Genomic DNA, 49,304 nt, shown 5'->3' with positions numbered 1-49,304 from the left:
ACTTCTTGGACTTGGAGGCGGGCGATGCAGTCGAGGTCGCTGAAGCCGCGTGGCGGCGTGTAGAGCAGGAACCGCATCTGGTACTGCGTCACGCCGGTCGTGTCGTATTTGGCGACGCCGCCAACAAGGGAGGCTTCGGTGAGGGTGGGGAGCGGGTCGGATGCGCCGAATCCGTCGTAGGCGGCCAGGCTTGGGTTGCCGGTCCACGTCATCGACGAGCCGTTCGTCAGCGCGGACTTCAGTTCGATGGATCCTGTCGGGTCCTCGCAGGGCCAGTACGCCACCAGACCGTCGAGGAGCGGGTCGGTGATCGCCCGGTAGAGGATGGACCGCTCCGGCGCCGGACCCTGCGCAAGGCGTTGGATGATGCCGTTGACGGACACGTCGGTCCACACGTCGCTGCCCGTGGAGTCCCAGTTGGGCGCCCACTCCGAGACCTCGCCCCAGATCCTGTAGCTCTTGCCGCCGTTGCCGTCCGGCACAGACACCCGGATCGGCGTGTTGCGGCCGATGCTGCCGTACCAGACCCCGGACGGGTTGCGGGGCGTGAACCTGCCGTCCGGGTTCTCCAACTGCAGTTCAGCGGTAGCGGCTTGCGTCTCTGAGCCTTCGCCGCCCCGGATTCCGGAGGTGATGGTGATGCGGCCGCTGTTGTCCCGGACGAGGACGTAGGAGGTGATGTCGACCCACTCGCCGTTGACCCAGATCTCCACGAGTACCGGCTCGCCGTTGGACGCCTCCCCGGATGCCCGCATCGGGCCGGGGAGGTTGGCGAGGCGGCGCTGGATTGCGGCGACGAGCGGGGCGATGGACGGCATGGGTCAGCCCACCTCGTTGAAGACGACCCACGTGCGCATGTCCACCGCTGTCGTCGGCGTCGTCGTCCGCACCCGCAGGAACCTGCTGATGGCGACGATGGGACGCGTGTCCGGCATGAACTGGCGGACGTACGTGTAGGGCGACTCGCTCGTCGTTGCGCTGAGCGACACCGCGTCGAACACCCGGGACGCGGTCGTGGATCCCTCGGCGGTGGCGGTGTAGCCCGTCGCTGACGTGCCCAGCGTGAGCAGGCTGGCGGTGCCGTTGGGGTCGAGGTTCGGTACGCCGCTGGCGACATGCGCGGTCACCGTCGCGGCGACATCCGTCTGCAGCAGTTCGACCACGCCGTCCGCGCCCGACGTGTCGTCGATCGTGAATCCCCACTCCAGGATCTGGATCTGCCGCGTGCTGGGCGTGGCCAGTTGCAGCATCGTCTTGATCGCAGTGCCCGTCGTGACGCTCGCCTGCGCGGCAGTCGTCGGCGCGGGACCGTTCCACGTGATGTACGGCAACTCGTTGTCCTTTCTACCTGCCGCGCGTCGGCTTGAGCGTGGCTTCGATCGAGCCGATCGCCCGGACCTGCTTGCGGCCCGTGTCGACCCACAACTCGCCGAAGTCGCGGTCGGCGATCCGCACCTGAATCACAATCGGCTGACCATCCCCGTCACCCGCCACCGGGGCGACCGATGCGGCAACCGGCGCGCTGCGAGGGCTGTTGAGCATCGACGCCCACGGCGAGCCGGAAGCACCACCGCCGGCCCCGCGCCCACCCATGGGGGTGCCGTAGCGGCCCCACTGGTTGAGGGCGTCAACGAAACCAGCAGGCCCGAGCCCGGTCATCTGGCCGCCCTTGCGGACAGTCTCGGGCACGATGACGCCCTCACCCTTGGAGGCGAGGATGAGTTCGGTGTCCTGGCGGGGGGCGTAGCCGGGAATGTAGAGGCCGTCTTGGGCGCGGCCGACGATACCGCCATATGACATACGCCCGGCCGAGGCCGCTGGCGGCTTCACGCCGTAGGTCTCGTAGTAGGTCGCGTACGTTGTATTGACGTACGTGTTGGCCGTCTTGCCGTTGAGGTTGTTCAATGCCTTGGATACGGCGCCGATGTTGCCCAGGGCCTGCCCGTTCGCGGTGTACACCTCGGTCCGGCCGTCGGGGAGTTGGCGGGTCTTCAACCCGACTGCCTCAAGGGCTTTGATCGCGGCACCGTTCAGCGTGGTGACCGTCACCGACTTCGCGCCCGGCGTCTTAGCGATCTCCGCCTGCACGTTCTGCAGGCCGGTGATCGCGTCCTGCCGCTCCAGCTTCACCAGCGTCTTGATCTCGCCCGGCGCGCCCAGCAGCGTGTTGACGTACTCCTCGGCCTTCTGCTTGCTGCCGAGCGTGGCCGTCGCCAGCTCCAGCATCTTCGCCCGCAGCGTCTCCGATTTCTTCGTCATCGATCCCAGCGACTCGCCCGCCGCCAGCCCCGCGGCGAGCATCTCGTCGTGCGCGGCCGCGGCCTGCGACATGGCCTGCGCGTTCGCCCGCCCGGCTTCGGTGTCGATGTTGAGGGTGTTGCCGTGCTCCTTGAAGCTGGCGGTGAGGTCGTCGAGTGCCTGCTCGAAGCCGATCTGTGCGTCGTACGCCGACCGGTTGACATCGTTCAGGGCGAGGATGGATGCCCGCAGGCCGTCCGCGGACTGCTTCTGCGCGTCCAGCTTCGCCGACGTGTCCTGCGCTGCCGCACCGAAGATGCCCATGCTTTCGACCGCGAGCTGCTGCTCGAACGCCGCATCCGCCAGCGCCGAGTTGTACTCGGGGAACAGGCTGCTGACTTCCTTCAAGGAGTGCCCCTGAGAAAGCGCCGCGTCCTTGATCATCGCGAAGCTCTTGGCGGCTTCCTCGGCGTGGCCGCTGGCCACAAGCGACGCCATCGCCTCGTCGAGGCTGGAGAAGTCGTCCTTCAACGCATTGAGGGACTTCTCGCCCTTCGCCATGTCATTGATCGAGTCGGCGAGTGTGTCAGCCAGATCGTCCAGCCCCGGGATACGGAACCCGAACGCGGTCTCCTGACTCTTCTCCGTCTCAACCCGGAGCTGCTTGATCTTCTCGACCAGGCCGTCCACGTCGCCGAACGTCTTCTTCAACTCACCCGTGAACTTCCCCGTCGACGCAAGGCCCTTCAGGCTGGTTGCCAGCTTGTCCACGTCCGGCGGCGCACCCCGTGCATTGTCGGCGAGCTTCTTAATGCCCAGCGCCACCAGAGCCAGGCCGCCGATAACGAGACCCGCCTTCATAGACGTGCTGAGGGAACCAGCAGCCGCCCTCAGGCCGGCCAGACCGCCGCCCGCCGCCGCTGACGTCGCCGCCAGCGCAGACAGGCGCGTCGACAGCGTATGAATACCGCCCGCCAGCGCCCCAACCCCGGCGCCGGCCAGGGAGGCAAGCTTCAGCCCGACCGCAAGCTGCATGACGGTCGCCACCACCCCAGGCGGCAGCGCAGCCACCAGCCCGGCCGCCGCGTTCACCAGCGTCAGCATGCCCGGCCCGGCCTCCGCCGCGGCTTGCACCAGCGTCGTGACCGCCTCGCTGATCGACGACAGCGTCTCCCGCACTGCGGGCCCGTTGGTGTCGGCGTACTCCATGAACGCCTTCACCGGCCCCGACATCTCCCCCTCGGACAGGACACGGGTGAAGTGAATGACCCCGTCAACCGCGTCCTTCAACGCACTGTTCGCGAACGTGGACAGCTTGTCCGCCAGGCCGTCGAAGCCCGGCGTAGCGATCGCCCCGCCGGCAATCGTCACCAGGCGGTCCAGTTGAGACGAAGCGCCCTTCGCCATGTTCGTCAGCCGCGGTATCAGCTGGCCCAGCACGGTGAAGGACTTCTCCACCGGGGTCATGGTGAAGGCGGCCATCTCATCCGACCACGACTGGAAGCCGTCCTTCAGCGTGCCCAGCGCCACCGCGGCGCGTGCCGTGGACTGCGGCATCGACGACAGGGTGGCCTGCACCGCGCGCTGCGCTTCCGCAGCCTGCTGCGACCCGCGCCCGTACTGGGTGACGGCGTCGTCGTACTTCTCCTGCGCCTTCGCCGCCTCCGACAAGCTGGAGACCTGCCCGGCCACCGCCGCACCGAACGCGGCGAGCGCCGCGCCAGCGCCGGCCGCCGCCCCCGCAGTCTTCAGTGCCGCCACCCCGAGCGCAGCCGTCACCGGGACCGCTGCTGTCGCCACTGGGACCAGCGAGCCGATCGACCCGGCAACCCGCCTCATCGCCCCGGACATGATCGAGCCTTCGGATACGAACCGGCCGCGCATGTCGCGGAGTTGGCCGTTGACGTCGCGGAACGCTCGGACGGCTTGGCCGCTGTCGGCGCGGATTGTGATCGTTACATCGTCTCCGGCCACGGGGTGTCACCTCCCATCTCGGGGTCGTCGTCCGGGGTGCCGAGCCGCTCGATGGCGAGCAGACGTAGCAGGCGCACGTCCTCCTGAAGGAGGGTGCTGAGGGTGTAGCCGGGGAACTGGCGGAGCAGGCTGAGGAGCCAGGACGCTTCGGTCAGCTCGCCAGGCTCTCCGACAGGGGTTCCGTCGGAATCGCTGACAGCTCCGGGTAGGTCTCGCCAGAGGGCGAGTTGTCGGGCAAAGGGTCGGCCTTGTGGACCCCCGTGAGTGCTTCGATCCACGCGGTGTTGAGGCGGCGGATCATGCGGGAGTCGCGGTTGGGGGCGTCGCTGACGGGTACGGGCTGGCCGTTTTCGTCTTCGAGATTCCAGGCGACGAGGGCTGCGTAGAAGCGCTTCATGGTGGCTGCGGCGTCGTCGCCGTCGCCGTCGAGGCCTGTGGCTTGGAGCCAGTCGGCGATGCTCATGCCGCGCATGCGGACTTCGAGGCCGTGGAGCTCGTCGCCGGGTTCGAAGACGAGTTTGATGGTGCTGGGCTCGCGGAATCCCACGGGGGCCCCTTTCCTGTGTGCTTGTTGGGACCTACGCCCAAGTCGGGACGGACCCGTTTGCGAGCTGACCGGGCACGGTGAAGGTGAGTTCGCCGGACGCGGCGCGGGTGAGCGGGTAGTCCGTGAAGATCATTTCGTTGGCGAGGGTCTGACCCGAAACGGTGAGCGTCACCGTCCGCTGCACGCTCGTGGACGACACGGTCTTGAACACGTCGTGCGACATGTTCGAGGCGTCGTTGAACACGCCGGTGCCCTCGAAGGTGGCGTCAGCGAGCAGGAGCAGTCGCTCGTAGGCGGACTTGTCGATGCCGGTGACGTCCTGGACGCCGCGGGGGGTGGCGAAGCTGATGTTGGTGAAGTCGTTGACGATCGCACGCGCCGTGCCGGAGCTATCGTCGATGCTGCACGTGCTCCATCCCAATCCCGACTCTTTGGCCAAAGCTACTGCCCTCCTTCTTCGCCGCGCTCACCAGCGTGAACGTCGGATTCCGTAACCCACTTCGGCAGGCTGTCGCCGTCGACAGCCAGACAGCCGAACATCTTGCGGACCCCGCTGCGCTCCACCCATTCCTCGTGGAACTGCACCGGCACAGGGATCGTCTCGGCACCGAATGCGACCTTCAGCGAGTGGACCTGCTTGCCGCCGTCCACCAGCGCGCGCAGGCGCACACTGGGGCCTGTCAGCGCGATCCAAAAGCCCGCAGGGCCCAGGACTCGCCGCTGCCCACGGCCGTCGTCGTGTGGCACGTCGTAGACGAGGCGCGGCATGCTGATGTCGATGTGGTCGCAGTCGTCGGTGTACTCCCCGCCGTCGATCCACAGGCGCCAGGGTTTCGGCTCAGCCATCACGCACCCGCCTCCCGCGCCCGGGCGAGCTTGTCCTGATGCTCCGAGAACTGCTCCACCCACAACTCCGGCCGCCGATGCCGAACAGTCGGAGTCCGCCGCGGATTGCCACGCCAGTCCCCATCCCGCACCACAAACAGCTCCGGCTTCCCGAGCTGAATCCGGTGATCCGCAGCCTGGAAACAGGCTTGCCCCGCCTCGAACAGCCACCACGTCTCACCCGGCTTCACCGCCAGCACCCGATACCGGTACTTCGCCGCCTTGATGAGGTGAATCTGCTCCGGCGTCATCACCTCCACCTGCGCCTTCCACCCGTTCAGATACCGGGGGCAGTCGACTTCCGCGCACGTGGCCTTACGCCAGTGCGTCTCCGTCGGCATGAGAATGCTGAACGTGCGCCGCGCTGAGGCCGGCAGGAGCGGCGTGGGCCTGTTGATCTGCATTCCCATCAGAACACCTGTCCCGCAGTCGAGTTCTTCACGATCACCACGGCGAACGCGAGCGACGAGAAGCCGCCCGTCGTCACCGTGACCGCACGCACGTAGCGGCGGATGGTGGCCGTGTTCGCCGTGGCGATGCGTTCGGCGGTGCGGCCGGCCGTGAGCTGGGTGAAGGACAGACCGGCGACGTCCGTGAAAGAGCTGTTGTCGGCGCTGTCCTGGATCTTCACCGTCACGTCCGTGCCGCTGAACGCGAACGCCTGCAGATACGCCTGCGCACCGAAGTCCGCCGACGCTGTGGTGTCGATCGAGGCACCGTTGGTTGCCGCCGTGTCTGTGCGCACGCCGGCCGTCAACGATCGGCCCCACTCCAGCCCGAACGCGTTGGACTGCGCCTCCACCGCGAAGGTGAACGAGCCGTCGGCGCCGCGATTGCCGTCGTAGTTGATCTGCTTCGCGACCATGCACGCGGCGGGGTTGCCGAGGGTGGTGCCGCGGAAGTACGCGCAGTGCACGTCGGTCGTGGGCAACGTCTTCATGCGGGCGTGGGCCTGGTTGGCGGCCGGGTTGAACCAGGCCTGCCACGACATGCCGCCCGTGCGCAGCCCTCCGATCCGCTCGTAGGCGGACTTGTCGATGCCGGTGACTTCGAGGAGGGCCGGGCCGCCGCTGGTGCTGATCGACCCGATGTCGCCCGACACGTCGTAGCCATGCAGGTAGAAGTTGTCTCCGAGGCCGCTCTGCTTTGCCATCTACGCCACCTGCGTCCAAACATCGTTGATGATCAGTGGGATGGTGAGCGTCGCCGCCCGGTACGTCGTCCCGCCCGCGAACCGCGTGTAGCCGAACACCGCCGACAACGGCGTCCCATAGGCGCCGAGCAGGTCGACCATGCGAACGTTGCCGCCGAGCTCGAAGTCCCCGGAGTACGCGGTCAGGAGGGCGTCCGCAGCGCCGACGATGTCCACGTCCACGCCGTCCGCAGGTTCCGTGTCGGCAGGCTCCAGCAACGTCGCCATCAACTCCAGACGGCCGGTCGTCGCCTTGAGGCCACTGCCGGTCGGGACGGGCCCGATGCGGGACACCCAGAACGCGGCAGTGAGGCCGCTGCCCGGTGCGGAGATCGGCTCGTGCCCAAGCACCTGCCCAAACAGACCCGTGGCCTGTGCGTGGGAGGTGAGCACGTCGCGGTAGGTGGAGAGATTCAGGGGCACAGCCGATCACATCCGTCCCGTGTACCGGCGTAGGAGCCGTTCGCCGATACCGCGCTTGCGGGCGTTGAGCTTGTCCCGCGTCACGATCCAGTGGTCGTAGCCCTTGAACTTCGTCACCGGGAAATTCCGTGAGCCGATGCCAGCAAGCCACGGCCCGTACACCACACGGCTGTCCGAGATGGTGTGGCCGTCGACGACCTTGCAGCGGGACTCGTAGTAGCCGGTGGGGTTGCGGAACACCCGGTGCATCTCACCGCGGAGGATGTTCAGGCCCTCTTCGGCGAGTCGGCGTTCGAGGTGGTCGACGTAGGCGTTTAGAACACGCTGGGCGCGGCCGTCAAACATGGGGCCGTTCGCGCGGGTGGAGACGTCGAAGAGCATGGCTACACCGCCCTCGTGCGGGCCTTGCGGCCGTGGCTGGTGTACACGCGGGCCCGCAGGTCGGCGAGCCCGCGGCCGGTCGCCTCGCGTTCGTTCTCGCCGCTGCCCGCGGTGCGCGCGTACCCGGACCGCTCTTGCAGCAGGGACGTGAGGGCCTCGGCGATGACGAGGTCGCGGACGGGGCCGGGCGGGTCCCATCGGTAGATGTCGTCGCCGCTGGACATGGTGGCTGCGGTGGTGCCGAGGGCCCCTCGCTGCACGGTGAGGGTGCGGGCGGCATAGATGCTGGCGCCCAGGGAGTGCGCGGCGAGGACCGTGCCGTCCCACGCTCGTTTCACGGTCAATGCCGTGTCGGTTTTGTCGACGATGAGCATGCGTTCGGAGTCGATGAGGAGGGTTTCGCCGATGCTGAAGCCGCCGGAGACGCCGGTCATGGTGACGTCGGCCTGTGAGACGGTCATTGCCCCGGGGAGGGTGACGAAAGTGTTCTTCATCGTCTTGCCGGTGACGATGAGACGTTCGGTGCCGATACGGAGGACGCTGCCGACGCCGATGCTGTGGGCGGTGGTGACGTCGAGGTCGGTTTCGGTGGCGGTCATCGCCTCGTCGACGTCGGCAACGAGGGTTTCGTCGTTGCGGTAGCCCCACAGGCCGGTGATGGTGATGTCGCGCTGGTGGGTGTCGCCGCCGCCGTACGCCGCGTTGGAGTCGAGGTCGATCTCCAGCCGGTTGTAGGGCGGGCCAGTGCGGTTGGGCTCCAGGAAGTAGTCGCTGGCGGCGATGGTGGTGCCCCCGGAGGTGAGGGTGGTGATGGAGATGAGCTCGTTGTCGTCGAGCCACAGCCGCCACGACGGCCGGTACTGGGAGGACGGCCAGTCGAAGTAGCGGGTCGCGGCCTCGGGGTAGAACCGGCGGTGGCACAGGGCCTCGACGCCGCGTGACGCGGACTGCAGGGCGCGGTCAATCTGCGCGCTGTTGTATGCAGTGGGCTTGACATCAAGGGCGTGCATCACGTCCTCACGCGTCGCGTACACCGGCGGCAGCACCATCTCTCATCACCTCCTCTCGCATCTCGTTGGAACCGGGATGGTCAGGCCTCGTCAGCAGCCGACGTATCGGCCGCCCGGCCGCCACCCGTCGAACGGGCAGAACGGCTGCCCGTCTGGGCCTTCTTCGAGCGGCTCCCCGTCGTTCGGGCACGCGACGGGCTGGGCTTCTCGCTCGGCTCGGGCTCGCTCGACGGCGTCTCGGGTGATGTCTCCGAGCTGTTCCCAGGCGATGACTCCTCACCGCCTTCCTCGCCTGCGGGCGCCGGCCACACGTCCGGGTCGCCCTCGCTGGACCATGAGCCGCCCACGATCGACGCGCCCGCGATGCTGGGGCCTTCGTGGCGGGTGATCTTCGGCATCTCCTGTCCCTCCTCGACGTGCTTGGTACTGCCGCAGTGGGGGCAGCACGGCGCGCCCACCGAAAAGACGGTGGAGCACACCGTGCACAGCCACGCCGCCACGTCAGGCCGCCACCACGGTCGCGCCGACGTCGTACGGCACCCACGTCAGGTACCAGGTGATCTCACCGTCCGTGCCCGCGCTGACCGACTCGATCTGCCCGACCGGCAGGATCAGATCGGACGGGATGTTGTAGCCGCCCCGCAGGAGCGGCGGCGCGGCCGTGGTGCCCTGGCCGAAGCCGAGGATCGTGCCGGCCGCGGTGTCGGTGGTGCCGATGTCGGTGGCGGCGTTGATGTCGGTGGTGTCGCCGGTGGTGGGGTTCATCTGCAGCTTGTAGCTGTTGGCGACCGTGATGCTGGTGCCGACCAGGCCGAACAGCGATGTGATCGCGACGCGGCCCCCAGCGATGGTGAAGAGCGCCACCGTGCTGGCGGCCAGTGTTCCGGTGGACTTGGAGAGCGGGCCCTTGCCGTAGCGCAGGTCCCGGTAGGCCCTGCCCGAGGTAGGTGATGCAGCCATGGGTCAGTGCCTCCTTTCAGGACAGCGGGGCGACGAGGTTGGCGGGCTTGCGCGGGGCGCGAAGCTCGTGCAGCAGGTACAGCACGGCGCAGTGCCGGGTGCCGTTCGTGCCGAGGTCGGGGATGTCGAGGCTGATGTAGCTGTAGCCGTCGGACAGTTGTGTCGCGTTGACCTCGATGGCGAGGAGGAGTTCCTCGGACGCCGCGCCCACGTTGGTGATCTCGGAGGCGGCGGTCTGGGTGGCGCGGGTCCAGGTTTCGTCGCCGTCGAGCGTTGTCTCGGACTTGTAGTAGTAGTGGTCGATGATGTCGAGGTCGGCGGTGGTGCCGCCCGTCGAGGCGGTGTGCTGCTGCAGGTCGACGTCGGTGATGTCGGTCGACGCGCCGGTGGTGACGACGAGGATCGTGCAGGCGTCGGCATTCTTCAGCGACACGCGCTTGCCGGTGATCGCACCGGCGACGGCGTCCGTTGGCACGCAGCCGATCGAGACGTCGAAGAGCCTTCCGAGGCCTTCCATGGTTGCCCTCCTAGTGGGGGTTGATTGCCACGTTGGAACTGGCCAGGGCGGGGGCGTTACTGCCCGCCCTGGCTGGAACCGTTACGCCCGGGTCGCGACCTTCACGAACGGGGACAGGGTGTTGGAGCCCTGGTTGGGGGTGATCGCGGACTGCAGCCACGGCTGACCGTCGACCCGCTCGATCACACGCATCGCGGTCTTGTCGTTGCCGAACTTGAAGTGCGTCGACGTCTCCGACTGCATCGCTTGCCGGTCACCGATCAAGTAGTAGCCGAAGTCGACGAAGTTGATGTCGCCGACCGTGCCGACGGTGGAGACCTTCTCGGTCCACACGACGGGCCGGCCGAGGATCGTGACCGGCGGGGCGCCCGCGCCGTCGCCGTTGCCGATCCACACGGCGCTGCCGCCGGTGCCGACGGACTGCGCCATGGTGGCGAGTTGCGGGAAGGTGTCGATGTTCGCGACCCACACGGCGCGGCCGATCGACGCGGGCAGCATCCGGGAGTACGCCTTGATGATGTTCTCCCAGAGGATCGTCCCCGCCTCCTGATCCGTCTCCTTCGCGACCGTCACGGCGGCCGGCGCGTTGAGGTAGCCGAGGGGCTGGCCGACGCCGTTGCCGGAGGTGAACGCGACGTCCTCGAACCAGGCGAGGGCCTCGGGGTAGGACTCGTTCATGAACTGCTCCAGGCTGATGAGCGAGTCCTTGAACAGTTCGTTCGGGATCTCCGAGTACAGCGTGAGCTTCTTCGCGAGCAGGTTGATCCGGCCGAACGACGGCGCCGAGTCGGTGAGGGTGCCGCCTTCCTCGGTCCAGTAGCCGACGATGCCGCCGTACACCGAGGAGGCGTTCGACGTGCTGTCGATGGTCGGGTACGGGACGGAGAGGGTCTCCATCGGTACGACGCGGGCCCGGGAGCGGACGACGGCCATCTCCAGGGCGACTCGCAGGAGTTCGGAGCGCAGGTACTCGGGGATGAGGAACCCGCCGTCGCTGGGGACGGTGGAGCCGAACGCGTTCTGGATCTGCGCGATCTGGTCCTGCGCGGCCATCGCGGCCTGTCCCTTGGACCCGGCCCAGGTCGCGACGAGGAAGTCGCTCCAGTTCCCGAACTGCTTGTCGAGGCTGGCACCCGGGGCCTTCGGGTTGTAGTGCCGCGAGCGGGCGACGGGGGCGGCGTTCGGGTTGAGGTTGAGGCGGTTGATGCCGTCGATCTGCTCGTTGCGGAGGATCTCCGCGAACTGACGCTGAGTTTCGGCCTTGATCTGCGCCTCGATGTCGGGGTTGTGCTTCTGCTGACCCTTGGCGAAGTCGAGGATGAAGGACTCCAGGGTGTCCTTGTCCTTGACGATGTGCTTGAGCGTGGCGGTGTCGCCGAGCGCTTCGGCGAGCTCGTCGGCGTCGCGCGGGATGGTGGGGGTTGCCACAGGTGCCTCCTTCAGGCTGCCGTCGCCGCGCTGGACGACGAGTCGGGCTCGATCAGGTGGGAGACGAGCGCCGACCAGTCGTCCGCGTCGTCGGGGATGAGAGCGGCGACCAGGGCCGTCCACTCGTCTACGGGTTCGGCGGCGGGTGCCTCCGGCTCCGGCACCGCGGCCGGCGCCGGGGCGGGATCGACTGGCGGAGTCTCGGCGATCGGCTCCGCGGGGGTGATGTCCTCGGCGGGCGCGGGTGCAGGCTCTGCTGCCTTGGTGACGGCTGCACGCAGTTGCTCGACGAACTTCTCGCCCAGAGCGGCGGCGATGTCGATCGTCAGCGTCGGCTTCTGCTCCGGCTGCTGAGGGCCCTGGTAGCCGTAGGCAGCAAGGTCCCAGGCGCGGGCCATGTCCGGCTCGTCCTCCTCTTGGGGCTCGACAGTCTCGGCTGCCTTGGGAGCCTGGACGGCTTCGTCGGCGAGGCCGTTCTCGACGGCGTCCTCGGGCAGGTACCAGGTCTCGGCCTTCATCCGCTCGCGCCACTGTTCGCGGGTGCCGCCCGCACGCTGGGCGTAGGCGTCGGCGATGTTGTCGGAGATGAGGTCGAGGAGTTCGGCCATCTCTTCCATGTCGGCGGCGTTGCCGAGGCAGACCCCGGACGCGTCGTGGATCATGAGCATCGTGTTGGGGGCCATCTCGATGCGGTCCCCGGCCATCGCGATCACGGAGGCGATCGAGGCGGCGATGCCGTCGACCTGCACGGTGATGTTCGCCGGGTGGCTCCGGAGCGCGTTGGCGATGGCGATGCCCTCGAACACCGACCCGCCCGGGGAATTGATCCGCACCCGCAGGTTCGGCGCGGTCACCCCGCGCAGGTCCGCGATGAACTGGTCGGCGGTCGCGCCGTACCAACCGCCTACCTCGTCGTACAGCATCACCTCCGCCTCATCCGGGGAGGCCGCATTGGTGATGCGGTACCAGGTCTTGGCCTCCACGCCGTGCTGGGCGCGCAGCTTGTCTGCCTGCTCCCGCTGGCGTGCGAGGAAGCTGTTCAGGTTGGCGGGCAGCGTCAGGCCCGGCATTCGGCTCACGGCGCCTCCTCGGCGGGCGGGGTCCAGCCGAGCCGGACCAACAGATCGCGGGTCTTCTCCGGGACAGCCACGAGCGGGTGCTCCAGCTCGGTGTCCAACTCGTGCAGGACCACATCGACCACGGCCGTAGGTCGGTCGGTGAGACCGATCCGCAGCGACACCCCAGTCACGGCGCTGGCGATGTCCACGCCGTCGAGTTCGACCTGCGTGCCACCGGGAAGGCCAGTGCCGCCAAGGCGCAGCTTCCGAGGACGGATGCCGTGCTTACTCATCGCCGCCTCCCTTCCGGCCGCGCTTGACCACGCGGCAGCGGCAGTCGTTGCCGTACTGGGCGCCGACGCAGTGGATGTAGCCCGACCCGCCCGGGTAGTCCCGGTACGCCTGGGCGCGGTTCTTGTATGTACGGCCGTTGTTCTCGCGGCACGGCTCGCACGTGTCGTCGTCGTCCTGCGCGACGACCACCCACCGCTGCGCAGCCTCGATGTCCGTACCGAGCAGGCCGGCCACCGTGTCCGCCCACTCGTCCGACGCGGGCGCAGTGGTGCGGGCCGGGCCGACGTGTGGGATGTCCGGCAGGCCGACGGCGGACAGGGTGCCCTTCGGCTCGAACCCTGCGGACACCAGGACGGCGGCGGCCTGCGAGCGGGCCGTCAACTGGGTGGCCTCGGACTCGACGTCGTCGGGGACGGGGTTCTCGTAGTCGAACTCCAGGCCGTCGCCGGTGCGCCCGTACAGCGGCAGCAGCTGGTGGTTCAGGGCGTCCCGTATGGCTTCGAGGTCGGGGACGCATAGCCAGCGGGCGAACATGCGCTCGCCGCTGTCGCCGTTGGCGCGGTTGACGTCGTCGACGGCGCCGGTCATGGGCTTGGGGAACCCGAACGCCTCGCGGATAACCTCGCGGCTGAGGTTGCGGAGTTCAGCGAACTGCATGTCGCGCTGCGTGAACTTGCGGTCTTTCCAGACGCCGTGCTCGAGGATGGCGACCCGGTGGGCGTTGGCGACGCCCTTGTGCTGCTCGTTCCAGCGCTCACGCAACTCGTCGAACTGGTCGTCGGACAGGCCGTTCGGGACCTCGATGATGCCGCCCGGCTCAGCGCTGTTGAGGAAGAACGAGCGGTTCCACTCCGCGGAATAGCGCACCGCATCGAGGTCGGTGAGGAGGGCCTGCACCGGGCCGATCCCCCGGTAGGGGTCGGTGGGATGCGGGGTCCGGATGAAGATGACGTCTTCCTTGCGGAGCGCGACCTCCTGCCCGTCCGGGCCGGTGTACATGTAGCCCAGCAGGAACTTCTCCGGGTCCGGGACCGGGCGGATTCGGTCCGGGCGCACCACCCACATCTCCAGCGGCAGGTCCACCCGCTCGTCCCGGGCGATCACCCACCACGTCTCGCCGGTCAACTGCTTGTGCTGCGCCCCGGCTTCGACGAACACGGACTGCGTGTAGAAGGGGTTCGGCCGGTTCCACAGGTCCAGGGCGGCGTGCGCGGTGACCTCGACGCGGTCTTCCTTCTTCCCGCTCTTGGCCTTCCGGTAGAGCTTCCACTCGACGCCGGCCTCGGCCTTGGCGGTGCGGTTGACGATGGCGAAGAGGGTGGAGACGGCGCCCATGGCATCGAGTTGGGCGGTGGTGCCGCGTTGGCTGCCGAAGAGGCCGCGGCCGTATGAAGCGGTGCGGGAGGCGAACGGGACGGGCGTCGTGGTGGCCGTGTTGGTGCGGTTGAACAACGCACCGAGGAGGGTTCTGGCCACCTACCCCTCCCCTCGCCTAGGTGCCGCTGTAGAACCGCCAGTTCAGGACGATGCAGCCGACACCGAGGGCGGCGACTCCCGCTGCCAAGCCGAAGGCCAGTATGGCGGATCCCGACAACAGAATAACCCCAACCGTGTCAAGCACAACCGGCATAGCTCTATTCAATCCCTGCATCCACCTGCGCACTGGAACCTTCCTAGCCATCTGGACCGCCCCTCGCTCACCAAAGTTTCGTTGTAGGGATCTCACAAACTAGACGGTTCAGAGCCACCGCACCCGCGTCCGGCCGACCAGATCCCGCGCCGCAACCATGTACCTGAGCGCGTCACACCCGTGGTCGTTCTCCTTCACCGGCTCCTCCTTCAACCCACCCTTGTTGCCCGGCTTCACTGCCCACACGTAGCCGGTGATCTCATCTGCCGTGCACATCGGCAGCGACCCCGTCTCCAACTCCGGATCCCGCTCCACCAGCGCATTCCGCGCGATAAACAGCCGGGGCTTACCGTCCGGCTGCACCTTCAAGCGGGACTGCACCGCCTGGATGCCGTCCGACACAGACTTATGCGCCGGCTTCGTTGACAGGCCCAACTTCCGTTCCAGCGTGGCCCGGTCCTCGGCGTCGTGGTCGACGTAGATGGCACGCGGGAGCTGGCCGCGGGGTTGGCCGGACGCGTAGTACAGGATGTGCTTGATGCGTTCGGCGTGGTCTTCGACGAGGCGGCGGGTGAAGTAGATCTCCCGGGCGAGGTAGAGGCGGCCGTCGGGGTCTTCCCACCAGTCCTGGTAGACGAAGGGGTTGGTGTAGCCGAAGTCGACCGCGCCCCATCGGGTCCAGGCCGCCGTGGGTTTGACCTCGTCGACGAGGTGGATGGCTTCGTCGTAGGCCTCGTAGATCTGCCCTTCGACGGCCGCCCACTTCCCGTCCCGCAGGCGCAGGCGGCGGACGCCGGTAAGGGCGTCGAGCTTGGCGAAGTACGCGGCGCCCACCGTGGTGGGGGTGCCGTCGGCGTTCATGTACGCGGGGTTGTCGATGTGCCGCGAGATGAGCATGCGGGCCTGGCCCTGGTCGCAGCGCTGTTTGAGCCAGTGCGTGGGCTGGGCGGGGTTGCAGGCGGCGATCTGCTGCTGCCACGACAGCACGCCGTTGCGGAGGCGGGTGGCGATGGACTCCCAGTCGGTGACGGTGAGTTCGGTGGCCTCGTCCGCGAACACGAGATCATACTCCGCCGACATGATCTTTTCGGGTTTGTCGAGGCCACCGACCACGATGACGCTGCCATTGGCGTACCGGTAGCAAGGTGCCTCACGCGGGCTGCCGCCGAACCAACGGACGATGCCGGCCGCCATGGCTGCGGCAGCGACCTTCTTCTCGTAGGTGACGAGAGTGGTGGAGCCGAGAGAGACGGCGGTCTTGCGGACGATCAGGCAGCGGATGCCGGGGTTGTTGAGGGCGGCCAGGTGGACGCGCCAGAGACAGGCCAACGATTTGCCGGTGCCGGCGGGGCCTGCGATGACGAGTTCGGAGTCGCGGCTTTTGAAGACGTCGAGGGCGGCGCCGCGGGGTTCGTATCGGACGACGGTGTCGGCCGCGGTGGTCATGCTGATGCCAGGTGGGCGGGCTGCTTTCTGGGGAGCCAGGACCAGGCGGCGGGTTCGAGGTCGGGGTCGTCGTCGGCGTTGTCGAACCAGCCGTCGAGGCAGGGCTGGCAGAGGAGGCTTACGTTGCCGCCGCGGTGCTGCCAGCGGACGACTGCGGGGCGCCGGTCGGGTTCGCTGCGGCCGTTGCCGCGGTCTCGCCAGATGTGGGAGCAGCAGGAGCAGAGGGTCATGTGAGGTCCTCTGGGTTGATGCCGACGACCTCGTAGCGGACTCCGCCGGACACGTTGATCTTCTGTTCGGCGTCGAGGCCGACGAGCTTGCGGAACGACTCCAGCGTGGTGCGGGCTTCGCGGAGCGCGGCGAGTGTGGGGCCGTTGTCCTTGAGTGGCTTCTCTTCGCCGGTCTCGGGGTCGGGCATGGTGACGACCTTGCCGTGGGAGACGACGACGTGATCCGCCTCAGCGACTTCCATGGCGATCTCGTAGAGGTTCTCCAGCCGGTCCATGTGGAGGGCGAGGAGTTGCTCGGCTGGGCCTTTGATGACGTCGCGGACGGCGGCGCGGATGACTTTGCGGACGTTGGAGCGGTGGCTGTAGCCGAGTTCGTCGGCGATGGCTTGGTAGGTCCAGCCGTCGCGGTGGAGTTCGAGGGCGCGGGCGGTTTTTTCGGCGGTGGTGATGGTGGGGACGTAGCGGCCGCTGTGGTCGCGGGCGTTCTGGTTGGGGTTGGCCACGCCTCCTCCTTCGCCGTGGTGTTCGTGTTCTGTGATGATACGGCGGCTGGTCATCGTGGATACTGATGAGCAGAGAGGGAGCGTGCCCAGGGCGCGCGTGAGGGCCCGTCCCGGGCTGGTGGCGGTTCCGGGGCGGGCCCTCTGCTGTACGGCGAGGTCAGGCGAGTTGGGCGGCCGTGATGAGCGGGTGCGGTTCGAGGGACACCCAGTCACAGCCGCCGTGCGCGTGGACCGCGCCGCTCTCCTCGTCCTGCCACGCCTGGTCCAGGTCGAACGGAATCCGTTTCGCGGCCTCGACGAACGGGCCTTTGGCGGCTTCCTTGCTGGCGTAGACGCCGAGGACTTCGCCTCCTTCGTGATCCTCACCGGTGGACAGGACCCAGACGGTCGGGCCGGTCTGCTGCTGCTGGCGGTGGGCGAGCTCGGTCATGTGGTGGATCCTCTCGCGGGTTTGGTGTGGCGGGTGATGTGCGGTCAGCTCTCCCAGCCGCGGGCGACATCCAGCGCGCGGCGCAACGCCGAGGCGAGCGGCATGCGCTGCACCTCCGGCACTAGGACGGTGCGGTCCACGTCGGCAGGCTGGCCCGTGGTGTCGCGGTCGTAGACGGTGTACGCGAGCCGCATCCCGTTACCCTCTGGCCGGACAGTGAGCACGTCACCCCAGTCCGACGTGGTCCACTCAGTGCGGTCGGTGAGGGCGGCGATCAGACCGGGCACGTCGACGGTTCGCATCGGGTAGTCGGGGCCGTCCGGGGTCACTTGGATGTGTGCGGCCTCGCAGATCTGGATGAGGACGACGCCGTCACCGGGGTCCTGTCGCAGGCCCTCGGGGATGACGCGGAGGCGAGTGCCGTCGGGGGTGGTGTAGTCCCAGGGCTGGGGGGTGAGTTCGGCGATGACGTTGTTGAGGGCGTCGCGGAAGTCCACGGGGGGTTCTCCTGTCGTGTCAGGCGGCGAGGAGGAGGCGGGCGGCGAGCTGGTGGTAGCAGCGGGAGCCCTTCAGGCCGGCGGGGCAGGTGCAGCCGGTGGGGGCGGTCTTGTAGGTCTCGGTGCCGTCGGTGGAGACGGCGATGAAGATGACGGAGCGGAGGGGGATGATCGCGCCGTCTTCGATGAGTTCGCGGGCGGAGGCGATCTGGTGGGGCTTGTAGTCGGTGAGGTCGACGGCCGAGTGGCGAACCTTGGCCGCGCACTTCGCGCCGTATCCGAGGGCCTGCGACTTGGCGGTACGGAGGGCGCGGCCGCAGCGGAGGCAGTTGGTGTGGGTGGTGGTGGCTGCGGCGTTCATGTGGTCCCCCTCGTCCGTTTCCTTGTGGGTACACAGTAACGCTAAACCGTGTACCCACACAAGAGGTGACGCGAAGAAATCCGTGTGGGAACATGAGAGGCATGCCCGAAGCCACCGACCACACCTTCATCACCCGCTTCCGCATCCCCCGCGCCATGTGGGACGCCTACGGAACCGCCGCATCACGGGTAGGCGTTGACCGCAGCGCTGACCTTGTCGACCACGTCCGCGACTTCATCCGCAAGCACGGCAACGAGCAGGAGCTCGCCGACCTCGCAGCCGCCGAGCAGGAGCTGGCCGAGCGCCGAGCACGCAAGGGCGGCCGGCCGAAGAAGGAGCCGATCTCATGAGCCACCGCCCGTACCCGAGCCTCGACCGTGCCCGTCACCAGCTCGACCGCCACGACGACGAGACCCCGCCGCTGCCCGACGGCTCCGGCCAGCTGGCCCCGTTCGCGATGCCTCGCCTTGTGATCAGCGACGAGGCGCGGGAAGCGATGGGCGCACGGCTGGCTGAGGTCGGGGCGTCGCTGCGTGCCGCGTTCCAGCCGCGCCCGGTGAGCAGCGAGGAGAAGACCGCATGAGCGAGCGACACCCGTTGATCGACCTGTCCGACGCCTCGCAGTACGAGTACCTGCCCGTGAGCTGGACCGTGCCCGGCCTGCCCGGCGACCGCAGTGAGTACCGCTCGCAGATCTTGCGCGACTGGTGGGACGGGACGTCAGCCGAGGAGCGCGACCGGTTCCTCAACGAGCAGCGCAGCCAGCTCGCCGTGTCGGTGGCACGAACGACGGGCGTGCGGGTGAACCCCGGCGAGATCACGTACAGAGTGCACGGCGTGCGCCCAGGTGAGGAGCCCACCCCATGAGCGTCCACTACATCACCACCGACCGCAGCGAGCGCTACCACACCGGCGAAGACTGCCCCGCCTTCCAAGCCGGCCGCGCGGGCAACGCAGCCCAGGGCATCGAGCCGCGGCCACTCGTGCACCTCACACCCGACGAGGCGCAGCACGTCCGGCAGACACCATGCCCGGAGTGCTGCACCGCATGACGAAGGCCCCGCCCCAGACCACCCCGGGCGGGGCCCCACGCGTGTAAACCACCGCCAACCCCTCACCCCCCAACCGACCCGTGCCCTACCCTCACCGCACACACCCAAGGGGGGTCACCAATGCGCCACCGCACGCCCGTGCTCATCCTGCTCGCCGCGCTCGCACTCACCGCCTGCTCCAACAGCAGCAACGACAACAACGACAGCAAGCCCAGCCCGTCCACCACCGGCACGCTGTCCGCCGAGTGGACACCCAAACTCGCCACTGCGCTCGGCACCGAAACCGCCATCTGCAACCAGGTCGGCGACCAAGCCTGCGCCGAACACCTCACCAACATCGCCATCGTCGTCACCGACCTGGAGAACGCGCTGAACGAGGCCGGCGGCCCCGCGAAGTATCCGCGGACCGCGGCAGAGATCGAGAAGATTGACAAGGCTGTCGACGCGTACACCGACCATGAGTGCCTCGGTGACGAGAACGCGGGCATCGCGGGGTCGCCGTGTCCGGACGATGCGCAGACGATCATGTCGGGTGGGGCGGCGCTGCGGTTCGCGTTGGAGGCGGACGAGGCGCAGCAGTAGATGACGAAGGCCTCGGTCACCAACGGGGGGTGGTGACCGAGGCCTCGTGCCGGGCTGTTCCCGGCACGTCTAGTGTGGCGCGGCTTCTACAGGTTCGTGGTGTTCCTCCCGAACCACCGTGCGTGATTGTGGACTTCCTGCTGGATCGTCACCGACCCGCGCCCGCCGCCCAACCGGGCCAGCAGCCACAGAACGAGGACCATCACCGCGGCCGCTGTCCCGCCGATCGTCGCGATCCCGGCCGCGGCTTGCCCGATGCCCCAGCCGATACCGGCACCGGCCGCGCCGGCGCCGAGGCCGGCGCCGAGCAGGCGCTGTGCGAGCGGGTCGAGGACCGGTTGCGGGGTGAGGTCGCGCGGCGCCGTGGGCGTGGCGGGCTGCAGGGAGGAACGGCGCACGGCCACCGACCGGTTCGGGTCGTAGGGGTCGGCGACGAGAACGATCGGATCCGACTCGTCGTACAGCTCCACCAGGGCCGGCCGCGCCAGGTGCGGGCCGGGCTGGGCGTAGTGCTGGTACGGCTCGGGCAGGGCGGGCATCACGCCCCCTCCTTCGGCAGGTAGTAGCGGGTGGACCGGCCATCCCGGCGCTCGCGAACACCGTGCCGGGTCCACTCCTCGATCGCGCGCATCGCCGTGTCACGGCTGATGTTGCAGGCCTGCGCGAGTTCCTTCTTCGTCGCACCGTCGGCCATGTCGGCAAACTGCCGGTACAGGTCCGGCCACTGGCCACGCCCTACCTGGCTGCCGTCGGGGAACCGGAGCGGCGCGAACTGCTCGACCCACGGTTCATCGGTGATCGCGGGCTGCGGCTCGGTGTCGCGGACGTCGCTGTAGTAGAAGCCGACCTCTTCGGCGATATCCAGGTCGGACACGTACTCGGCCCGGTAGACGCGCGGGGTGTCGTGCTCGGGCGTCTGGGCGAGGAACTTGCCCGGCAGGTCGAGGAGCTCGGGCCGCCAGCCGTTGGTCTGGCAGCCCTGCCCGAAGATGAGCGGGCCGTGTCCGGCCTCGCCAGCGCGGGTGGAGATGCGGTTGGCGTAGTTGCCGCGGGCATCCGTCGAGCCTCCGAACACCTTGCGGCTGGGCTGCTGGGTCGCGGAGACGCACTGCATGGCGAGGAACCGCATGATGGCCAGCAGCGACTCGTACATCTCGGCAAGCTCCGGATCCTGACGCACCAACTCGGCGAGCTCGTCCGTCACCAGGAAGATCGCACTGCCGTGCACGCCGGGGATCCACTTGCGGACCGGGCCGCGTCCCTCGGCCATCGCCTGGCGGGACAGTTCGGCAAGGATCGCGCCACGGCGGTCGCATTCGCCGCGGATCCACTCCAGCAGCGCCCGCGCCTCCCCCGCGTTCGTCGCCAGCGCCTTCATCCGGCCGCGCCACGGGCCGAGCTCGGGCGCTCCGGGCTTCATGTCGATGCCGTACAGGTCGACGTCCTCGCACCGGTTCAACCGCTTGAGGATCAGATTGACGATGCCGGACTTCCCCCAGTCGGAGGCGCCGGCCACCAGCGTGTGCCGGTAGAGGAGGCGCAGCAGGAACTCGTTGCCGTCCTCGTCGCGGCCGAGGAGGACGGGTTCGCGGCAGGTGGTGACGCCAGTGTCAGTGACCTCCAACGTGGCCGCGAGCGCGTCGGACAGGGCGACCTTGACGATCAGGTCGTTGGGCTCCGGGCCCTCGGCGAGGGTGAGTCGGCCCGGCACGCCCATGTTGGCCTGCAGTTGCGCCGCGCGCTTGGCCAGCACCGCGGGCGCGGTGTTGCGGCCGGGCGGGGTCTTGAGGATGCACGACCACGAGCCGTCCGGGCCCCGGTGGAACGCGTGCACCGCGAGGGGGACCGCGCCGGTGAGGGCGTGGAACCCACGGCGCAGCGCCGTCTCCTCCGGCGAGGCGCCGGTCAGCCCGGGGTCGGCGGCTTCCAGGCCAAGCGCCTCCGGGACCGCGCCCTTGGCCTTGACCGTGTCCACGTGCAGCTTCATCCGGGCGTTGCGCTGCCCGGCAAGCCACGGCCCGTACACCCCATACGCCGCGCCCGTGGCCAACGCCCAAGCGGTCGCGGTCGGCCACGAGAACCCGGCCGCCGCCGCGGTGCTGATGTCCGCCAGGGCGATGGCCCCGGCCGCGCCGACGTGCGTGACCGCGGGATTCTTGTACTTCAGGCCGGCCACAGCGCCGGCACCGGACAGCGCGGCGAGCGCACCGTAGGCGACGGCCGGGCCAACACCGCCCTGGGCGAGACCGAGGACGGTGAGGGTGGTGGTGCCGCCCGCGGGGGCGAGTTCGTAGCGGCGCCGGGACAGCCACCGGCCGAGACGGGTGGCGCATAGGGCGCAGCTGGCCCAGACAGATGACGACGACGATGACGACGACGGACGCGCAATGGGCTGACCTGGGATTTTGTACGTCGTCGTTGCGCCGTCCGTCGTCATCGTCATCGGGATCGGCGTGTACACAGGCTGGTTCATGCGGTGGCCTTGGCGGTGTAGAGGGCGGCGCCGGCGCCTGCGGTGAGGATCCACAGCGCGATGTCGATCACCTGGCGGAGGACGCGGAGCAGCATGGCGACGGCCGCGGCAAGGATCACGACGGACGCGCCGAGGGTGCGCAGGACCGGGGCGCCGGTGCCGTGGGCGAGCGTGCCGACCACAGCGGTGTAGCCGACCAGCGCGGCGAGGAGAGGGCTGGCGGGGAACCAGGACACGGCCACGATCGCGGCGATCAGGCCGGCCGTGGCGGTGAGGAGGAGCGTCGGCTTGGTCATGGCGGGGTCAGCCTTCGGTTCCGGTGAGGGCGCGGACGTTGTCGGATCCGAGGGCGGCCAGCTGGGGTTCGTCGGCCTCGATCTCGGAGCGGAGTTTGTTGGCGTGCTGGCGGGAGGTGTGCAGGTAGCCGATGCGCTTCAGCTCGTCGATGAGTTCGCCTTCGAGGGGGCGCCTTGAGAGCGCCCCGTAGAGCGCCTTGAGGGCGGTCTTGGCGTCGGTGCGGGTGACCTTGCCGGGGCGCTTTGAGGGCGCCTTGCGGGGCGCCTTGGCCTTGGGGGTCGGGGCGCTCTCGGGGCGCTCCGGGGCGACGGCGGGGGGCGCTTCCGGGGCGCTCTCAGCCGAGGGCTTGGGGCGCTCCGGGGCGGGTGCTGAGGGCGCCTCGACAGCGGCCGGAACCTCAGCGTCCGGGGCGCTCTGGGGCGCCTCGACGACGACGGGCGGGAGCGCCTTCGGGGCGCCCTCGTCCACTGGCACGGGCGCTCCGACTGGCAGCCCGAAGCGCGCCAGACGCAACGGCAGCACCGCCTCCACCGGAGCCCTCCACCGCCACGCCCGACCGTAGGTGGCACGCAACCGAGCCCGGTAGACGAGCCGCTGCTGCTCCATCCGCAGCGCCTCGTCATACGAACGCAGCTCCCACAGCGTCCTGCGCCGCCACAGCCGGAACGTAGACGGGAACGCGAGCAGCCACCGGGTCCAGCGGATCCCTTCCAAGTGCCGGTCCGCGGTGATGTCGGCAATCCGGCCGATCGCGTGCCGAGCAGCTTCGACGGCGATGACAAACAGGACCGGGATGGTGGCGTGCATGCCGACGCCGAGCCTGTCGGGCCACGCGGTCGCGGCGTTGAAGGCGATGGTGGCAGCGGTCAGCCCCCAGGCTGTCTGACGGAGCAGCGGGAAGGGGATACGCCGCCAGGTGAGGAGGAGGTCGAGGGCGAGGAAGGCGATGATGCCGGCGTCGACGGCGAGGGGGAAGGCGTGGGCGAACCGGCCGAATCCCTTGGTGAGGGCGAGTTCGGTGACGGCGCTGTAGGAGCCGATGAAGCCGAGGGTGGCGATGATGAGGACGGATCCGACGACGATGCCGGTGAGGATCTTCTGGGTCCGGGTGAGTGGCTGCAGCGGGTTCCCTGGCGCGGCGGGCGCGAGGGTGCCGCCGGGGCGGTTCGGCTCGGTGCCGGCCGGGGGCTGGGGGGCTGCGGTCACGGGAGTGCGGTCCTCTCAGATCAGGGCGTGGTCGGGGTGGGCTGGCCGGATCTCCAGGGCCCGCGTACGAGACGAGCCCCGTGGGCTACCGGTCAGCGGCGGCCGTACTCGCGCTCGATCTCGGACGGGGTCAGGGCCGGACCCTCGGGGCCGGTCTCGGGGGTGTAGACGGGTTGGTTGTTGCGGCCGGGCATGATGTCGGCGGCGTTGCGCCAGGTGTCGCCGTTGCCGTCGGTGATCTCGCGGGGGAAGTTGGGGTTGTCGTGGCTCTTGAAGAGGCCCATGGCGGGCTCCTCTCGGTTGGGGTGCCGGGCTGGCGGGACGGGTGGGGAGCCTGTGGGTCCGCCAGCCCGGCTGCTTGTGGGGGTTAGTGGCGGGTGGCGTAGGCGAGGGCGATGCTGGTGGCGGCGAGGGCGAGGAGGGTGAGGGCGCGCATGGTGGCGCGGCTGATGGGCCGGGTCACCCTTGCGTCGCTTGCCGGTCGCGGGTTTGCTTGGCGTCGAGCGCGGCGCGGAGGTCGTCGGGGGTGGCGCCAGCATGGAGCGCGGTTTGGACGGCGGTCCTGAGGACTTGCTCGGCGTGCTCGCCAGGTTGGGCGGCGTAGGCCTGGGTGGCGGCGATGGCCGTTTGGACGGCGTCCGCGCGGGGGATGGGCTGGTGGCTCATGCCTTCCGCCCCGCCTTCAGGATCTCGTCGATGCTGTGCCCGGCGGCTTGGGCTTCGTTGAAGCGGGCTTCGGCGACGAGTTCGGCGGCGCGCCAGTTGGGGTCGTCGTCGCAGTTGCGGACGCCGACTTGCTGGGTGATGTCGCGGCAGTTTTGGGAGGCCTGGGCGTAGGCGTCGAGCGCGGGGGTGGGCTGCTGCGGGGCTTGGCCGTTACGCTCTTGCACGGCTGTCCTTCCTGTTCACGGCAGGTGGGATTGGCTGGCCCCGGTCGGTGTGTGAGAGCCCGACCGGGGCCGTTCTGTTGGTGCAGTGCCAGAGTGGCAGAGCTTCTGGACAATGTCCAGAACCTCAGGAAGGATGGAGCCGTGCCCGAGAACCCTGAGAGCGAGGGGAGCCGCTTGATCACCTTGAAGCAGATCGAGCTGGATCACGGGGTCAGTCGGTCGGCGCTGCACACGTACCGGCGCAGCAGCACCTTTCCTCAGCCTGTGGCCGTCGAGGGCTCCACCAAGACCCTGTATCGAGCCGACGAGGTGGACGCCTGGTTCCGGGCGAACCCGAAGCAGCAGGGCAAAAAGCGCGACCAGTTCGTCAGCCACCAGCAAGGAGAACCGATGGACGCCCGCCAGGACCTGTACGCCTTTGCGATGCAGGGCAAGGAGCACTCGCCCGAGATCTCGGAGCGCGCGAGCGAGAAGATCGACGCCTACCGGGCGAAGGTGCTACGCCTCGCGGCTGAGGCGGTCGAGCAGGAGTTCCTCGACGGGATCACGGACTCGGATCAGGATCAGACGTGGAACGCGGCGGTCCGGGCGATCGCGACGGCGCTGCGCCAGTCGGCCGACGAGCCGGAGGCGTCGGATGGATGAGTTGGTGCGGTGGTTGGGCGAGCAGCTCGACGAGGACGAGCGGATCGCGCGGACGGCAACTCAGGGTCCCTGGTCTGTCGACAGCGGGGAGTACGCCGAGGCAATCTACGCCGCCGACCGGACGACGGCTGTCGTGGCGGGCGGCCGGTGGGGCGGCGAGGCTTCCGTGTTCGAGTCGACCGAGGACGCGCTGCACATCGCAGCGCATGATCCGGTGCGGGTGCTGCGCGAGATCGACGCCAAGCGGCAGCTGCTCACAACGTACGAGGCCGCGAAGCGCAACTCGGAACTCCCGCACCCCGAGTTCGTTCAGGGCGTCTACCCTCCCGCCGTGTTCGTGAGTGGCTACGCCTCAGCCCTCGAATACGCTCTTCGCCTGCTCGTGCTCGTGTACGGCGATCGGCCCGGCTACCGCGAGGAGTGGCGGCCGTGACGTACCGAAAGCGGATGGAGTGGCCGCCGCACGTGCGGCAGATGGTCGGTGAGGAGCTGCGCCTGGCCCACGAGGCTGCGCAAGCCGCAGAGGTCGCGTTCAAGATCCGCGTGTACATCGCGGTCGAGCAGGGCCTCACCACACGGGAGGTCGCGGAACACATCGGGATTTCGCAGGCCGCGGCGAGCAAGTACCGCATCCAGGGGGAGGCCGCATACCGCGCGCGGCAGACGGCCGCCGAGTAGACACGCAGACAGCAGCGCCCCCGCCGGACCTGGACCGGCGGGGGCGCTTTGCTGTGCACCACAAGCCCCGGAGGCCGCAGCAGTAACGGAACGGCAGCCGGTACGACGAGAGTACCGGGGCCGGCGCTACTCGTCGTCGACCGCGTGCAGCTGCTGGTCGCGTGACCGTTCCAGCATCTTGTCGATGATCTCGTCGTCGCTCACTTCGGGGCCGTCGCCGCCGGTCTTGACGACGACGATGACGCGGCGGTCGTCTTCGAGGTCGCGGGAGATGATCCGGAAGTCGTCGCTGTCGGCCATGGGGTCCCCTTCTGGTGCGTTGGGGGTTCAGGCTGCGCCTGTGGTGGTTTCAGGTCAATGGGGCCGACATCTTTCGGTTGGCCGGGGTGGCGCGTACCGTCGGTGGTGTCCCGCGAGGGGCGCCCTCAGAGGCGTCGGCCCGCCGGTCCATCCGTGGACTGGCGGGCCGCGTGCTGTCTGTAGAAGCCCGGTCAAGCCGGGCCGGGCTCCTCGGTGATGGGCACGTAGCCGGGGATCTTCTTCAGCTCGGGCTCCAGGATCCGGATCGCCTTCTCCCTCGGCGACGGCTCGACAGTGCGCGTGCCGAGGAAGTGACGGATCATGTTCTCCGCCATCGCCTGATACAGCGCGTCCGGTACGAGGGACTGCCCGGTCGGTTCGGGGCGTTCGCCTTCCTTCGGCCGGTCCAACGTGGCGAGGATCTCGTCGGTGAGACCGTGCGCATGGGCGAGGTCGAGGAGTTCAGGACAGTCGTTGAGGTTGTCGGTTTCGGGGTCGTCGAACTCGCCGTAGGTGCCGCAGCCGGCGCACATGGCGGCGTTGGCCCAGTAGGCGTCGGGGTTGAGGCGGTGGCGCGCGAGGATGCGCCGGTCGGCTTCGCAGCGGCGCAGCACGGCGGCCGGGTCGTGCATCGCGATCAGCAGGTGCTCGTTGCGGCCAGTCTGAACGAGCGCGACGGGCTGGTCACTGTCGGGTGCGGCGGCCTCGGGCGGCTCGTTGTTCAGGCGGGAGTAGGCGACGAGCCGGGCCCACCGTCCGCTGCGGGACGGCTCGGTCCGCCATTCGTCGGGGGCGTACCCGCCGGGGGCGATGAGCTTGGCGAGCTGCTCAATCTCGTCGATTTGCTGGGTGATCCAGCCGTGCAGGTCAGGCACCGGACCCCTCCTGATGCTTGTAGTCGTACATGCCGCAGCGCGCGCACAGGCCGCTGTCGGCGGGCGTGGTGGGCGGCTGGTAGGCGGAGCACGCGGCGCCGGGCTTGCCGTGCGTCGCCTGCCAGCGTGCCTTGAACGCGTCCACCTCAGCATCTGACATACGTCGGGGGAAGGTGATCACACCGCCGCCGTCACGGATCGGGAGCGTGCGCTCGACCGAGCGACGGGCGCGGTACGCCTGGACAGCGCCGAGCACGGCCACGAGGGCGGCGGCACAGGCGACGACCGCGATGATCTGGGACGTGGTCATGGGGTGGGCTCCTTGGGCTGGTTGAGCGCGGCCTGCCATTCCTCGAACTGGCGGGGGTAGATGACGGGCGCGGCGTGGTGGAGGAGGGCGCCGGCTTCGTCGCGGACGCCGGCGAAACTGTCGAGGACCTCGGCGAGGGTGGCCTCCGCGCGTTCGGCGCGTTGTACGGCGGCGGCTGCGGCGTCGAGGTTTTGCTGCCGCATGGCGTCGACGAGGCGGAGTTGCTCGCGGAGTTCGTGTGTTTGGGCGATCATCTCGCCGATTTCGGCTTGGATGGCGTCCGCACGCGGGTGGCCGGCGTCGATGCGGCGGAGTCTCTGCTCGGCTTCGTCGGCGCGCTGCCGCTGCTGCTCCCAGTCGGCGACGGTGGGTGCGGCGTCGCCGCGTCCACAGGCGGGGCAGTAGCCGCGCGCCACAGCACGGAGCGCGGCGAGTTCGGCGGTGAGCTGGTTGTACTCGCTGATGAGGATGGGCATCGCGGGCTGCCCGTCGATGGTGCAGCCGTGCGCGGGGGTCTGGTCGGTCATCGCTGCTTCTTCCGTGCTGCGCGTTTGAGGGCGCGTCGGGTGGCCCGGTTGGGTTGTGGGTCGGGTGCGTCGTCTGGGATGACGGTCTCGGTGCGGGCGAGGACGGTGTCCCACGTGACGCCCGGCTTCGGCGTGTGCTCGCCGCGGGGCGAGCTGCTCGGCCCGGTCACCGCGGGTGCTCCGGTTCATCCCAAGCAACACCGCCGCACTCGCGGCCGTCGATGATGAGCGGCCCGGCATGCGGATCCCTCTCCCGCTGGTAGTGGCCTGCGGGCTCGGTGCACACGGACTCGGGGTAGTCGTAGTGCGGCTTGCCGCACGGCTGGCCGGTCATGCCGTGTCCTGTCGGAGGTGGTGGGCTATGAGGGCGAGGGCCTGCCGTTCCCGGCGGTCGAGGTCGGTGGGTCTCAACGGTTCGGCGTTGCGGAGGCGTTGCAGCCGATCGGCGATGGCGCGTTCGCGGCGGTCGGCGGTGTACAGCTGCGCGGCAAGGCACGCGGTGGCGGCGGCGCCGGCGCCCCCCGGGAGAATCAGCCACGGGTTGAACGTCGCGGAGTAGCCGGCCGCGAGGAGCAGCCCGATCGTGGCTGTGGTGCAGCCGTGGGCGTAGGTGCGGGTGCGGGTCATCGGCTCCTCCACAGGACGATGGCTGCGGCGAGGGCTGCGCCGCCCCAGACGATGACGGTGAAGGCGGTGGTGGCGCTCACAGGTACTCCGGTGCGTGGATGGTGGCGGCTCGGTACAGGTCGACGAGGCCGGCGCGCTGGTCTCGGAGGTCGGCGATTTCGGCTTGGCGGAGGTCGAACGGGGTGGGGGTGCGGTCGGAGGGCTGCCAGTCGGTCCAGGCGGGGTCGCAGTCGGCGGGGTCGGTGATCGCCCAGTGCTCAGCCACGGTGCGCCTCCGGGTCGATGAGGTCGGCGGCGGCTTGAGCGCCCGTCAGGCGGAAGATGCGGTTGTCGCTGAAGTCGCGGTCATGCCGGGCCTGTGCGTCCTGTCGGATCTGCTCGGCGAGTTGGTGGGCGTGCTGGTTGAGGACTTCGCGGGCTGCGTGTTCTGCCTGTTCGGGCGTGTGGGCGACGGAGAGGAGCCCGACGAGGATGGCGTGGACGTTGGTCACGGTCGTGGTCCTTGGTGTGGGTGCCGCCCCGGTGAGGGGGCGGCGTGACGGGCGGGGGCTAGTTGGTGGGCCAGAGGAAGACGGCGGACACCGTGTTGGCGGGCGCCTCATCCCAACCGTTCTCGGGGTTCTGGGCGCGCATCTGGTCGGTGGCGTACCACTCGCCGTTGAAGGCGCTGTACGCCTCGTAGAGGGCGTCGTCGACGGCGCGGAGGGGGCTGTAGCCGTTGCCTTCGGCGTCGGTGGCGAGGATGACGGGGGTGTCGTCGGGGAGGTTGAGGGCGTCGAGTTGGGCGCGGAGTTCGGCGAGGGTCATTGGGCTCTCCTTCGGGTCTGTGTGGGCGTGTGGCGGGCGTTGGGCGTCTGGGTGGGGTGCGGGAGGGGCGGGGGGCAGTTGCGAGACGCTCAGCGCCTCTGTGAGGACTTGGGGGCGGGTTCGGCGTCGCGAGAGCCGCGCGAGGGCCTCTCAGGCGCTCCAGCGGCCGTCTGTGGCGTTTCTCGGGCATGCGGAGGGCTGACCCAGTCGAGCCATGCCGACCCGGCCGCCCCCACCGCGCACACGATCGCGGCGGCGAGGGAGACCAGGACCGCGGACGGCAGCCACGCGGGCAGGGAGGTCACGGGCGGTCGTCGTCGGCGAGTTCGCGGCAGGCCTTGCAGGAGTCCGGGCCGACGGGGATGGCGTGGACGCAGCAGTCGACGCCGTCGTTGCGGCGGTAGTGCGCGGGCGGGATGAACGCCTCCTGCGTCTCGGGCTGCTCCCCGACGGCGGGCCGCGCGGGGGTGCGTCCGTGGAAGGCGTCAAAGACCGCCAGGGCGTGGCGCAGATCCGCCTCCGTCGGGTGTGGCTCTACCGGTGGGGCGTCCTGCGGCTCGGTGTCCGGCTGGTGCGCGGCCTCCACGGTGTACGTGGTGGTGGCGCGCACCAGCCGATACGGGCGGGCCGGGTAGTGGCGGACCGCTTCCTCGTACCTCTCGGCCGCCCAGTCGCGGTCGTCGTAGGTGGCGCCCCAGCTGGCCCACGTGTCGCGGCGCGGGGATTCGACCTTCCAGGTGTGGGTGGGCGGGTGCGCCTCGTTCGCGTACTGCTCCAGCACGGTGGTCGCCGCGTCGGGCTCGGGGCACTCGTGGTTGGCGCATGTGGGGTAGCCGCCCGTGCCGAGAAAGAGACTTGCGTGACGGCAGGCGGGGCAGTTGCCCTTGACGAGCGGTAGGCCGGACGCGAGGGGCGCGGTGGAGGCGGGCTGTTCCTCGGCGGCCATCCGGCGCAGTTCCTTCACCTCGGCCTCGGCCCGTTCAGCTCGAAGGCACTGCGCCATCAGGTCCCGGTGGCAACCACGGTGCTTGAGAGCATCAGCGGCGGTTGACTCCATGGCGCGTTCCATCGCGGCTGCGCGCGCCTCGGCGGTCAGGGCCCGCTTGTGCATCTCGTTGTAGACCGACCAGAGCACGGGCCGTTCCGTACCGGCGGCGTAGCGCTGCACTTCCTCCATCAGCTCGTTGTTGATCTCGTCGGCGCGGCGGAGGCTGGCCATGCGCCGCTCGCGCATGCGCTCGATCTCGTCGGCCTGGTTGGTGGGCTCGGGCAGGACGGCCAGCACCGCGGTGGCGACCTCTCCGGCGTTGACCTTGGCGGTCGCCTCGTCGGAGAAGTTCATGAGGAACGGCGTGACGGTGTCGGCGATGCGGTCGCGGAGGGCGGCCCGGTCTGCGGGCGGCGGGACAGGCGAGGCGGCGGCGAGACGGCGAGCGACCGCGGCAGCCGTGGCCGCGATGTTCCGCGGGTCGTCCACGATCAGGCTCGTCCCCTCGCCAGCGCAGTGCTCCCACACCGTCTCGGCGATGGCCTCCATCAGCGGGTCGCCGTCGACCCAGGCGGCGGGGACGGCGTCGTGCTCGTCGGCGGGGTGCTGCTCGTGCGCCCACCATCCGCCGGTCGGGCAGTCGATGTAGTTGATGGGCGTGACGCAGGTGCGGCAGGTCGTGGTCATGGTGATCCGTTCAGGTCGAGGTGAGACGATGCGGGGGCCGGCCGACCGCGATACCCGCGCGGCCGGCCGTGCGCGTGGTCACGGGGCGGGCAGGACAGCGGGCGTCGCGTCGGGGTCCAGGCCGAGCTGGTGGGTGAGGAACTGCCGGCCGATCCACTCCGAGTAAGCGGGCGGTACGGCTTGGCGGGCCTCGGTCTTGTTCATCCACGTGCAGCCCATCGCGTCGGCGTAGGCGCGCTCGTCCTTGTGCTCGAACGCCATGAGCTTGTGGCGCCCCTTGGGATGCCAGCACGGCGGGAGCAGGTCCCCGCCGCCGCCCCACGACGTCTCGAACACCCGGTGGCGCCGCACCTTCAGGCCGAACTGGGAGCCGCACAGGATGTAGTCCGGGCGCAGCGTCCCGTCCCACGCGGCCTCGGGAACGTTCTCGATGACCCACGGACGCCCGCACGCACGCTGCAACTCGCGGCCCGGGGTGATGAGGTCGGGGTGGTTCTCCCGGCTGCCGCGCCAGGCGGTGACCCGGGCCTTGTTCTGGCAGGGCCAGGAGGCGTGAACGAACGCGTACCGCTCGACCTCCCCGGAGTTGGTTATCGCGGCGAGGTACTCCAGGGCGTCGGCCTGGTGGAACTCGAAGGGGTAGTTCGGCATCGGGTGGATGTCGACGCCGACGACGTCGAAGCCGGCGAGCCAGTAGCCCCAGGAGAGGCCGCCAGCGCCGGAGCACAGGTCGAGGACGGTCAGCCCGTTCGGCGTGCGCCCGGTCATCGGCTGCTCCTGGTGTCCTCGCCACCAACGGGAGCGGGGGTGAGGCGGGCCGGGCAGAAGCGGGCGCCGCGCCCGCCCGCCAGGTCGAGCCACATGAACTGGCCGACGGTCAGGTCCCGGTCGGTGTGGAAGAAGCAGTCGGCGAACTCGGGCCGCCCGAGCTCCTCCAGCTTGGTCCGCAGGTACGGCATGGCGTGGGCGGTGACCATGCGGTCGGCCTGGGTGCGGTCGGTGAAGTCGACGGTGATCGGAGGGACGGGCCAGGCGGGGCCGAACTCGATGCGGTAGGTGCCGGTCTGGGGTGTCATGAGTGTTCTCCTTTTTGCTGCTGGTAGTGGTGATGGCGTGCGTGGCGCGGGGCGGGTTGCGCGTGTAGTGATCACAGGTCAGGCGGCGGCCCGGTGGCCGGGTGGGGTGGGTCGCGGGATGTTGGTTGTGCCGAGGGCTTCGGCGAGTTGGCGCCAGTGGGTGTCTTGTTCTTGGGGGGTCCAGTACTGCTGGTAGGTGTGGGGTTGGGGTGGGGCTGGGTCGGGGCGGGTGGGGATGGCTTCTTGGAGGAGTCGTTCGAGGGGGGTCACGGGCTGGTCCCTTCAGGCGGTGGGTCGGTAGGCGTCGGGTATGCGGCTGGTGATCCAGGCGTGGCCGCAGTGGGGGCAGCGGTAGGCGCTGCGGGTTTGGTGGGGGTCGCGGCGTTCGGCGCGGGGTTTGATGCCGCGGGTGAGGCAGTTGGGGCAGGTGTCGGTCATGGACAGCTCCCGCAGGGTGGTGGGGTGGGGCCCGATGCCGCGGTGCCGCAGGGCCAGGCGCCGGGGCGGGGGATGTGGTACGGCGGTTTCTCGTCCGTCGGCTCGTCGGCGGTCGGTTGCTGCGGCAGGGTCTTACCGGCGAGCTGGGTGAACAGGGCGACGAGGGAGCCCTCTTCACGTACCGCGGCAAGGTCGTCTGCTTGGAAGCCGCTCATGTCTCGTCCATGTCGCGGAAGCGGCTGTAGTGGAGTTGCGCGGCGACGGTGATCGTGGAGAGGGGTCCGGCGCGGTGTTTGGCGACGATGAGGTCGGTCTCGCCGGCGCGCGGGGAGTCGGGCGTGTAGGCGTCGTCGCGGTGGACGAGGATGACGAGGTCGGCGTCTTGTTCGAGGGATCCGGATTCGCGGAGGTCGGCGAGCTGGGGCCGTTTGTCCTGGCGTTGTTCGGGGCCGCGGTTGAGTTGGCAGAGGACGACGACGGGGACGTCGAGTTCTTTGGCCATGAGCTTGATGGAGCGGCTCATCTCTGAGACTTCGACCTGCCGGTTTTCGGGGCGCTTTTTGCCGGGGGTGTCGAGGAGTTGGAGGTAGTCGACGACGACGAGGCCCAGGCCGGTCTTCTGTTTGATCTGGCGGCAGCGGCCTTTGATCTGGGTGACGGTGCGGTTGGGGGTGGCGTCGATGGTGAGGGGGGCGGTGGTGAGCGTCTGCATGCGGTTGGCGAACTCGGCCCAGTCGCGGTCGGTCATGGTGCCGCCGCGGATCTTGTGGAGGCCGATCATGGCTTCGGCGGAGATGATGCGGTGCTGGACTTCGCGGCGGGACATTTCCAGGCTGAAGAACGCGGCGGGGATCTTGTCGCGGAGGCAGGCGGCGCGGAGGAAGTCGATGCCGAGGGTGGATTTTCCGAGTCCGGGCCGCCCCGCGATGATGATCATCTGGCCGGGGTGGAGGCCGTGGGTGAGGTAGTCGAGATCCTTGAAGCCGGTGGAGATGCCGATGGCGCGGCCTTCGGTCTGGAGTTTCTCCAGTTCGGCTACGACTTCGGGGAGGTCTTCACCGAGGAGGGCGGAGTCGGCTTCTTCGCGGGCTTTGATGACGGCGGCGAGTTCGGCTTGGGCGCGGTCGATGGTGGTGTGGGCTTCGCCTTCGCCGTCGTAGCCGATGGCGGTGATGCGGGTGCCGGCTTCGACGATGCGGCGGCGGATGGCGGTGTCGCGGACGATTTCGGCGTAGTACTCGGCGTTGGCGGCGGTGGGGACGGTCTGGACGCAGGTGCTGAGGTAGGCGGCGCCGCCGATTTTGTCGAGGAGGCCGAGTTCGCGGAGGTGGTTGGAGACGGTGATGGGGTCGGCGGGTTCGTTGCGGCCGTAGAGGTCGACGATGGCGCGGAAGATCGTCTCGTGCTGGGGGCGGTAGAAGTCTTCGGGGTCGGTGACTTCGAGGACTTCGGCGATGGCCCGCTTGGAGAGGAGCATGCCGCCGAGGACGCACTGTTCCGCCATGAGGTCTTGCGGGGGTACGCGCTCGAAGGTCTCGTCTTCCACTGATGGTCTCCGGGGTCAGGCTGCGTGGATGGCTTTGGTGGGGTGGCATTTGGGGCAGGGGTGAGCGTTGCCGCGGGCGTCGTAGATCTGTCGGAGGTGGCCTTCGCGTTCGGCGGCGCGGGCTCCGTCGGCGCATTCGCCGCACCACGGCGGAAGCGGAGCCTGCGGCTTGGGCTTGGCAGCCGGGGTTGCGTACTTGTCCTCGAAGCGGCGTTCGCGGAGCCAGTTCGCGGACTGCTTGACGAACCGGAACTCGGTGCCGACGACCTCGTGGGCGTAGGCCTGCGCGGCGGCGGTGATCTTCTTTGGGTCTGCGCCTGCGAGGACGACCGTGATCCATTCGGCTCGGGTTTTGTCCATGTCGCGGCTCTTGGGGTGGAGCTGCCAGAAGCGGCCGAAGTCGAGCTTGTCCTCGTCTGTGATCTCTCTGGTGGCGCCGGAGGTCGGAGTGGCGGGTGGGGAGTGTGGGGCAGCCACTTCTTTTTGAGGAGATGAGGAGTATGAGGAGTAGGGGGTAGCCCCGGCTCCTTCAGAGTGAGCCGTGGCTCCTTCTGAGTGAGCCCCTGCTCCCCCTAGAGGTAGCCCTGGCTCTCCCATAGGGGTAGCGGTGGCTCCCCCCCTAGGGGTAGCCAGGGCTACCCCTAGGGGGGGAGCGGTGGCTACCTCTTCCTTGGGTGTCGAGCCACCGGTCTCAAAGTCGGGCACGCGGAACGTCATGCGGATGCCGGGCTTGGCGTACATCACCCGGCCGTCCTTCTTCGCCACACCGATCGGGATGCGGAACTCCCAGCCGGCCGCCGCGAGACGCTTCAGCGCGTTCCGGACGACGGCGGTGTCCTTCGCCCCCGTCCAGCGGGCGAGGTCTTCGAGGGTGGCCCAGCTGATGCGGGTCTCCTCTTTGGCGTCGTCGGCGATCTCCAGGGCGACTGCGCGTTGCAGGCCAGTGATGTCCGGGCCGAGTGCCTCGCGGAGGTCGCGGCGGAGTTGATATCCCATCGGTCTTCTTTCGGGTCCGTGCTGGTCAGGGCATGTCGAGTAACGCCCCTGATCAGGGCGGTTGTCCGAGCGCCTTACCTGATCTCGATTCTACCTCAGGGTGTACAGTCACCCGCAATACATAAGCAACACGATGGGGTCGGTGGGGGTGTGTAGCCGCTGACCGGTCAGCTACGCTGTCGACATGACGACGAAGGGGACCCCCGGCCGCATGGTCCGTATCGAGGACGATGTGTGGGCGGACTACGAGAAGGCGTGCAAGGAGAAGGGCATCGCGCGCGCTGCGGACATCCGCATGTACGTGATCCGCGAGGTCAACGCGTGGCGCCGGCGGCAGCGTGACGTGAACGCCGCGAAGAACGTCGCCGAGTCCTGACACCGTCTCCTCCTCTCCTCGTCCTGGCCCCGTTTCGGCGGGGCCTTTGTCGTGTGCGGCTACTGGCCGATCTCGGTGAGCGGTCCGTGTTCGGCGACGAGCACCCGCCAGCGGATGAAGTGGCTGCCGGTTGCGGTCCAGCGGGGTCCGCTTCGGGTCCAGCGGCGGCCGGTCCGGTCTTGGACGGCGCGGACGTCGGGCGGTGCTTGGAAGCTGCCGGGGCCGTCGGGCCGCCAACTGCGGGCGGTCATGCGGCCCTCCCGGTTTGTGTCGCGCGGGTACCGCGCCAAACCTTCACGCCGGAGTGCTCTCCGCCCGGCCGGCTGGTCTCGTCCCAGCCGCACTGCTCGATCACGCCGCGTCGGGCCAGGCGGTGCACGAACGAGCCCCAATGGCTCTCGGGCTTGGGCGGCTCCGGGAGGCCGTACTCGTGGGCGATTTCGTAGCTGGTCCATTCGCGGTCGGTCTGGGCGACGGTCACGAAGGTGGGCTCGACGAGGTCGACCCAGGTCGGGTAGTCGAAGGCCTGGGTGGGGAGGGTGCCGTCGAGGGTGGGTTGTTGGGCTCGCATGGGTCCTCCGATCTGGTCTGGGGGTGGGCGCGGCCCCGGCGGGGGGAAGAGGGGCCGCGCCCGGGGCGGCCGTAGGGGGCGGCCGCCGGGAAGAAGGGTCAGTCGTGGTCGTAGAACTCGACCTCGATGCCGTCACGGCGGACGGTGATGTTGGCGTGGTCGCCGAACGAGTCGAGGAGGACGTGCTCGAAGTGGCCGCCCTCGATGGCCTTCTCCAGCGCCTTGCACCGGTGGTAGCGGGCCTCGTCCGGTCCCTCGTAGGCGCCGTACTCCCACTGGCCGGTGTCTGCGTTGCGGGAGCCGGGGATCTTGCCGAGGCTGCGGTGGCCCCACATTTCCAGCTCGTCCTCGTCGGCGTCCTTGTCGTCTGTGGTGCGCACCCAGGTGCCGTGGGCGGAGAAGGTGCAGGGCTCGCCGTCGTTGAAGTACGGGGTGTACTGCCGCCAGCCGAACTCGACGATCGTCGGGTCGTCGAGGACGGCCTGGAGGATGGGCTGGAGTTCCTCGATGGGCTTCTGCTCGACGCGGGTCTCGCCGCGGGTGATGTCGCCGTGGACGGGGATGCCGAGGAAGCTGGTGTGCTCGGTCACTGGGTGTCTCCAGAGGGCTGGTTGAGGAGCAGGTGGGAGAGCGGGACGGTCTTGCGCTGGGCGCCGGACATCCATGGGGCGATGGGCATGCCGTCGATGTAGTCCGCCGGGGAGGGCAGCCAGCCGAGGTCTTCGAGGACGTGCTGCTCGGCGATGAGCCGGACCGGGACCTGGACGGTGGAGCGCTGCTTGGGGATGTCGAGGGTGACGCCGAAGATGCGCTGGCAGAGCCAGACGCCTTCGGTGTGGTGGTAGAGGGAGCGGTGCCGGGAGTCGCCGATGATCCGCTTTGAGCTGTCGATGAACTCGTGTACGGGCAGGTAGAGGTCGGGGCTGCCGCCCCATTTGCGGGCGCTGCTCTGGGCGTGGTGCCAGGAGTTCACGCGTGTTCTCCTTGGGGTGGGTGCCCCGGCCGATACGCCCGGCCGGGGCTCTCATGTCGGGCGGGGGTCAGCGGCGGTCGAGGAGGTGCTCGACCAGCCACACGGCGACGAACGCCAGGGCGCCGATCACGCCGGCGAAGGGCAGGCTGTCGGTGGCGGCCCAGGTGACGGCGGTAGCGACGGCCCCGGCGAGTACGCCGAGGAGGAAGTTCTTCATGGGGTGTCCTTTCGGTGGTCGACCGCGGCCTGCGCGGCCCGGTAGGTGTGCGGAGACGACCGCCTCTTGCCGGACGCGATCGCGCGGGCGTCGTGCACCCGCGAGTCCGACAACGGCGACGGCGTCGACCACGCGGCGGCCGGAAGTCCAGGGCCGGGCTTCGGCTCGTCCTGGCCGGCCTCCGCCCACGGGCTGTGGGCGTTACACCGCCAGCCCGTCCGGTAGAAACGCACCGGCCCCGTGTGTTCGCCGGCCACGCCCTCGCAGGGCTCCGGCATCCGGGCGCTCATACCGCGACCTTGGTGGTGCCGGTGCGGCGCAGCCGCCGGTCAGCGTCCGTGTTCGCCTGACGGCACGGCCCGCAAATCACGGTCTTCTCCCGCACGTGCTTCTGATAGCCGGACCGGGTGCCGCACTTGGCGGGTTCCCGCGCCGGTTTCGCGGCCTTCTGGGCGGCTGCATGCCGTTCGCGGATCACGCTGTCCGTGAGGTGATCGCCTCGGTAGCAGTCGATGCCGCACGTCCTGCGGACGGGGCCGTCGGGTTCGCGGCCGTGGGCGACGATGAACGCGGCCTGCAGCGCGGTGTAGATGGCGCCCTGGAACTTCAGCTTTTCGCCGCCGTACCAGAGGAGGTGACCGTCCTCAGCGCGTTTGGTGTGGCGGGCGAAGGCTTCGGTGAGAGTCTTCGGTGCGGCCTGCGGGGTGCTGCGGTTGGGGGGTTGTGCCCGGCGGTAGGCGCTGCTGCGGCGGTATCCGTGTCGTTCGTCGGTGGTGAGGCCGCCGAAGATGCCGTCGGTGGCGCGGCTTTCCATGGCGAACTTCAGGCAGCTTTCGATGACCGGGCAGCTACGGCAGACGGCTTTGGCCTGTTCGATGATCACGAGCCAGGGGCCGGTGGTGCCGTCGGGGAAGAACAGGTTGGCGTCCTCGCGCAGGCAGGCAGCCTCGGATCGCCACGCGTTGGGGCGGGTGAGGGTGTCGGGTGCGTCGTAGCTGGTGCGGATCATGCCGCCTCCCCGAAGATGGCCGCGAAGGTGGATTCCGTTAGCTCCCGCATTGGGGCGTCCTCCACATGCGACGGCGCGACGCACCCGTCGAACCCGCAGTTCGGGATGACCGGGCCGACCGCGTCACGGCCGTGCTTGATGCGGAATGCGACCTGGTACGCGCTGTGCGTGCGGCCTGCGTCCCGGCCGCCGTGCTTGAGGACGGGGGTGCCGTACTGGTTGCGGTGGCCGGTCCACTCCATGTGGCCGCCGTCCACGGGCTTCGCGCGGCGCCAGAAGAGGTCTTCCGGTGTGGCGGCTTTGGGGCGGCCCTTCAGCGGCGGCACGCCGAGGGTCCGGCGGGCGCGGGTGACGTGGCTGCGGTGGATGTTGAGCTGGCGGGCGATGCCGCGGTCGGAGTGGCCGGCGTGGAGGAGTTCGGCGATGTCGGCGCGCACGTTCATCGGGCCACCGCCACGGTCTGCGTCGGCCACGCCACGCCCTTCAGCGCCCGGCTGTGGGTCTTCGGCACCTCGGCCAGCGAGTAGCCGAGCCAGTCCATGCCCATCGCCATCAGCACGTAGGCGTCGGCCTGGTCGAAGCGGGCGGTCCCGTCGAAGACGATGCCGTACCGGCGTGCCGCCTCGTCCCGGACCTTGCCCTTGACCTGCCGCGGGGTGAGCTTCTTCCCGGTCTCCTCGTCTTTCCAGCGGGCGCGGCCGGTGGCGTAGATGGTGCGCGAGTCCGGGGTGACGACCGCGAACGGGATGCGGCGGCGGCGCAGGTCGCAGCGGATCATCCAGCGGGCGGCGGACATCTCGTCGTGGCCGACCTGCTTGGCCATCGAGTAGGCGGCGCCTTCGATGAGGACGAGGTCGGCGTTGCGGTAGTAGCCGGCGGCGGTGTCGACGATGTGCTGGAGGCGGTCTTCGCCGGCCAGTCCGGTGGTGCGGAAGTGGTTGGCCCATCCAGGGCCTGCGACGCCGCTGGTGACGAGGGCGATGTCGAGGCCGATGACGAGGGGCCCGGTCCCGGCCGTCACGTTGACGGCCGGGACGGTGGTGGTGTCGAAGAGGGTGGTCACGACTGGTTCCCCCTGGGTGTGGTGGTCTTGCGGCGTCGTTTGGCGTCCGCCTGCGCTTTCGCCTTCCGGCACAGGCGGCAGCGGCAGCCGAGCCGGTAGCCGAGCGCCCCGTGGTCCGTCGGCCGCATCACCGCGGGATGGGTGCGGGGCAGCAGGTCGAGCACGGCGAGAAGGTGGGTGGCGTCTTCGACGTCGGTGGCGATGGAGGCGATGTAGAGGGCGGCGGCGCGCTTCTCGTCTCTGGTGGCCTCGTCTTTCGGGGACCAGGTCTGCCGGTTGAGGTCGAGGCCCATCACCGGTCACCTCCCGCCGGGGTGAGGCATTCGCCGCACAGCCAGCCGTCCTTGTTGAGTGAGCCCGCGGTGTTCCGGCCGCACGGCTGGCAGTAGCCGAACCCGGTCCGGATCGGGCCCGGGGCGTGCTCGAACTCGGTGTAGGCGCTGCGCGGGCCGAGGAGTTCGTCGAGGAGCGTGTCGTCGTCCAGAACCGTCGCCCGGTGCCGGCCGCGGGTCGGGACGGGCGAGATCGCCCACCGGACCAGGCCGGTGGCTCCGACGAGGGCGAAGCTGAGCGCGGCGGCCCCGGCGTGGATACGGTCGTTCACGACGTCACCGCCTTCGTGCCGCCGTCGGTACGGCGCTGCTGCCACCGCTCGCCGTCGAGGACCGCGGCGGTGTTCAGGCCGCAGGCGTCGTCGTACTGCTTCTGCAGCCGGTCGGCGCGGCGCTTCTCCGCCTCGTAGTCGGCCATCCACGCGGACGCCGCCTTGTGGAGACGGGCCACGTCGGCGATGAGCTGGTCCCAGTTGTTGTGCCGCATCTGGTCGCCGAGGGCATCGGCGAGGGCCTTACGGTGGACGTCGTGCTCCTCAAGGACCTCCGGCACGGTGCGGCGGCTGCCGTACTCAGCGAGCCGGGCGCGCACCTTGGTGAGGTCGTCGGTGAGGCAGGCGTTGACGATGGTGAGCGCGGTGCGCGCCTCGTCGGCGTCGGTGAACTGGCGGGTGATGGTGCGGCGGGCGGCCCGCTCGGTGGCCTCGCGGGATTCGGCGAGTTCGCAGCGCTCGCGGAGTGCTTCGTACTGGCTTCGCAACGCGGCGAGATCAGCGTTGTGGCGGCGGCGGGTGATGAGGCCGAACATCACGACTCACCCCCGGCCGGGCGCAGCGGCCACGAACCGTCCACCACGGCGTCCGGGTTCTGCTTCCTCAGGTACGCCTGGAACGACGCGGCCTGCGCGGCCGCCCAGTCCTCCTGAAGGTCCTGCAACTCGTCGAGGAACGCGTTACCGATCTCCCCGAACTCGGAGGCGATCCGCCACGCGACCCGGCAAGCGGCGATCGCGTCGGCGTCCGCGGAGTGCGCGCCGTCCAACTTGACCTGGTAATGGGCGCACAGGTCGGTCAGTGTCCGCTTGCCCTTGCGGTACGGGTCGACGCGCTTGTCGATGACGCGAGGGTCGATGACGCGGAGGTCTTGGCCGACGGTGTCGGTGAGGGTCTTGATGCCGTACCGGCGGGCCTCGCGGTCCAGCAGGGTCAGGTCGTAGGGGGCGTTCATGATGACCAGCGGCGTCCCCGAGAGGACGACCTGTGTGAGGGCGGCGACGATCTGCGCGATGCCCTCGGCGGCGTCCTGGCCTTCGGACCGGGCGCGTTCGGTGGTGATGCCGTGTACGGCCGTGGCCTGCTCCGGGATCTCCACCCCCGGGTTCAGCAGCCAGTTCGCGGGGATGGGCGGATGCTTCCCGCCGACCTCGACGAGGCAGGCGGTGACGATGCGATCGGTCTCGACATTGACGCCCGTCGACTCGGTGTCGAATCCGGCCAATCGGCCGAGGTGCCACGGTGTGGTGTGGTTCATGGGTGTGGTCTCCTTAGAGGCCGGTCGGCCGCATTACGGGTGCGGCCGACCGGTACGGGAATGGGGCTACCTGCTGCCGGGCCCGGCGACCGCCGGCCACACGGCGCGCTCACGCGGCGCCTCGTCGTCGACGACCTCGGCCGTGTACACGCCCTCGTCGTCAGGGCCCTCGTCGCCGGAGCCGGAGCCGCTGGCGCGCTCCTTCTCCTCCGCCTTGACCGCGTCCGCGCGCTTCTTGAGCGCGGCGATCAGGTCATCCGTGAGGTGGCCAGCCGCATGCGCGGCGCGGTACACGTCCTGCACGTCATCGACCGTGAGCGCAGCGTCGGCGTCGGCGAGGTAGTCGGGGCGCGGCGCCTCGATCGCGGCCACCGCCCGGCTTCCGGACGGGTCCAGCGCCACCGCCGTGGGCAGCGGGCCAGTCAGCGCCTGCCGCGTGGTGACGCCCCTGATCTCGACAACCACCACCGGGAAGTGCTTCGTCTGCCCACCAGCAACCCGGGTGCGGGGCTCGATCCGCAGCGTCACCGGAACCAGGCCCTTGCCGCCGGTGCCAGACAGCACCATGTCGACGGTGCCCGCGAGCTCGTTCGCGGCGTACCAGGAGTGCGTCTCCACCCGCCACACGCCGACGTCCGGCATATCCGGCAGGACGACGTTCAGCCGCGAGGTGGCGGCGCACACCTTGTCCTTGGTGTAGAGGTCCTGTCGCAGCAGGTGCCACTCAGGGCCGTGCTCGGCGAGGCACAGGCAGGGGTGGCGGCTGATCTGCTCGGTTTCGCCGTCGCAGCGGCGAACGCAGCCGCCCTTGTTCCACATCTCGTTGGCCTGGGACAGCGGGTCGCCGGGCGGCAGGATTGCGTCGATCTGCTCGGCCTCGGTGATCACGCGGAACTGAGGGGCACCGTTGCCTTGGGGCTGCCAGCGTTCGACCTTGCCGCCCCACGCTTCGGCGGCAGCAGTCACGTAGTGCTCGGCGTGGCTGCTGAGCACCCACGTCTTCGACTTCACTGGGCGGGGCCGCTTGTTCGGGTCCTGGTTGGGGACGCTGTAGCCGGTACGCAGGCGGCCGAGTTCGCGGGCCTGCTTCTGTGCGGTACGGATTCGGGAGCCCATGGGTCAGGCTGCCTTTCGGGTCGTGCGCGTGGCACCCTCAGGGGCCTTCAGCGCGGGGTAGGAGGACTTCGCGGCATGCAGCCAGCGCGTGGTCTCCAGCGCGCCGCGGAACGCGCGGTGCGCGGTCCGGTCGGCGGGCATCGGGACCAGGGCGTGGGATTTCGCGCGGAGATTGAGGACACCGGTCCGCTCGATGTGGGGCATCGGCTCTTCGGTGTCATCGGGGAGCAGCACGGTCTCCGCGTACCGAAGCGCGGCCAGCTGGAGGGTGTTCTCGGGATAGACCGACGAGGCGCGGCGGGTGGCCGACGACTTGTAGTCGATCAGCCACAGTTCCCGCTTCCTACCGGGCCCCGACGGCAGCCACACCATGAGGTCCGCGGTGCCTGCGTAGCCGAGGCGCCGGTGGAGAACGGTGATCTCCGTGGCCTCCACGTCGTCGTCGAAGTTGACGCCCCACGACTTCAGCCACAGGTCGAACTGCGCCAGGTACGGGGCGACTTCCGGGTCGTCGGCGATCGGAGCGCCGAGGAGCTGGGCTTCGGCTGCGTTGTGGACGCGGTCGCCGAGGTCGGCGGCGCGTTCACGGACGTCCTTGTGGACGGCCTTGAGTTCCTTGACCAGCTCGGTTCGGTCGTCGGTGACGCGGTCGGTGAGTACGTTCCAGCGGTCGAGGGTGTATTCGACGGTCAGCTTTACGCCCCACGGGACGAGGGCCATGGTCTTGTTCACCGCGGTGTCGATGACGTTGGTGACGGAGACGAGGTCGGGGCCTCCGGCGGGGTCGGTGTAGTAGCGGCCCCGCTCGGTTTCGCGTGCGTGCTTGGGGTTGGTCACCCGCGGCCGTCCTTCCGGTGGTTGGGGTAGAGCAGCAGGGCGGCGAGGGCGGCGAGGTTCCCGGCGACGATGGCCACGCCGCGGGCGGTGGCCGGGTCGCTGATCGGGGCGACCGCGACGGCGGTGACGGCCAGCACGGCCGCAGTGAGGACGGTGAGCAGGTAGCGGAAGCTCATCGGGCGGCCTCCTCGTCGGCCCATTGGGTGAGGCGGTTGGCGGCGTGGGTGACGCCGTCGCAGAAGATCGCCCGGGATGCGAACTGGGCGCGTTCGGCGAGGAGGCGGGCGGCGTCGGCACGCCGCACCTCGGCCACGTGAGCGTCGAGGGCGCTGACGCTCCCGCGCCCCTCCGTCTTGACCCTGTCGCGGGCGTCGCCGTCCCTGGCCGCGTGGTCCAGAGCGAGGCGCTGCACCTCGTCCATGTCCGCCTTGCGGGCGGCGACCCGGATCCCGAGGGCGAGGGCGCGCAGCATCTGGAGTTCGCCGGGGTACGCCTCGTCGTCCGGGGTTTGGTAGTCGGCGATCTCCTCCAGCGTGGTGATCGCGTCGTTCCAGCCGGTGCCGTACCAGACGGGCCCGGTGAGGGCGGTGCACTGGACGGGGACGGCGCGCAGGCGGCCGATGGCCTTGGCGAGGACCTCGGCGCGGTAGGCGTCGAGCAGTTCCGTGGCCCGCTCGTCCGTCATGTACAGGTGGTTGTGGACCATCTCGCGGAGGAGTTCGTCGCGGGCGCTCATGCGGCACCGCCGGGAGCCTGCTCGCCACGGGTGATGTTCCGGATCGTCCGGATGTCCGCCTCATGCGCGGACAGTTGGAGCGTCCACCGGCCGTCGACCTCGGCGTGGAACTTGATCCGGGCGCCCTCGCTGTCGGTGCCGAACGCGCCGTCACCGAGCGAGGTGACCCGCATCTTCAGGCTGTCGTGGGACACCTGGTGGGCGATGACGGTCTCGACGTGCCCCGTCTGCCAGGTGATCTCGTAGATCTGCGGCGGGGTGTTCTCGTAGTGGCTCACGCGGCACCGCCGATCTGGCGCTGCTGCGGCAGCGGCTGCTCGGCGAGGTGACGGCGGGTCGCCCGCATCACCGGGTGCTTGATCACCCGGTGCGCCCACGACCGGCCCGTGTCCGCGAACGCAACCTCGTCCGCGATGTCCATCTCTTCCGGCTCGTACTCGTCGTTCATCACAGGTCCCCGTCCAGGTCGTCGTGGCGGTCAGCGGCATTCCGGCAGCGCGTCGAGCAGAAGGCGCGCCCGGCCGGGATCGGTGTCTGGCACTCGGCGCACGGCGCCGTCTGCGACTCCCACTTGGGGCAACCGGTGTGCAGGCCGGACAGGAGCTTGCGTCCCGCCTCGCACTCCTCGGGGAAGGGCGGGTGCTGCGGATACGGGCCCTCGCACTCCGGGATGAAGTGGCGGCAGGTCTTGCATCCGTGCGCGGCCGGGTTACGCCAGCAGCGGGCGATGTGCGCCTCAGCAGCGGCCTTCTTGGAGTGGGTGCGCGAGCAGTGCGGGCACTGGTAGCGCACGACCTTGAGGCGGATTGCGGTGGTCATCGGTGCTCCGGGGTGATCGTGAGGAGAGCGAGGAGCGCGGCCACCGACACGGCGGCCTCACGCAGGGACAGGCGGGCGAACGAGCGGGCGTCAGCCGCGAACTCGCGGGCGTCAAACCGGGCGTTGGCCACCTCGACGAGCAGCCAGTCCACAGCCCGCCCGACGGCCGGCCGCACGCGGTCCGCGCCGCGCACCAGCGGGGACGGCCACGCCCACACCTCCGCCTCGACGAGCAGGAAGTACGGGGCCGACACAGCGGCGAACAGGGACACGGACAGGGAACCCATCGCGGCCCACTCAGCGGGCGAATGCGTGTCGTACATCAGGCACCGCCCAACCTGGGCAGGTCCCGGGGCACGCGGTACGAGTGGTGCACGGACGCGTAGTGCTCGCCCTCCGGCGCCAGGTACCTCGCCAGCCGCTCCGCCGCCTCCACCACCGACACCGGCCGGAATCCCTCACACGGGCAGACCCGATTCGGCTGACCCACCTCACGCGGCAAGCGAGCCCAGCACTTCGTGCCGACGTGGTGATGCTCGGCGCCGTCGTGGCCGCACCCGCACCGCACGTCCCGGTCAGGCAGCGGACGGGAGACGGGCGCCTGGAGCGCCTGCGTCGGCGCGATAGCCCGCGCGATCCCAGCCGGATCCGGCTCGTCGCTCCGCAGACCCTCACCCGGCGTCCGCCACTGAGCACACGCCTTCTCGATCTCCGCCAACGTCACCCGGTCCGGAACCTCCGGGCTGTGCCGCCACCGGTTCATCGCAGCCGACACCAGATCACCGAGGAAGTCGTGCAGATCGTCGTCGGACATCGCCTGCGCCCACGGGAGGGCAGGTCCGCTCTCCATCAGGAGAAGCGCCTTGGCGAGCTTGTCGACAGGAAGCCCGGGAAGCTGACGCAGATGGCTGCACTCAGCCTCCAGCTCGGCAATCCGGTCCCGATCCGCCCGCAGCGCCTCAGCCGCGTCCGACAGTGCTTCGTTCGTCGAGTGCCGCTCCGCCAACAGCGCAGCCACCTGCGCCCGCAGCGCCTCCAACTCCGACGGCTGCGGCACGGAACCCGCCGGCATCGGCAACGCGCCCTTGCGCTTGACCACCGCCGCGAGCTCCTCGTCCCGCGCGCTCACGCCGCCACCGCCGCAGCGATCTCGTGCATCACCGGCTCGTCCGACGGCAACACCACCGACACGAACACCGGCACCGGCGGGAACTTCGGCGAGTCCGACCACGTCGTGGTCGTCAACGTCCACACCGTCTGACCCGACGGCAGCTCCGTCCTGGTGACCGTGCCACCCTGCACGTACAACCACTCGCCCAGGACGTCGATGTCCGTCGCCGTCACCAGCACACTGGACTCGGTCGCCTGGTGGGCGATGTGGCCCGACGAGGGCAGCTCCTTGTAGTCGACGGTGCTGCGGTACGAGAAGTCGTTCCGCTCACGCAGTTCCTGCCGGGCGTGGAACGACGCCAGTTCGGGCAGAGGCAGCACGGCCGGCGCCGTATTCGGGGTCTGGAATGATGTACTCAAGGTGATCCACTCCTTCTTGGGATCTAGGTGGATTGCCGAGTCGTTGGCTCGCCGGGCCGGGAAGTCGGGCGGGCCATCGGCGTTGATGGGGTCAGGCAGCGGCGGCCACAGGCCGGGAGTTCACCGCCGGCCGGGGCGCCGGGACGCTGTCGCCAGGGCGCGTCATGATCCGGCGGAGTTCTTCGACGAGTTCCGGGGTGGGATCCGGGGCCGCGTCCACGCGCTCGTGAATGTGGGCGATGACCTCGTCGCCGAGAATGCGGCGGCGCTCTTCGCGGGTCATGCGGCGGCCTCGATGGGGACGCGCTTTATGGCGGTGCGGAGGTCGATGTCGTAGGCCTCGGAGAGGCGCATGGCGCAGTTCAGGTCAGGCTGGGCTTCGCCGCGGAGGTAGCGGGATACGGACGATTCGGCGATTCCGGTCCTGCGGGCGATGGCTGCCTGTGTGTGGTCGCCGCGGGCCTTTACTGCCTTGAGGAGCGCTGGCACGTCGAGACGGAACACGTAGTCACCTCCCTCACGGGGTGTTTGGCAGGGGTTGTCGCTGGTGGAAGGAGATTCCTTGCTCACGAGGGAGACTCTGCCATGTTCCTTGCTTGCGCGCAAGGGAGGTTTGTTATCCGGTTTGGCTGTTTTAGGGTCGAACGCGCGTTCGCTTACTGGAGTGAGCTGTGTTAACGCAGGTCAGTGGCGTGATCAGGACTCTTGCGGGCGAGGGATTTTCTGGCTATCTCCCTAACTAGGGAGGTAGAGTCACGGGACATGACCGATGGGACCCCCACCCGCGCGCAGCGATTCGCCGCCATCGTCGTGCCCGCAGCCGAACGCGCCGGCTACTCCGGCCACGGCGCGAAGGCGCGTTTCGCGCGAGACACCGGCATGACCGAGAGCAGCGTCACCCGGATGTGGCAAGGAAGCGCCGTACCGGACGCCCGGTTTTACGACGCGATCAGCCAAGTCACCGGCATTGAACTGGGAACCCTCCTCGTCGAGGGTGGAGTTCTGTCACCCGAATCTCTTCAGTCACTGTCCGAAACCGACCGATCGCAGGTAAGGTCAGCACTCACTCCGGAAGAAGCGGCTGACCGCCTCGGCATCAAGGACGACGTAGGACGCGAACTCTTCTACGCCACCATCGAGCGCCTCAAGCGCCTCGAACCCGATGCCCCAGACGACCGCTCCGACCGGGGAGGGACGGCAGCGCAGATGTGATGGGGGTTGCGGATGGATCTCACGAGCGGCACGCGAACTACGACGGCAGCAGCCGGAACGATTCTGCTCGGAGGTCTCGGATTCATCCTCCACGGCGTATGGCGCGATCATCCTGAGTGCTCCCTCGCCGGAGTCGCCCTCTGCATGATCGCGCTCACCGCAATCATCCTCACCACACTCCACCGATGGATCACCGACACCCGCGCCGAACGCGCCGCCCTCGCCACCGACCAGCGCGCAACACAAGACGAACGCGCCCGCTGCTTCGCCGAAAGAGCAGCCCTGCAAAGCGAACGAGCCCGCCTCTACAGGGACCTCGCCGCCGAACGCGCCGCAGACAGTGAGCGCCTCGAAGTCGAACGGGCCGCCATGGCAGAGGAGTTCGAGCTCGCCCGCAGCCAGATCTCCCGCGAAGCGATGCAGATCCTCGCCTCCTGGTTCGTCGACGGCAAGGTCTGCCCGCCCGAGGTACGAACCGGCAACCTCATTCGGTTCCCGAAGCAGCAGCCAGTCCAGGCCCCTCAGCACGAGAGGTCCCGGGAACACGGAGTGGTCCGGCCCTGAACCCCGGCTCACCAAAAAACGCCAGCCGAATCCGGCTCAGATCCACCTTGTTCGACCCCCACCTGCTGGCCTTGTGGAGCCGCACGGTCACCACCTTCCGGATGATCTCCCGCTTCTGCTCCAGCGTCAGCGCCGGCACCGCGGGATCCGTCTCCGTGGCAGGGCGCCCATTCCACCGGACGTCCGGGTCGTCGGCCTCCAACATCCCCAGCAGCAGCGGCGACACGCCCGTGAGGTCACGCAGTTTCTTCCGTTCCGCCTCCAGCTTCGGGCTCAGCGTCTGCTCCATGTCCGCCAAGGACGCCGCCGACAGCTTCGGTCGTCCAGTCGCCTCGTCGAACGTCTTAGCCAGGGCGCGTGTCTCGCGCAGCTGCTCCTCGTAGCCGTTGATGAGTCGCTGGATGGTGGCCATCTTCTCCGCGACGTCCTCGTCGTTCGGCACCAGAGCGGCCCGCGCTACGTCCTTTCTGCTGAACCAGTCGATGACATGCTCTTCGACGTACGCGTCCACGACTTCCTCGGCCATGGTCACGTCGCGGTTCAACTCGCACGTCAGGTTGGGGCGCCCGCCCTTCCGGGACTGCGCACACAGCATCGCGTGATCCCCGCACTCCCCACACAGCGCGAGATACGACAGCAGATGCGATACCTCCGTCCCCCGCGCCGACCGTCGGTCGGGGTCGGTGAGCTTGGCCGTGACCCGGTTGAACATCGCCCGACCCTGTGGCGTGTCCAAGCCCTTGATGGGATCCCATGAGCCCTTGAGATAGGCGCCGTTGTGGAGCCGCTCGCCCAAGTAGGCGCGATTCAACAGCAGGATGCGCACGGTACGCGGGCTCCACGGTGCGCCGTCCGGCCGGGCAGCCTCCGGTGTCGAGTTCATCCACTGCAGGAGCGAGCGCACCGACTTGCCCGAGTCAATGTGCTGAAGCGCCTTCAGGACAACCGGCCCCCGCACGGGGTCCTCGTACTGGCGGATGCAACGCTGCCGGCCGCCGACGACTGCGTACTCGCGGGCGTACCCGAATGGCAACCGGCCGTGGGGCTTTCCTGCCTGCGCCTGCAGGGTAGTGGTGCGTGCGTTGCGGTCCTGGATGGCGTCCGCTTCGTCCTCGGCGTCGATGGCGTGCTGGGCAGTTGCCTTGCGGTCGTCTCGGCGGGAGAGGTCGTAGACCTGGCCGTTGTAGCAGAGCAGCACGTTGGAGGCCATGCATGCCTTGCGGAGCCTGAGGTAGGCGTCGAGGTCGCGGTAGTAGCGGGAGGCTTCGTAGGCGACGACGATGCGAACGACGCCCTCGGGCGCGGGGTTGTGGGTGATCGTGTCGATGAGGTCTTCGAAGTCGCCGCGGGCCTTCTTCGCGTGGCGGCTGGCGGAGAGGTCGGAGTCCTTGAACTCACGGACGATGGTCCAGTCG

General features: G+C 69.3%; 83 protein-coding genes and 1 pseudogene (1 of these 84 running past the window's edge). 11 read left to right on the top strand and 73 right to left on the bottom strand.

Going from position 1 to position 49,304, the window contains the following annotated elements; translation table 11 throughout:
- From IE263_RS45815 to IE263_RS45700, 24 genes are all read right to left on the bottom strand, one after another.
- Positions 1 to 818: the beginning of a hypothetical protein gene (locus tag IE263_RS45815; protein WP_189944095.1), read on the bottom strand. 2,056 nt of this gene lie to the left of the window's left edge; 818 of the gene's 2,874 nt are visible here — the first part of the coding sequence; its start codon is at positions 816 to 818; the stop codon falls past the left edge of the window.
- Between the two features lie 3 nt (positions 819 to 821).
- Positions 822 to 1,331, bottom strand: a complete 510-nt coding sequence (locus IE263_RS45810; RefSeq protein ID WP_189944094.1) for a hypothetical protein — start codon at positions 1,329 to 1,331, stop codon at positions 822 to 824.
- A 13-nt stretch (positions 1,332 to 1,344) separates the two neighbouring features.
- On the bottom strand, positions 1,345 to 4,212 hold the full coding sequence (locus IE263_RS45805; protein ID WP_189944093.1) for a hypothetical protein: 2,868 nt from the start codon (positions 4,210 to 4,212) through the stop codon (positions 1,345 to 1,347).
- Between the two features lie 151 nt (positions 4,213 to 4,363).
- Positions 4,364 to 4,759: a hypothetical protein gene (locus tag IE263_RS45800; protein WP_189944092.1), complete on the bottom strand. Its 396-nt coding sequence runs from the start codon at positions 4,757 to 4,759 to the stop codon at positions 4,364 to 4,366.
- A 31-nt stretch (positions 4,760 to 4,790) separates the two neighbouring features.
- A complete protein-coding gene (locus IE263_RS45795; protein ID WP_229911533.1) occupies positions 4,791 to 5,180 on the bottom strand; it encodes a hypothetical protein in 390 nt (129 codons plus the stop codon).
- Positions 5,181 to 5,200: 20 nt separating this feature from the next.
- Complete coding sequence (locus IE263_RS45790; RefSeq protein WP_189944091.1) at positions 5,201 to 5,605, bottom strand: hypothetical protein; 405 nt, start codon at positions 5,603 to 5,605, stop codon at positions 5,201 to 5,203.
- Positions 5,605 to 6,054: a hypothetical protein gene (locus tag IE263_RS45785; RefSeq protein WP_189944090.1), complete on the bottom strand. Its 450-nt coding sequence runs from the start codon at positions 6,052 to 6,054 to the stop codon at positions 5,605 to 5,607. Before IE263_RS45785 ends, IE263_RS45790 begins: the two co-directional genes overlap by 1 nt.
- Positions 6,054 to 6,797: a hypothetical protein gene (locus tag IE263_RS45780; protein WP_189944089.1), complete on the bottom strand. Its 744-nt coding sequence runs from the start codon at positions 6,795 to 6,797 to the stop codon at positions 6,054 to 6,056. The genes IE263_RS45785 and IE263_RS45780 overlap by 1 nt, the downstream gene beginning before the upstream one ends.
- On the bottom strand, positions 6,798 to 7,259 hold the full coding sequence (locus IE263_RS45775; protein WP_189944088.1) for a hypothetical protein: 462 nt from the start codon (positions 7,257 to 7,259) through the stop codon (positions 6,798 to 6,800).
- Between the two features lie 6 nt (positions 7,260 to 7,265).
- Positions 7,266 to 7,640: a hypothetical protein gene (locus tag IE263_RS45770; protein ID WP_189944087.1), complete on the bottom strand. Its 375-nt coding sequence runs from the start codon at positions 7,638 to 7,640 to the stop codon at positions 7,266 to 7,268.
- 2 nt (positions 7,641 to 7,642) lie between these two features.
- Positions 7,643 to 8,689: a hypothetical protein gene (locus IE263_RS45765; RefSeq protein ID WP_189944086.1), complete on the bottom strand. Its 1,047-nt coding sequence runs from the start codon at positions 8,687 to 8,689 to the stop codon at positions 7,643 to 7,645.
- A gap of 41 nt (positions 8,690 to 8,730) precedes the next feature.
- The gene (locus IE263_RS45760) at positions 8,731 to 9,048 is read right to left on the bottom strand and encodes a hypothetical protein (RefSeq protein WP_189944085.1); all 318 of its coding nucleotides are present in this window, start codon (positions 9,046 to 9,048) and stop codon (positions 8,731 to 8,733) included.
- A 103-nt stretch (positions 9,049 to 9,151) separates the two neighbouring features.
- On the bottom strand, positions 9,152 to 9,610 hold the full coding sequence (locus IE263_RS45755) for a hypothetical protein (protein WP_189944084.1): 459 nt from the start codon (positions 9,608 to 9,610) through the stop codon (positions 9,152 to 9,154).
- 16 nt (positions 9,611 to 9,626) lie between these two features.
- Positions 9,627 to 10,127: a hypothetical protein gene (locus IE263_RS45750; RefSeq protein ID WP_189944083.1), complete on the bottom strand. Its 501-nt coding sequence runs from the start codon at positions 10,125 to 10,127 to the stop codon at positions 9,627 to 9,629.
- A gap of 81 nt (positions 10,128 to 10,208) precedes the next feature.
- Positions 10,209 to 11,555: a phage major capsid protein gene (locus IE263_RS45745; RefSeq protein WP_189944082.1), complete on the bottom strand. Its 1,347-nt coding sequence runs from the start codon at positions 11,553 to 11,555 to the stop codon at positions 10,209 to 10,211.
- Positions 11,556 to 11,566: 11 nt separating this feature from the next.
- Positions 11,567 to 12,625, bottom strand: a complete 1,059-nt coding sequence (locus tag IE263_RS45740) for a head maturation protease, ClpP-related (protein ID WP_229911535.1) — start codon at positions 12,623 to 12,625, stop codon at positions 11,567 to 11,569.
- A gap of 5 nt (positions 12,626 to 12,630) precedes the next feature.
- The gene (locus IE263_RS45735) at positions 12,631 to 12,906 is read right to left on the bottom strand and encodes a hypothetical protein (protein ID WP_189944080.1); all 276 of its coding nucleotides are present in this window, start codon (positions 12,904 to 12,906) and stop codon (positions 12,631 to 12,633) included.
- Positions 12,899 to 14,383 carry a phage portal protein gene (locus IE263_RS45730; protein ID WP_189944079.1) on the bottom strand — a complete coding sequence of 495 codons (1,485 nt, stop codon included), beginning with the start codon at positions 14,381 to 14,383 and terminating at the stop codon, positions 12,899 to 12,901. The genes IE263_RS45735 and IE263_RS45730 overlap by 8 nt, the downstream gene beginning before the upstream one ends.
- Before the next feature lie 262 nt (positions 14,384 to 14,645).
- Positions 14,646 to 15,983, bottom strand: a complete 1,338-nt coding sequence (locus IE263_RS45725) for a phage terminase large subunit (RefSeq protein WP_189944078.1) — start codon at positions 15,981 to 15,983, stop codon at positions 14,646 to 14,648.
- Positions 15,980 to 16,213 (bottom strand): hypothetical protein, encoded by a 234-nt coding sequence (locus tag IE263_RS45720; RefSeq protein ID WP_189944077.1) that lies wholly within the window; start codon positions 16,211 to 16,213, stop codon positions 15,980 to 15,982. Before IE263_RS45720 ends, IE263_RS45725 begins: the two co-directional genes overlap by 4 nt.
- Positions 16,210 to 16,716: a helix-turn-helix domain-containing protein gene (locus IE263_RS45715; protein ID WP_189944076.1), complete on the bottom strand. Its 507-nt coding sequence runs from the start codon at positions 16,714 to 16,716 to the stop codon at positions 16,210 to 16,212. Before IE263_RS45715 ends, IE263_RS45720 begins: the two co-directional genes overlap by 4 nt.
- 157 nt (positions 16,717 to 16,873) lie before the next feature.
- Positions 16,874 to 17,146 (bottom strand): hypothetical protein, encoded by a 273-nt coding sequence (locus IE263_RS45710; protein WP_189944075.1) that lies wholly within the window; start codon positions 17,144 to 17,146, stop codon positions 16,874 to 16,876.
- Between the two features lie 44 nt (positions 17,147 to 17,190).
- Positions 17,191 to 17,643: a hypothetical protein gene (locus IE263_RS45705; RefSeq protein ID WP_189944074.1), complete on the bottom strand. Its 453-nt coding sequence runs from the start codon at positions 17,641 to 17,643 to the stop codon at positions 17,191 to 17,193.
- A 19-nt stretch (positions 17,644 to 17,662) separates the two neighbouring features.
- Positions 17,663 to 18,004: a DUF6011 domain-containing protein gene (locus IE263_RS45700; RefSeq protein ID WP_189944073.1), complete on the bottom strand. Its 342-nt coding sequence runs from the start codon at positions 18,002 to 18,004 to the stop codon at positions 17,663 to 17,665.
- A gap of 101 nt (positions 18,005 to 18,105) precedes the next feature.
- Here IE263_RS45700 and IE263_RS45695 point away from each other — a divergent pair, with 101 nt between their 5' ends.
- The 5 genes from IE263_RS45695 (at position 18,106) to IE263_RS45675 (ending at position 19,638) form a co-directional block, all read left to right on the top strand.
- Complete coding sequence (locus tag IE263_RS45695; RefSeq protein ID WP_189944072.1) at positions 18,106 to 18,354, top strand: hypothetical protein; 249 nt, start codon at positions 18,106 to 18,108, stop codon at positions 18,352 to 18,354.
- The gene (locus tag IE263_RS45690; RefSeq protein WP_189944071.1) at positions 18,351 to 18,587 is read left to right on the top strand and encodes a hypothetical protein; all 237 of its coding nucleotides are present in this window, start codon (positions 18,351 to 18,353) and stop codon (positions 18,585 to 18,587) included. The genes IE263_RS45695 and IE263_RS45690 overlap by 4 nt, the downstream gene beginning before the upstream one ends.
- Positions 18,584 to 18,871: a hypothetical protein gene (locus IE263_RS45685; RefSeq protein ID WP_189944070.1), complete on the top strand. Its 288-nt coding sequence runs from the start codon at positions 18,584 to 18,586 to the stop codon at positions 18,869 to 18,871. Before IE263_RS45690 ends, IE263_RS45685 begins: the two co-directional genes overlap by 4 nt.
- Entirely contained in the window at positions 18,868 to 19,056 is a 189-nt protein-coding gene (locus tag IE263_RS45680; RefSeq protein WP_189944069.1) for a hypothetical protein, read from the top strand. Before IE263_RS45685 ends, IE263_RS45680 begins: the two co-directional genes overlap by 4 nt.
- A 120-nt stretch (positions 19,057 to 19,176) precedes the next feature.
- Complete coding sequence (locus IE263_RS45675; RefSeq protein ID WP_189944068.1) at positions 19,177 to 19,638, top strand: hypothetical protein; 462 nt, start codon at positions 19,177 to 19,179, stop codon at positions 19,636 to 19,638.
- Positions 19,639 to 19,724: 86 nt separating this feature from the next.
- Here the strand turns inward: IE263_RS45675 and IE263_RS45670 are convergent, their stop codons facing one another.
- The 7 genes from IE263_RS45670 to IE263_RS45640 form a co-directional block, all read right to left on the bottom strand.
- Complete coding sequence (locus IE263_RS45670; protein ID WP_189944067.1) at positions 19,725 to 20,177, bottom strand: hypothetical protein; 453 nt, start codon at positions 20,175 to 20,177, stop codon at positions 19,725 to 19,727.
- Positions 20,177 to 22,111: an FtsK/SpoIIIE domain-containing protein gene (locus IE263_RS45665; protein ID WP_189944066.1), complete on the bottom strand. Its 1,935-nt coding sequence runs from the start codon at positions 22,109 to 22,111 to the stop codon at positions 20,177 to 20,179. Before IE263_RS45665 ends, IE263_RS45670 begins: the two co-directional genes overlap by 1 nt.
- Positions 22,108 to 22,407 carry a hypothetical protein gene (locus IE263_RS45660; RefSeq protein WP_189944065.1) on the bottom strand — a complete coding sequence of 100 codons (300 nt, stop codon included), beginning with the start codon at positions 22,405 to 22,407 and terminating at the stop codon, positions 22,108 to 22,110. The genes IE263_RS45665 and IE263_RS45660 overlap by 4 nt, the downstream gene beginning before the upstream one ends.
- Positions 22,408 to 22,414: 7 nt before the next feature.
- Positions 22,415 to 23,614 carry a DUF2637 domain-containing protein gene (locus tag IE263_RS45655; RefSeq protein ID WP_373312292.1) on the bottom strand — a complete coding sequence of 400 codons (1,200 nt, stop codon included), beginning with the start codon at positions 23,612 to 23,614 and terminating at the stop codon, positions 22,415 to 22,417.
- Between the two features lie 92 nt (positions 23,615 to 23,706).
- Entirely contained in the window at positions 23,707 to 23,898 is a 192-nt protein-coding gene (locus IE263_RS45650; RefSeq protein ID WP_189944064.1) for a hypothetical protein, read from the bottom strand.
- Between the two features lie 175 nt (positions 23,899 to 24,073).
- Positions 24,074 to 24,280: a hypothetical protein gene (locus IE263_RS45645; protein ID WP_189944063.1), complete on the bottom strand. Its 207-nt coding sequence runs from the start codon at positions 24,278 to 24,280 to the stop codon at positions 24,074 to 24,076.
- Positions 24,277 to 24,504 carry a hypothetical protein gene (locus IE263_RS45640; protein WP_189944062.1) on the bottom strand — a complete coding sequence of 76 codons (228 nt, stop codon included), beginning with the start codon at positions 24,502 to 24,504 and terminating at the stop codon, positions 24,277 to 24,279. The genes IE263_RS45645 and IE263_RS45640 overlap by 4 nt, the downstream gene beginning before the upstream one ends.
- 93 nt (positions 24,505 to 24,597) lie before the next feature.
- Between IE263_RS45640 and IE263_RS45635 the strand changes: the two genes are divergently transcribed.
- Genes IE263_RS45635 through IE263_RS45625 form a run of 3 tightly spaced genes read left to right on the top strand, consistent with a single transcriptional unit; the run spans position 24,598 to position 25,827 of the window.
- Complete coding sequence (locus IE263_RS45635) at positions 24,598 to 25,149, top strand: helix-turn-helix transcriptional regulator (RefSeq protein WP_189944061.1); 552 nt, start codon at positions 24,598 to 24,600, stop codon at positions 25,147 to 25,149.
- The gene (locus tag IE263_RS45630; protein ID WP_189944060.1) at positions 25,142 to 25,582 is read left to right on the top strand and encodes a DUF6221 family protein; all 441 of its coding nucleotides are present in this window, start codon (positions 25,142 to 25,144) and stop codon (positions 25,580 to 25,582) included. The genes IE263_RS45635 and IE263_RS45630 overlap by 8 nt, the downstream gene beginning before the upstream one ends.
- Positions 25,579 to 25,827 carry a hypothetical protein gene (locus tag IE263_RS45625; RefSeq protein WP_189944059.1) on the top strand — a complete coding sequence of 83 codons (249 nt, stop codon included), beginning with the start codon at positions 25,579 to 25,581 and terminating at the stop codon, positions 25,825 to 25,827. Before IE263_RS45630 ends, IE263_RS45625 begins: the two co-directional genes overlap by 4 nt.
- Positions 25,828 to 25,953: 126 nt before the next feature.
- On the opposite strand, the gene IE263_RS45620 is transcribed toward IE263_RS45625, so the two are convergent.
- From IE263_RS45620 to IE263_RS45540, 17 genes are all read right to left on the bottom strand, one after another.
- Positions 25,954 to 26,127 carry a hypothetical protein gene (locus IE263_RS45620; RefSeq protein ID WP_189944058.1) on the bottom strand — a complete coding sequence of 58 codons (174 nt, stop codon included), beginning with the start codon at positions 26,125 to 26,127 and terminating at the stop codon, positions 25,954 to 25,956.
- A 191-nt stretch (positions 26,128 to 26,318) separates the two neighbouring features.
- Positions 26,319 to 27,002 (bottom strand): DUF6221 family protein, encoded by a 684-nt coding sequence (locus IE263_RS45615; protein ID WP_189944057.1) that lies wholly within the window; start codon positions 27,000 to 27,002, stop codon positions 26,319 to 26,321.
- The gene (locus IE263_RS45610; RefSeq protein WP_189944056.1) at positions 26,995 to 27,312 is read right to left on the bottom strand and encodes a hypothetical protein; all 318 of its coding nucleotides are present in this window, start codon (positions 27,310 to 27,312) and stop codon (positions 26,995 to 26,997) included. The genes IE263_RS45615 and IE263_RS45610 overlap by 8 nt, the downstream gene beginning before the upstream one ends.
- Positions 27,309 to 27,839: a hypothetical protein gene (locus IE263_RS45605; protein WP_189944055.1), complete on the bottom strand. Its 531-nt coding sequence runs from the start codon at positions 27,837 to 27,839 to the stop codon at positions 27,309 to 27,311. The genes IE263_RS45610 and IE263_RS45605 overlap by 4 nt, the downstream gene beginning before the upstream one ends.
- Positions 27,840 to 28,005: 166 nt before the next feature.
- Positions 28,006 to 28,173 carry a hypothetical protein gene (locus IE263_RS45600; protein ID WP_189944054.1) on the bottom strand — a complete coding sequence of 56 codons (168 nt, stop codon included), beginning with the start codon at positions 28,171 to 28,173 and terminating at the stop codon, positions 28,006 to 28,008.
- Positions 28,170 to 28,466 carry a hypothetical protein gene (locus IE263_RS45595; RefSeq protein WP_189944053.1) on the bottom strand — a complete coding sequence of 99 codons (297 nt, stop codon included), beginning with the start codon at positions 28,464 to 28,466 and terminating at the stop codon, positions 28,170 to 28,172. The genes IE263_RS45600 and IE263_RS45595 overlap by 4 nt, the downstream gene beginning before the upstream one ends.
- Before the next feature lie 76 nt (positions 28,467 to 28,542).
- Complete coding sequence (locus tag IE263_RS45590; RefSeq protein ID WP_189944052.1) at positions 28,543 to 28,731, bottom strand: hypothetical protein; 189 nt, start codon at positions 28,729 to 28,731, stop codon at positions 28,543 to 28,545.
- Entirely contained in the window at positions 28,724 to 28,957 is a 234-nt protein-coding gene (locus IE263_RS45585; protein WP_189944051.1) for a hypothetical protein, read from the bottom strand. Before IE263_RS45585 ends, IE263_RS45590 begins: the two co-directional genes overlap by 8 nt.
- Before the next feature lie 58 nt (positions 28,958 to 29,015).
- Complete coding sequence (locus IE263_RS45580; protein ID WP_189944050.1) at positions 29,016 to 29,273, bottom strand: hypothetical protein; 258 nt, start codon at positions 29,271 to 29,273, stop codon at positions 29,016 to 29,018.
- A 301-nt stretch (positions 29,274 to 29,574) separates the two neighbouring features.
- On the bottom strand, positions 29,575 to 30,948 hold the full coding sequence (locus IE263_RS45575; RefSeq protein ID WP_189944049.1) for a hypothetical protein: 1,374 nt from the start codon (positions 30,946 to 30,948) through the stop codon (positions 29,575 to 29,577).
- A 78-nt stretch (positions 30,949 to 31,026) separates the two neighbouring features.
- Entirely contained in the window at positions 31,027 to 31,716 is a 690-nt protein-coding gene (locus IE263_RS45570; RefSeq protein WP_189944048.1) for a DNA cytosine methyltransferase, read from the bottom strand.
- Entirely contained in the window at positions 31,713 to 32,024 is a 312-nt protein-coding gene (locus IE263_RS45565) for a hypothetical protein (RefSeq protein ID WP_189944047.1), read from the bottom strand. Before IE263_RS45565 ends, IE263_RS45570 begins: the two co-directional genes overlap by 4 nt.
- A 78-nt stretch (positions 32,025 to 32,102) precedes the next feature.
- Complete coding sequence (locus IE263_RS45560; RefSeq protein ID WP_189944046.1) at positions 32,103 to 32,294, bottom strand: hypothetical protein; 192 nt, start codon at positions 32,292 to 32,294, stop codon at positions 32,103 to 32,105.
- 12 nt (positions 32,295 to 32,306) lie between these two features.
- Positions 32,307 to 32,462 carry a hypothetical protein gene (locus IE263_RS45555; protein WP_189944045.1) on the bottom strand — a complete coding sequence of 52 codons (156 nt, stop codon included), beginning with the start codon at positions 32,460 to 32,462 and terminating at the stop codon, positions 32,307 to 32,309.
- Positions 32,459 to 32,677 carry a hypothetical protein gene (locus tag IE263_RS45550; RefSeq protein ID WP_189944044.1) on the bottom strand — a complete coding sequence of 73 codons (219 nt, stop codon included), beginning with the start codon at positions 32,675 to 32,677 and terminating at the stop codon, positions 32,459 to 32,461. The genes IE263_RS45555 and IE263_RS45550 overlap by 4 nt, the downstream gene beginning before the upstream one ends.
- Entirely contained in the window at positions 32,674 to 34,008 is a 1,335-nt protein-coding gene (gene dnaB / locus IE263_RS45545; RefSeq protein ID WP_189944043.1) for a replicative DNA helicase, read from the bottom strand. Before dnaB ends, IE263_RS45550 begins: the two co-directional genes overlap by 4 nt.
- A 15-nt stretch (positions 34,009 to 34,023) precedes the next feature.
- On the bottom strand, positions 34,024 to 35,004 hold the full coding sequence (locus IE263_RS45540; RefSeq protein WP_189944042.1) for a hypothetical protein: 981 nt from the start codon (positions 35,002 to 35,004) through the stop codon (positions 34,024 to 34,026).
- Between the two features lie 184 nt (positions 35,005 to 35,188).
- Between IE263_RS45540 and IE263_RS45535 the strand changes: the two genes are divergently transcribed.
- On the top strand, positions 35,189 to 35,380 hold the full coding sequence (locus IE263_RS45535; RefSeq protein WP_189944041.1) for a hypothetical protein: 192 nt from the start codon (positions 35,189 to 35,191) through the stop codon (positions 35,378 to 35,380).
- Between the two features lie 59 nt (positions 35,381 to 35,439).
- Here the strand turns inward: IE263_RS45535 and IE263_RS45530 are convergent, their stop codons facing one another.
- The 24 genes and pseudogenes from IE263_RS45530 to IE263_RS45415 all read right to left on the bottom strand — a co-directional run bounded on the left by IE263_RS45530 (position 35,440) and on the right by IE263_RS45415 (position 46,617).
- Positions 35,440 to 35,631, bottom strand: a complete 192-nt coding sequence (locus IE263_RS45530; RefSeq protein WP_189944040.1) for a hypothetical protein — start codon at positions 35,629 to 35,631, stop codon at positions 35,440 to 35,442.
- Complete coding sequence (locus IE263_RS45525) at positions 35,628 to 35,951, bottom strand: hypothetical protein (protein WP_189944039.1); 324 nt, start codon at positions 35,949 to 35,951, stop codon at positions 35,628 to 35,630. The genes IE263_RS45530 and IE263_RS45525 overlap by 4 nt, the downstream gene beginning before the upstream one ends.
- A 98-nt stretch (positions 35,952 to 36,049) precedes the next feature.
- Positions 36,050 to 36,541 carry a hypothetical protein gene (locus IE263_RS45520; protein WP_189944038.1) on the bottom strand — a complete coding sequence of 164 codons (492 nt, stop codon included), beginning with the start codon at positions 36,539 to 36,541 and terminating at the stop codon, positions 36,050 to 36,052.
- A complete protein-coding gene (locus IE263_RS45515) occupies positions 36,538 to 36,924 on the bottom strand; it encodes a DUF6915 family protein (protein WP_189944037.1) in 387 nt (128 codons plus the stop codon). Before IE263_RS45515 ends, IE263_RS45520 begins: the two co-directional genes overlap by 4 nt.
- Positions 36,925 to 36,991: 67 nt before the next feature.
- Complete coding sequence (locus tag IE263_RS45510) at positions 36,992 to 37,141, bottom strand: hypothetical protein (protein ID WP_189944036.1); 150 nt, start codon at positions 37,139 to 37,141, stop codon at positions 36,992 to 36,994.
- A 721-nt stretch (positions 37,142 to 37,862) separates the two neighbouring features.
- A pseudogene (locus tag IE263_RS49270) lies at positions 37,863 to 38,150 on the bottom strand (WhiB family transcriptional regulator); the annotation flags it as partial.
- Positions 38,147 to 38,593: a helix-turn-helix domain-containing protein gene (locus tag IE263_RS45500; protein WP_189944034.1), complete on the bottom strand. Its 447-nt coding sequence runs from the start codon at positions 38,591 to 38,593 to the stop codon at positions 38,147 to 38,149. The pseudogene IE263_RS49270 and the gene IE263_RS45500, both read right to left, overlap by 4 nt.
- Positions 38,590 to 39,213, bottom strand: coding sequence for a hypothetical protein (locus tag IE263_RS45495; protein ID WP_189944033.1), 624 nt, complete (start codon positions 39,211 to 39,213; stop codon positions 38,590 to 38,592). The genes IE263_RS45500 and IE263_RS45495 overlap by 4 nt, the downstream gene beginning before the upstream one ends.
- The gene (locus tag IE263_RS45490) at positions 39,210 to 39,506 is read right to left on the bottom strand and encodes a hypothetical protein (RefSeq protein WP_189944032.1); all 297 of its coding nucleotides are present in this window, start codon (positions 39,504 to 39,506) and stop codon (positions 39,210 to 39,212) included. Before IE263_RS45490 ends, IE263_RS45495 begins: the two co-directional genes overlap by 4 nt.
- Positions 39,506 to 39,817, bottom strand: coding sequence for a hypothetical protein (locus IE263_RS45485; RefSeq protein ID WP_189944031.1), 312 nt, complete (start codon positions 39,815 to 39,817; stop codon positions 39,506 to 39,508). The genes IE263_RS45490 and IE263_RS45485 overlap by 1 nt, the downstream gene beginning before the upstream one ends.
- Complete coding sequence (locus IE263_RS45480; RefSeq protein ID WP_189944030.1) at positions 39,814 to 40,353, bottom strand: hypothetical protein; 540 nt, start codon at positions 40,351 to 40,353, stop codon at positions 39,814 to 39,816. The genes IE263_RS45485 and IE263_RS45480 overlap by 4 nt, the downstream gene beginning before the upstream one ends.
- The gene (locus IE263_RS45475; protein WP_189944029.1) at positions 40,353 to 41,075 is read right to left on the bottom strand and encodes a 3'-5' exonuclease; all 723 of its coding nucleotides are present in this window, start codon (positions 41,073 to 41,075) and stop codon (positions 40,353 to 40,355) included. The genes IE263_RS45480 and IE263_RS45475 overlap by 1 nt, the downstream gene beginning before the upstream one ends.
- Before the next feature lie 66 nt (positions 41,076 to 41,141).
- Entirely contained in the window at positions 41,142 to 42,191 is a 1,050-nt protein-coding gene (locus tag IE263_RS45470; RefSeq protein ID WP_189944028.1) for a recombination directionality factor, read from the bottom strand.
- A 3-nt stretch (positions 42,192 to 42,194) separates the two neighbouring features.
- Entirely contained in the window at positions 42,195 to 43,028 is an 834-nt protein-coding gene (locus tag IE263_RS45465; protein ID WP_189944027.1) for a hypothetical protein, read from the bottom strand.
- Positions 43,025 to 43,204 carry a hypothetical protein gene (locus IE263_RS45460; protein WP_189944026.1) on the bottom strand — a complete coding sequence of 60 codons (180 nt, stop codon included), beginning with the start codon at positions 43,202 to 43,204 and terminating at the stop codon, positions 43,025 to 43,027. The genes IE263_RS45465 and IE263_RS45460 overlap by 4 nt, the downstream gene beginning before the upstream one ends.
- Positions 43,201 to 43,764 carry a hypothetical protein gene (locus IE263_RS45455; RefSeq protein ID WP_189944025.1) on the bottom strand — a complete coding sequence of 188 codons (564 nt, stop codon included), beginning with the start codon at positions 43,762 to 43,764 and terminating at the stop codon, positions 43,201 to 43,203. Before IE263_RS45455 ends, IE263_RS45460 begins: the two co-directional genes overlap by 4 nt.
- Positions 43,761 to 44,042 carry a hypothetical protein gene (locus IE263_RS45450; RefSeq protein WP_189944024.1) on the bottom strand — a complete coding sequence of 94 codons (282 nt, stop codon included), beginning with the start codon at positions 44,040 to 44,042 and terminating at the stop codon, positions 43,761 to 43,763. Before IE263_RS45450 ends, IE263_RS45455 begins: the two co-directional genes overlap by 4 nt.
- A complete protein-coding gene (locus IE263_RS45445) occupies positions 44,039 to 44,212 on the bottom strand; it encodes a hypothetical protein (RefSeq protein ID WP_189944023.1) in 174 nt (57 codons plus the stop codon). Before IE263_RS45445 ends, IE263_RS45450 begins: the two co-directional genes overlap by 4 nt.
- Positions 44,212 to 44,583, bottom strand: a complete 372-nt coding sequence (locus tag IE263_RS45440) for a hypothetical protein (RefSeq protein ID WP_189944022.1) — start codon at positions 44,581 to 44,583, stop codon at positions 44,212 to 44,214. Before IE263_RS45440 ends, IE263_RS45445 begins: the two co-directional genes overlap by 1 nt.
- The gene (locus IE263_RS45435; RefSeq protein WP_189944021.1) at positions 44,580 to 44,906 is read right to left on the bottom strand and encodes a hypothetical protein; all 327 of its coding nucleotides are present in this window, start codon (positions 44,904 to 44,906) and stop codon (positions 44,580 to 44,582) included. Before IE263_RS45435 ends, IE263_RS45440 begins: the two co-directional genes overlap by 4 nt.
- Positions 44,906 to 45,712 (bottom strand): hypothetical protein, encoded by an 807-nt coding sequence (locus IE263_RS45430; RefSeq protein WP_189944020.1) that lies wholly within the window; start codon positions 45,710 to 45,712, stop codon positions 44,906 to 44,908. The genes IE263_RS45435 and IE263_RS45430 overlap by 1 nt, the downstream gene beginning before the upstream one ends.
- Positions 45,709 to 46,113: a hypothetical protein gene (locus IE263_RS45425; RefSeq protein ID WP_189944019.1), complete on the bottom strand. Its 405-nt coding sequence runs from the start codon at positions 46,111 to 46,113 to the stop codon at positions 45,709 to 45,711. Before IE263_RS45425 ends, IE263_RS45430 begins: the two co-directional genes overlap by 4 nt.
- A gap of 91 nt (positions 46,114 to 46,204) precedes the next feature.
- Complete coding sequence (locus IE263_RS45420; protein WP_189944018.1) at positions 46,205 to 46,396, bottom strand: hypothetical protein; 192 nt, start codon at positions 46,394 to 46,396, stop codon at positions 46,205 to 46,207.
- Positions 46,393 to 46,617: a helix-turn-helix domain-containing protein gene (locus tag IE263_RS45415; RefSeq protein ID WP_189944017.1), complete on the bottom strand. Its 225-nt coding sequence runs from the start codon at positions 46,615 to 46,617 to the stop codon at positions 46,393 to 46,395. The genes IE263_RS45420 and IE263_RS45415 overlap by 4 nt, the downstream gene beginning before the upstream one ends.
- Positions 46,618 to 46,875: 258 nt before the next feature.
- On the opposite strand from IE263_RS45415, the gene IE263_RS45410 reads away from it, so the two are divergent.
- Both IE263_RS45410 and IE263_RS45405 read left to right on the top strand, forming a co-directional pair.
- Entirely contained in the window at positions 46,876 to 47,325 is a 450-nt protein-coding gene (locus tag IE263_RS45410) for a hypothetical protein (RefSeq protein WP_189944016.1), read from the top strand.
- A 144-nt stretch (positions 47,326 to 47,469) separates the two neighbouring features.
- Positions 47,470 to 47,889 carry a hypothetical protein gene (locus IE263_RS45405; RefSeq protein WP_189944015.1) on the top strand — a complete coding sequence of 140 codons (420 nt, stop codon included), beginning with the start codon at positions 47,470 to 47,472 and terminating at the stop codon, positions 47,887 to 47,889.
- Here IE263_RS45405 and IE263_RS45400 read toward each other — a convergent pair.
- Positions 47,810 to 49,304, bottom strand: a 1,495-nt coding sequence (locus IE263_RS45400; RefSeq protein WP_189944014.1) for a recombinase family protein, incomplete at its 5' end; no start/stop codon positions are given. The two genes, IE263_RS45405 and IE263_RS45400, sit on opposite strands and share 80 nt — an antisense overlap.

The sequence above is a fragment of the Streptomyces aurantiogriseus genome (genome assembly GCF_014649375.1).
Classification (GTDB): domain Bacteria; phylum Actinomycetota; class Actinomycetes; order Streptomycetales; family Streptomycetaceae; genus Streptomyces; species Streptomyces aurantiogriseus.
Note: the sequence above shows the minus strand (reverse complement) of the source record. Positions and strands in the feature narration are given on the sequence as shown.

What these genes read in the sequence shown, in the direction of transcription:
- IE263_RS45735 (WP_189944080.1), bottom strand. Translation starts at nt 12,906, where the DNA reads ATGAGTAAGCACGGCATCCGTCCTCGGAAGCTGCGCCTTGGCGGCACT.
- IE263_RS45580 (WP_189944050.1), bottom strand. Translation starts at nt 29,273, where the DNA reads ATGACCCTCGCCGAACTCCGCGCCCAACTCGACGCCCTCAACCTCCCC.
- IE263_RS45445 (WP_189944023.1), bottom strand. Translation starts at nt 44,212, where the DNA reads ATGAACGACGAGTACGAGCCGGAAGAGATGGACATCGCGGACGAGGTT.
- IE263_RS45405 (WP_189944015.1), top strand. Translation starts at nt 47,470, where the DNA reads ATGATCGCGCTCACCGCAATCATCCTCACCACACTCCACCGATGGATC.
- IE263_RS45650 (WP_189944064.1), bottom strand. Translation starts at nt 23,898, where the DNA reads ATGGGCCTCTTCAAGAGCCACGACAACCCCAACTTCCCCCGCGAGATC.
- IE263_RS45420 (WP_189944018.1), bottom strand. Translation starts at nt 46,396, where the DNA reads ATGACCCGCGAAGAGCGCCGCCGCATTCTCGGCGACGAGGTCATCGCC.
- IE263_RS45780 (WP_189944089.1), bottom strand. Translation starts at nt 6,797, where the DNA reads ATGGCAAAGCAGAGCGGCCTCGGAGACAACTTCTACCTGCATGGCTAC.
- IE263_RS45410 (WP_189944016.1), top strand. Translation starts at nt 46,876, where the DNA reads ATGACCGATGGGACCCCCACCCGCGCGCAGCGATTCGCCGCCATCGTC.
- IE263_RS45685 (WP_189944070.1), top strand. Translation starts at nt 18,584, where the DNA reads ATGAGCGAGCGACACCCGTTGATCGACCTGTCCGACGCCTCGCAGTAC.
- IE263_RS45765 (WP_189944086.1), bottom strand. Translation starts at nt 8,689, where the DNA reads ATGGTGCTGCCGCCGGTGTACGCGACGCGTGAGGACGTGATGCACGCC.
- IE263_RS45435 (WP_189944021.1), bottom strand. Translation starts at nt 44,906, where the DNA reads ATGTACGACACGCATTCGCCCGCTGAGTGGGCCGCGATGGGTTCCCTG.
- IE263_RS45480 (WP_189944030.1), bottom strand. Translation starts at nt 40,353, where the DNA reads ATGTTCGGCCTCATCACCCGCCGCCGCCACAACGCTGATCTCGCCGCG.
- IE263_RS45785 (WP_189944090.1), bottom strand. Translation starts at nt 6,054, where the DNA reads ATGGGAATGCAGATCAACAGGCCCACGCCGCTCCTGCCGGCCTCAGCG.
- IE263_RS45510 (WP_189944036.1), bottom strand. Translation starts at nt 37,141, where the DNA reads ATGAAGAACTTCCTCCTCGGCGTACTCGCCGGGGCCGTCGCTACCGCC.
- IE263_RS45740 (WP_229911535.1), bottom strand. Translation starts at nt 12,625, where the DNA reads ATGCCGGGCCTGACGCTGCCCGCCAACCTGAACAGCTTCCTCGCACGC.
- IE263_RS45440 (WP_189944022.1), bottom strand. Translation starts at nt 44,583, where the DNA reads ATGACCACCGCAATCCGCCTCAAGGTCGTGCGCTACCAGTGCCCGCAC.
- IE263_RS45750 (WP_189944083.1), bottom strand. Translation starts at nt 10,127, where the DNA reads ATGGAAGGCCTCGGAAGGCTCTTCGACGTCTCGATCGGCTGCGTGCCA.
- IE263_RS45525 (WP_189944039.1), bottom strand. Translation starts at nt 35,951, where the DNA reads ATGCGAGCCCAACAACCCACCCTCGACGGCACCCTCCCCACCCAGGCC.
- IE263_RS45620 (WP_189944058.1), bottom strand. Translation starts at nt 26,127, where the DNA reads ATGGCCGACAGCGACGACTTCCGGATCATCTCCCGCGACCTCGAAGAC.
- IE263_RS45535 (WP_189944041.1), top strand. Translation starts at nt 35,189, where the DNA reads ATGACGACGAAGGGGACCCCCGGCCGCATGGTCCGTATCGAGGACGAT.
- IE263_RS45540 (WP_189944042.1), bottom strand. Translation starts at nt 35,004, where the DNA reads ATGGGATATCAACTCCGCCGCGACCTCCGCGAGGCACTCGGCCCGGAC.
- IE263_RS45595 (WP_189944053.1), bottom strand. Translation starts at nt 28,466, where the DNA reads ATGACCCGCACCCGCACCTACGCCCACGGCTGCACCACAGCCACGATC.
- IE263_RS45660 (WP_189944065.1), bottom strand. Translation starts at nt 22,407, where the DNA reads ATGACCAAGCCGACGCTCCTCCTCACCGCCACGGCCGGCCTGATCGCC.
- IE263_RS45700 (WP_189944073.1), bottom strand. Translation starts at nt 18,004, where the DNA reads ATGAACGCCGCAGCCACCACCACCCACACCAACTGCCTCCGCTGCGGC.
- IE263_RS45670 (WP_189944067.1), bottom strand. Translation starts at nt 20,177, where the DNA reads ATGCCCGCCCTGCCCGAGCCGTACCAGCACTACGCCCAGCCCGGCCCG.
- IE263_RS45455 (WP_189944025.1), bottom strand. Translation starts at nt 43,764, where the DNA reads ATGAGCGCCCGCGACGAACTCCTCCGCGAGATGGTCCACAACCACCTG.
- IE263_RS45605 (WP_189944055.1), bottom strand. Translation starts at nt 27,839, where the DNA reads ATGACCGACCAGACCCCCGCGCACGGCTGCACCATCGACGGGCAGCCC.
- IE263_RS45570 (WP_189944048.1), bottom strand. Translation starts at nt 31,716, where the DNA reads ATGACCGGGCGCACGCCGAACGGGCTGACCGTCCTCGACCTGTGCTCC.
- IE263_RS45710 (WP_189944075.1), bottom strand. Translation starts at nt 17,146, where the DNA reads ATGACCGAGCTCGCCCACCGCCAGCAGCAGCAGACCGGCCCGACCGTC.
- IE263_RS45600 (WP_189944054.1), bottom strand. Translation starts at nt 28,173, where the DNA reads ATGACCGGCCAGCCGTGCGGCAAGCCGCACTACGACTACCCCGAGTCC.
- IE263_RS45675 (WP_189944068.1), top strand. Translation starts at nt 19,177, where the DNA reads ATGCGCCACCGCACGCCCGTGCTCATCCTGCTCGCCGCGCTCGCACTC.
- IE263_RS45665 (WP_189944066.1), bottom strand. Translation starts at nt 22,111, where the DNA reads ATGAACCAGCCTGTGTACACGCCGATCCCGATGACGATGACGACGGAC.
- IE263_RS45530 (WP_189944040.1), bottom strand. Translation starts at nt 35,631, where the DNA reads ATGACCGCCCGCAGTTGGCGGCCCGACGGCCCCGGCAGCTTCCAAGCA.
- IE263_RS45565 (WP_189944047.1), bottom strand. Translation starts at nt 32,024, where the DNA reads ATGACACCCCAGACCGGCACCTACCGCATCGAGTTCGGCCCCGCCTGG.
- IE263_RS45725 (WP_189944078.1), bottom strand. Translation starts at nt 15,983, where the DNA reads ATGACCACCGCGGCCGACACCGTCGTCCGATACGAACCCCGCGGCGCC.
- IE263_RS45555 (WP_189944045.1), bottom strand. Translation starts at nt 32,462, where the DNA reads ATGACCGACACCTGCCCCAACTGCCTCACCCGCGGCATCAAACCCCGC.
- IE263_RS45645 (WP_189944063.1), bottom strand. Translation starts at nt 24,280, where the DNA reads ATGAGCCACCAGCCCATCCCCCGCGCGGACGCCGTCCAAACGGCCATC.
- IE263_RS45470 (WP_189944028.1), bottom strand. Translation starts at nt 42,191, where the DNA reads ATGGGCTCCCGAATCCGTACCGCACAGAAGCAGGCCCGCGAACTCGGC.
- IE263_RS45720 (WP_189944077.1), bottom strand. Translation starts at nt 16,213, where the DNA reads ATGACCCTCTGCTCCTGCTGCTCCCACATCTGGCGAGACCGCGGCAAC.
- IE263_RS45460 (WP_189944026.1), bottom strand. Translation starts at nt 43,204, where the DNA reads ATGAGCTTCCGCTACCTGCTCACCGTCCTCACTGCGGCCGTGCTGGCC.
- IE263_RS45575 (WP_189944049.1), bottom strand. Translation starts at nt 30,948, where the DNA reads ATGACCACGACCTGCCGCACCTGCGTCACGCCCATCAACTACATCGAC.
- IE263_RS45500 (WP_189944034.1), bottom strand. Translation starts at nt 38,593, where the DNA reads ATGAACGTGCGCGCCGACATCGCCGAACTCCTCCACGCCGGCCACTCC.
- IE263_RS45475 (WP_189944029.1), bottom strand. Translation starts at nt 41,075, where the DNA reads ATGAACCACACCACACCGTGGCACCTCGGCCGATTGGCCGGATTCGAC.
- IE263_RS45550 (WP_189944044.1), bottom strand. Translation starts at nt 32,677, where the DNA reads ATGAGCGGCTTCCAAGCAGACGACCTTGCCGCGGTACGTGAAGAGGGC.
- IE263_RS45695 (WP_189944072.1), top strand. Translation starts at nt 18,106, where the DNA reads ATGCCCGAAGCCACCGACCACACCTTCATCACCCGCTTCCGCATCCCC.
- IE263_RS45610 (WP_189944056.1), bottom strand. Translation starts at nt 27,312, where the DNA reads ATGACCACGTCCCAGATCATCGCGGTCGTCGCCTGTGCCGCCGCCCTC.
- IE263_RS45630 (WP_189944060.1), top strand. Translation starts at nt 25,142, where the DNA reads ATGGATGAGTTGGTGCGGTGGTTGGGCGAGCAGCTCGACGAGGACGAG.
- IE263_RS45755 (WP_189944084.1), bottom strand. Translation starts at nt 9,610, where the DNA reads ATGGCTGCATCACCTACCTCGGGCAGGGCCTACCGGGACCTGCGCTAC.
- IE263_RS45760 (WP_189944085.1), bottom strand. Translation starts at nt 9,048, where the DNA reads ATGCCGAAGATCACCCGCCACGAAGGCCCCAGCATCGCGGGCGCGTCG.
- IE263_RS45490 (WP_189944032.1), bottom strand. Translation starts at nt 39,506, where the DNA reads ATGGGCCTCGACCTCAACCGGCAGACCTGGTCCCCGAAAGACGAGGCC.
- IE263_RS45690 (WP_189944071.1), top strand. Translation starts at nt 18,351, where the DNA reads ATGAGCCACCGCCCGTACCCGAGCCTCGACCGTGCCCGTCACCAGCTC.
- IE263_RS45770 (WP_189944087.1), bottom strand. Translation starts at nt 7,640, where the DNA reads ATGCTCTTCGACGTCTCCACCCGCGCGAACGGCCCCATGTTTGACGGC.
- IE263_RS45680 (WP_189944069.1), top strand. Translation starts at nt 18,868, where the DNA reads ATGAGCGTCCACTACATCACCACCGACCGCAGCGAGCGCTACCACACC.
- IE263_RS45790 (WP_189944091.1), bottom strand. Translation starts at nt 5,605, where the DNA reads ATGGCTGAGCCGAAACCCTGGCGCCTGTGGATCGACGGCGGGGAGTAC.